This is a genomic window from Rhizobium croatiense (assembly GCF_019793465.1).
Taxonomy (GTDB): domain Bacteria; phylum Pseudomonadota; class Alphaproteobacteria; order Rhizobiales; family Rhizobiaceae; genus Rhizobium; species Rhizobium croatiense.
In genome coordinates this window covers 57,530-113,925 of sequence record NZ_JAILYJ010000019.1, presented here as the reverse complement: position 1 = coordinate 113,925, position 56,396 = coordinate 57,530, and the positions used below count along the sequence as shown (strand labels likewise).

Genomic DNA, 56,396 nt, shown 5'->3' with positions numbered 1-56,396 from the left:
GTCTCGGCCATTGCCTATTTTGTCTACGACCCACGCCTGCAGCCGGCGGCCAGTCCGTTCAGAATTCGCCTCGGTAAGATCCTCGGGAGAAATCGCAAAGATCGGCCCGAGATGTTTCATTCGGGGGATCGTTTTTTCCTTGGCGTTCCGATATTCCTCGGTCTCCATCCCAAAGGCCTCGACGAGCAGCCTTCGCGGTGGCTGATCTCTATAAGTAGTTTCCAAAACGAAGTCTGGCCTGCAAAGGCCGATGGGCGTTTCCATGGCGAAGAGCGGTTTGATAATGGAGATCCGAAGTTCGGGTGCGGCATCGAAGAGCGATCGCTGAAGCCAGAACAGCAGGTGGGAAACGTCACGCTCAAATCCGGACTCGACAGGAAAGAGCGTGTCGCCGTTGTAGACCGGCTGGGCGTAGGCTTGCACAGCCCGAACCGGGCCTTCATCGTCCTCCTGAAAATCCACGTTCAGCAGCGTCAGGAACGGTCCTCGGTTTGCCGGGTCGCCCCGAAGCGGCTGGCGCACCTTGGAGAGGATCTCGATTGTCCGCGAGGTGGATGCCGGCATGATGGCTTGCGTGGAAACGCTGGTCGAAAATAACAGCATGAAGCCGGTACGGCGAAGTCCCTCGGGCCAGTCGCGGCGCGAGCTCGCAAGCAGCTGCTGCCAGCGGCTCTCCGAATTCCAATAGTCGGGGCCCCAAGTCGATAGAAGCGCGTTCAGAGTCCAGGTCCTGAGCACCCTCAGCTCCCGTGCGGCCGAGCGCAGGCGGAAGAGCTGATTGGCTAGCGTGAATTCCACAACACCATCCTGCAGCGGCGGGATCACATTCGTACCCGCCTTGTCAAGCATCCGCCAAAGCACGCCACCCAGTCTCGACGGCCGGTCGTTTCGTTCGCTCGATCGCGAGGGTTCATGACCTGAGACATCGGCCAGGCGATCGGGAATGGCGGGAAGAGCATTGATGTAAGAGCGCTCGGATTTGGGCAGAGGGCGAAGATGGTAGCTTCGGTCAATGAGGGCGGGGCTGGCGTCCTTGTCGACGTGGAACGGACAGGCGAGGGCGTGATTTGGCCGCTCCGCATGCCGACCGGGCGCATTGTCCTTCGGCGTTAGCCGTCGCAGCGTGAAGGTGCGTTCCTGTCGGATCGGTGCAAGCAACGGCTGATGCTGCGCCTCCAGGCAGTCGCATTCGATCCAGCCATCCATCACCTTGACGCGCCGGATCACGGAAAGCGCAATTGCCTCATCGGCGTTTGAGGCAGCGTTGCCGTACCAGGCGCGCAACGCGACGGCCTCGCGGTCGCTTAGTTCAGTCAACACATGGGTCGGGCTGTTGCGGACCACGATACGCATCGTCCGCTATCAGTACCCGATCGACCAAAGACTGAAGCCGAGATATCCGACGCCAACGGCGCCAGCGACAGCCACGACCGTCTCCGCCCTGCCGCGAATGTCCCAGAAGCTGCCGCTCACGGTCCGAGCCCCTTCAATCACGACCGCCAGAAAGATGTAGGTTGGGGCGACCATCGCGTAGCCGAGGGTTAGACTGTCCCTAAAGGCCATCCGCGCAGCGACGAACGCGAGTGCCAGACATAGGATCGCTATTGCTAACCGCCGCAGGTTGATCCGATAGCCAAACCGTTCGAGCCATAACATCCGTGCTCTCCACTACAAGAAACAGATCAAAAATTTAACTGCAGTTAAAGATTTGATCAATCGCAGATTCTGCAAGATGCCTAGGGCATCCATTTCGAGAGGCGCCGGGGTCCGCTTGCACAGCCTGCCCGCTGCGGTGTATTGAAGTCGAACACGAAGAAAAGAACGTTAAGCTTTACTTTTTTGGTCTCTGGACAGCCTTATGCATCGGATGAGCGGTAGAAATTTGAAACATCCACGTGACTGTCGGCGGGCTCATGCACTTAGTCATCGGCCCCTGTCGCTCGAGAGCGCGTTGATGGAGCCTTCGGGCGAAGGTATCGTTTGATGCCGCGTTTGAAGGGCGATGACACCGATCAAGTTTCGAATGGGATTGACCTGACGTCTCTCTCTTTCCAGGAACGGCTCGCCATCGGTCTCATGCGGTTGAAGGCTCAGCGGCGGTTGACGAACAAGGATCTGGCCGACCAACTTGGCGTGTCGGAAGCCTACATGTCTCAAGTCACCCGCGGCATGCGGGATGTGAAGCTCTCGACCCTCGACAAGATGCAGCGCGAATGGAATGTCACGATTGAGGATTTGTTCAGAATCTCGGAAAGTGATCTTGCTCGGATCGCCGCGTGGCGAGCCCGTCGGAGGAAAAAGAAAACTACCGACGAGCCAACGTAAGTTCTTGCGGTGACATTAGTTCGACCTGGATTAATGGTTCAGGTTGAACCAGAATCTCTGCTTTACGCCTTGTTCGTTCGGGATATCGAAGTAATAGGGATCTGGACGGCGCGGCCGCGGCGTCGCGATCTGCTGAATGCAGCTATCGCCTCGATCGCCGAAGCTCCGTCGTATCACGGCACTGCTCTGATCGGTGTCGGAAGCGCGCTGACCAGGAGATCGGCAAACATCAACGGTTTTGATACATTGGTCAGGCTCACTACTCCAGCCATTGCGAGTCTCCGAACTGCTGCCAACCGTGGTGCCCGACGGGCAGTCTTCGTAGGTCTCGTGCCCCGGTTTGCCGGCCTTGGCTTCATGGCAAATAGGCCACGAAAATCCCGGCTCCTTCATCGCCGCGATGAGCTTTGTCATGGGCGGAACGCAGTAGGAAACGCCGTGCCAGGATGGATTCTGTGAAGCGGCGCAAAGCAGAACCTGGCATCCCCAGGATGCGTCCTCGGCCATTACGGGCGTCGCCGATGGCGTAAAGGCCAATCCGGCAACGATCGCAGCCAATATTAGTCTCTGTCTCATTGTCCGCTCCTTCGACGTTATCATTGGATTTGCCGCCAGACGCCATCGATTTTCGCAAAGGAGAGCACACCGGGTTGGCTTGTCCCGGCAAAAGATCCAGCGGTCGTTGTGATGATGCCTGAGCACGTCACACCCGGCACTGCCTGGCGCGGTTTGCATTCCGTAACGCGCATCGACCGTCCGGATTTCGCAAGCGCAGCGCTAGCCTCCTCGTCACTTGGGACGCGTCGTGTGACGCTTCGCCTTTCAGCCGGGCGACCTCATGTTCCAGATCGGTCTCGCGGTCGCTCCTGATCACTTCGTTGATCGCATAGCCGCCGCCCGCGCCTACCAGCAAGGCGATCACGGCTGCCAAGACCGCGCCTCCGGGACGCTTGTTCAGCGCCATCTTCAGTATCCCTCGATCCCGAGCCGTTTCAGGATAGCGACCGGACTGGTTTCGCAGTCTTGTCTCCAATCGGGATGCTTTGCGCAGGCGTAGGCGTATTGGCTGAGATCGGCTGACGAGAGGTCGGCAAGCCTGTTGCCGACCGCTTTCCACCGTTGTACCTCGGCAGGATCGCAGCCAGCACCTCCGGCTCCGCAAAAGTCCGGGTCGCGCTGGTCTATCTGCTTCTGGGTCGCGCCATCCTCGGCGATCGCTATCGAAGCGGACCCGGACAGCAACATGAGCACTATAGCGGCTGCAACAATGCGGCGCATTCAACCTCCATGCACGTCGTTGGGAGTGGATGATCTGGCTGGGACAACAGGCAAAGGCAGGGGCAAGCTGGTGTCGGGTTCCGATGTGGAAGCCCTGGCTTTCTCCCCATTTCCGCTCGACGCAGTATAAAGCCACGGAGGAAGGAGATCTGGCGATGACCAGACGCCGTATCCGAGGCCGCGCGCCTTCCTCTCGATATCGAAATAGGCGGGAACCTGTGGTTCGCCGCGGTGGTTGAACGCGTAGCCGATCCCTTCTGCGATCGCCGTGGCGGCGAGGTTTGTCTCTCCGACAAAGCAGTGTGCGAGGATCACGCCGTTGGCATCCCGAGCAATAGGTGCGCAGTTGACGTCCTGCCCAAGCGTACGGAGGACCATCCAGGCCCGCGAGACCTGGCCCACCGGCCAGTCGACGCCATCGCTCGTTGCTGTCTGCTCGAGGCGAGGGGCTTCGTATCCAGCAAGCCGCACTGTCTGTGCGCTCTTCCTGAACTCAAGGGTGGTCGCATCGACGACCTGGACTTTTCCATAAATCTGGCGCGGGATGTCAGCCGGTCGGACTTGTGCCGTCGTGGACGCCACCGTCATCGGCAGAAACATGATTGACAGCAAAACAAGTTTCATCGTTGCGCGCCCCCTTGGCCGGCAAGGATCGCGACCGGATGAGGCATATCCGAATAGGCCCATAGCCCGACGCGTGCCGATCGTGCGCTTTCTTCCGCCACCCTATAGCCAGGAACGATCAGTTGGCCGGTGGTGTCGACGGCGGCGAATCCCCACCCCTCAGCGATCATGTAAGTTGCCAGATCATAGCGCCGTTTGCCTGTTGTCGTCTGGCAGCCGACGACGGCATTGTTTTGATCGATATCCTTGATGGTTGTGCAGACGGGCTTCGTATCTCTAATCAACGCCTGGACCATGATCAGGTTGAGCTCGCCGCAATCCCTGATAACACCAGGAGATATTGTGACGGAGGTCCCGCGGAGACACGCCTGCAGACCATAGAGGCGATATCGCCGTCCACCGGAAATCCAGGTGTCGCCGGTTTCGAATTGCGCGTGTTCTGGGAAAGGGGCGAATTCAGTTCCATCGCTTTCGTGACTATCTGCGGCAACCCGTTCGCTCCCAAGCGCTTGGGCCGGGATAATTGGAGCTTGGACGCGAGGAGGCTCTGGCAGGTTCGGACCGGCGAGCATGGGCAGGACCGATATGCCTGCAAAAAGGCCGGAGGCTGCGAGTGTGGACATCAACATCAGGAACCTCATCGCGGCGATCAGTTCATGGAAGGATTGGTGCGATAGCGCTCACCGTAAGGATGCGTGAAGTGGGCGTTTGCCCAGATTCCGGCTTTCGCGTTTTGTGCGCGTTCTTCTGTCTCTGCATATTCCGGGAATAGTGCCCGGCCCGAACGATCGCGTGCCGCGAACGCCACACCCATGCTGATAAGCAGTTGGGACAGCGATTGTGTTTCACCATCCTTCATGAAGAAGCATTCGGCAAAACGGACGGTCGGCGCGCCGGCATTCTGACCGAGAAAATGACACGGGAAAGCATTGCCGGCAGCGGTTCCGGCCTCGCTAAGCTCTGCTGTTAGCCCGGCAAGTGAGACCATGGAGCATGTGGTCTGCAGGCCGGCAAATTCCACCTGCTCGGTCGAGAGGCAGCCTTGGGCGCCGGCTAACTTGACGATAGTGCCGTCAGAATCGAGAAAGGCGCTTCCGCTCAATGCGCCTTCAGGCGTGATGGATAGCAGGTTAAGTCGCTCCACGATTGAGGAGATATCGAGGGGCTTTTGAGGGGCAGGGATCAAATCGCGCCCTTCCGCGTAGGCCTTTTGATAGTAGTCGACAAATCTTGAGACGGCATCCTCTGCGGCAAGCGCCACTCCACTTGTCGCGCATGCAATGGTGCAGAAGAGGTTTTGAGCGAGCCGTCGTGCGCCGGGATTCATGCTTGCGTCCGTCATCAATGGGCTCCGGCGATGATGCACAAAATTATACTGCAGTGCAAGTCTGGAAAAGTCGAAGCGATTGCGATATGTCTGTTCAAACGCGAAATCGGGACATGGAGAAAGGCAGATGTCGGTACAGCAAACGGCCATCAGGATCGTGACCTTCCCCCTCAGGGCGGTATGGTTCCTGATTTTGAGCGCCAACTTTCTGGTCGTCTCGGCCGCCTGTGTTTTGATTGCGGCCTTTGTTGCCTACGCCCTTGCGCTGACGATTTCGTATCTCTTGTTCCCAACGGAATGGACGCGGGCACTTTGGGAATGGGCGGCCAGTCTGTATGCGCAGTCGGCTTGGTTTAAAGGCGCGACAATCACCTTCTTCGTGCTCCTTCTTGTGCCGATCCTGAAACTCTGGCCGGGGAGGGATCTCAAGGTAGGCACAGCCCGCGAGCGCGAAGCGATGAGGATCAACGACGATCTGATCGCGGCTCGCCAGCGGGCGCAAGCCCAAGCAAAACTTCGAGGCTGAGGGTTCCATGACAGGCAAACCACTTTCGCTCGCGATCTCGACCTTCAAGGGCGGCGCCGGGAAATCGACCTTGAACGTCAACCTCGCGGCCGAGTTCGCCCAGCAGGGGCACAGGACATTGCTCATCGATTGCGACGAGCAGGAATCGTCGACGCGCTGGTACAATGTCTCCATGAAACGGGGACTGCTTCCGACCGACGGCAGGCTGCTGCATCTGCGGGTCGCGCCTGACGACCGGTTCGCAGATCGCCTCGAGCAAGCACCTGCAGCCGATATCCGCATCTACGATGTCGGCGGATACGTCCACCAACGGGCAATCGAGGTCTATCACGAGTGCGATGCAGTCCTTATTCCCGTCATACCCGAGCCGACGGCCGCGACCTCAGCCATCAAGGTGGCGACGATCCTGAAGGAGATTTCCAGGAAGCGGGCGCAAGGTCCTATCCCGTACGCGGCGATTTGGAACTATGTGGACATGATCGCCCTCAAGCATAATCGCTCGCTTCCGGAGGTCCACGCGATCCTGACGAGCGGCCGAATTCCGATGGTGGACACGGTCATCCGGAAGAGCAATCACTTCAGCGACGTCGGCGCCGGCTTCGGGTCGCTTTATTCCAAACTTGCCAGCATCGAGAACAATCCGGCGCTGACCCCCTCGGCCAAGCGGCGCGCCTCAGAAAGCGTGCTGGACGCAATCGATCTGGTCAAAAAGATCAACAACGAATTCATCGGTCTCCTGCAGGCGGAGGCTGCCTGAGCACGATGTCGAGGGAACGGACCGCTGCTGGCAACATTCTCGCCCTTGCCCGTTCGAGAGAAGACCAGGCGAGGGACGTGGAGGAGGATGCGACCTCCTACATGCCGACCAGCCTCGACCTCGAGAAGCTCATGCCGGAGGATCCTCCTCAAGCGCAAGAGCTGAGCGCCGAGGGGGAAACACGGTCAGAGCACCGCCGCCCTCGAGCCAAAAGTAAATTTCCGGAAGAACAGGCGGTAAGGGCCCAAGCCAATATGAACGTCGGATCGGTCAAGCGAAAGCGTATTTCCCTTTACCTCGACGACGACGTGCTGACGAAGATTTTCCGCGTATCGCTGGAACGGCATGAGCAACTCTCATCGGCGACCCACCGGTTGATCCTCGAAGCTCTGAAGGCGAGGGGGCTGTAGGAAGATGCGCGAACCGGCCGTCATGTTCCGTCTACCGGCCCATGTCCTCAACAACGTGGAGATGCTCGCCAGCCGTCTTGGTGTATCTGTCAACCTTGTCGCGAAACTCATCGTTACCAGGGAGATCATGCATGTACCAGCGATGCTGGAAGAGCATGACCGGCAGTTGGGAAACATGCACCAGTTCCTACGAGAACTCGCTTTCCGCAGCGAGGAGTTTCTGTCGGAAGAGCGCGACAAAGCCGTTCTTGGCGCGGCCATCATCGCGAAGCTGGACGAGGTGATGGACGCCCTGGATTCAATCAGGGACGCAGCTTTCGTCAGACCATCGACCTTTATCGCCGACCTGATCAGGAGACACGATGAACGACCTCACCAGAAGTCGCTCAGGGTCTAGGCCTGAAGGCCGCAGACTGCCGAGCTATTTCGACCTCATCGAGGATGAGCTTCGACGGCGTGGCGGCGGGGGTGAGGGAGGAAAAAAGGCGCCGCCGAGGACAAACGTCGGAATGCCCTCGACGGGGCGGAACGCCGGCGCAGCAACTGCATTCAGCCGGGCGAATGGCAACAACGCGGTCGTCGTCAAGGTGTTGTCCTATGGAGCAGGTGCTGCCTCGGCACGCAACGTGCTCGCCTATCAAAGCAAGGAAGAAAAGGCGCATGATCAGGATGGCCGCGAAGTCACCGATCTCACCGCAGCAGTCCGATCCTGGGAGCGCGAGTTCGGAAACCGAAATGGAAGCAAGGACGTTCTACGGCTGACCTATGAGCTCGAGAGTACCGGCCGAGAACAGGTTGCCCGCGCGCTGAGCTCGCTTGCCTCCGACGGATTCCGCGACGTTGGTGATACCGATCGAACCTACGCGTTCAGCGTCAGCGAGAGCATGAAAGGCCAAACCCGTTTGAGCTTCGCCTTGGTGATTGCGCATGAAAAGAGGGACCGATCCGACCGTAGCAGCCATAATCGCATTGCCGCCGAAATCGATGAGGTGCATGCGATCGATTCACGCGTGGACAAGGCGTTGCGTGCGGAAGGGATCGCGGTGGTCTCGCGCTATCCGGTGGAGTTTTCGAGTGGTCCGAAGGGGTTCACGGCGGCCCTGCATGCGATGCAGCGGGGGGGCGCGGAAGTGACGCTTTCGACCAAGACGCAGATAGAGGAACGTCCAGGAAAAAGCGGCCGCTATCATCAAGGCGCCGCTCGGCGCGAGTTGACGACAAGCGATCACAAGCAGCTCACGGCGGAAGGCAAGATCGTCGCGGCGCTCATGCGGACACGCCAGCCTCGGGACTTCATGCATTTGTTGCTGTCGGGGCCGGCCAATGTCGACCGGGATCAGTTCATCCTCGCTGGCCGCGATTTCCTGAAGGAGCAGTTCTCAGGTCACCGCTATGCATACGCTATCCACAACCGTAACGACCCAGACAAGCATCCGCACCTGCATGTGATGGTCGCGCTGCGTAACTGCGGCGGCAGGATGCTCAATCCCAATATCCGTGACTTCACCGAGTGGCGCACCCGCTTCGCCGAAAAGGCGCGGGAGCGCGGAATAGCGATCGATCGTCAAAAGCGCGTCGAGCGTGCTGGTCCACCACCTGTCAAACGATGGGAGTGGGAGATATTTCGTCGTATGGGCGCGACAGCGCCAAGTAATGTCGTCGAAAAGGTGATCTCCAAGCTTCGCGATACGCCGACCGCGCCGAGGCTTGAAGAGGCAAGACAGCGGCTCGGTCAAAGCCGGCGCTCCGTCGGGCGTGTCATTCAAATGCTGGAAGGAATTGCCAGAGACCGAACAGCGCCCAGCACCGCGCGGGAACTCAGTCACGATCTGTCGATCGGCCTGCAGCGCGAATACCGTCGGTTGGAAACAGCCGTAAGCGAAGGGCGTGATCCCACTCGAGAGAAAGGTGAAGAACATATGCTGCGATCCACACCCATCAGTACCGCACAGGCAAAAGCTGCGAAGGAGGCCCTGGCGACCACCGCCACCAGCGTTGCGGCAAAGATTGTCAATCCCACCGATCGGCTGCTCTTCGAGCAGGCGACGAAGATCATCGGCAAGGTCGTCGGGCTGCAGCTCGATTCGCGTGTTGTCAAGAATCGGGAGCGTGGCGAACCAAGCAGGGGCAAACGTCCCTCGGACGGCCTGGAAACGAAATCGGCTGTGGGGCGCGATCACATCGCCGAACAGGGCGTCGTCAACAAGAGTTCGAACAACCGCTCCGTTGACGCGTCGAGGATCGGCCGTTCTAATGCTGAGCATGACCGCGCGGAAACGGATCGGCCCGATCGGGAGCGTCCGAAGGCTCAGCAGCGCAATCGCGAGATGCCGAAATCGATCAAACTTAGGCCGCCCCAAGAAAAGGAACGCGACCGCAGCCGCTGAGTTGGGCGTCCCTGCAGCGACGCGGTGATTAAGCGGTCCGGCGATGCCCCAGTCTTACCATTCGTTCGATGGTATTATGGAGCCGCTGGATTTCTCTCGCCTTATCGTTTCGCCAATCGGGGTAAACGATGGCCGCGATCTTCGCCTGTTTGGCAGCCTGCATACCCCTTGAGGAATTGCCAACGAACACTGCGTTTCTGCTATCGACATCGTACGAATCGATTGCGCGCAGAATCATGTCGACCACTGACACTGGACGATGGTCATCTGGATGTTTGGCTTCAGTTCCGGCCCGTGGCAGCAAATTCCATCCCATCCAAAAATCAGGGATAGCCTCGTGAATGCTCAGCAACTCGTCGAGCACTGTGGTCAAGGCAGCGAATCCCGGTTGTCCATAAGACCAGGCATCCATTCCCCGCTGGTCCGAGATAAAGCCAAAGCGGAAGTTCAGCTCTCTCAGTCGCCTTAGCATTCGGACAAAATCTTCGTCGATATCCCCCAACGTGAGATGGTTCGATGGGTCCCTCCGTCTCATGAGCAAGCCATCTCTTTCGAAGATTACGAGGCCGGTGGAACCGACTCTGCGAAATAAGGAAAATAGCTCCTGGTCTTTGGTCATACAGCGGCTATCAAAGCTGCCATTGGCTTTGCTCCTCTGGCTCTGTCCAAAATCCGGCCAACGTCCAATTTCAATGAGGCCGGAAATTCCTTTCACGCAATCGCGCTGGTCTCTCAAGCGACGACGATGGATTTCCGCGTCGTTCAGCACCTTTTTGGGTCACACGCAATGCTCCTCGCGGCAGTTGTAACGTTCACAATTGAAGCGTTGAGTTGATAAAAGCTTGATTGAGGCCAAAGGCACGATACGATACGAAACGGAACGAAATCACGGCCAGTAATCCCTTGTTAAAGAACGGAAAATTTTTTGTGCCTCCGCCAAAAGACGGGAGCGATTTCAAGGAACTATTCAAACAGCTGGCGGCTGCGGGGGCGGGTCGCCCGTTAGGCAATGATGGATTTCCTGCAGGTCCATGGACGCCGGAGCTTCTATCAGAGGCAATTTCGCAGATTGATTCTAACCGGACCGGGGTCGATCTGCGAACGGTGCAGCTTTGGTTTCAAGAGAACGAGAAGGGAATCAGCACTGCCAACATTCGTTGGCTAGCGCGGATTTTTGGGTGCGATGATCCGGTGGCGACCGCTGAATGGCAGATGGAGCTTAGCGCCGCGCAGTCGCGTTTGGCAGCCAAGAGGCGAGACTTGAAGAAAGCGGGAAGCAGCGCTGCGCTGGTGGTTCCGGATACAGCGCCGACTACAAGCGTTGATGATGAGACAAAGTTCCCGGCAGTTCTGACAAGCAATGCTAGCGCCAATCGGCCGGTTCATCGCTTTGGTTTGGCGGGGAGATCGGAAGCGCTTTTCAGTCGAGGATTTCCCTTGAATTTGCCAGCTTCAGTGTTTGCGGGTGCCACTGCCCTTGGCTTTCTGTCGTACATCATGGGGATCCACAACGCTACTTACGCGCAAGCGGGCGGCCTTGTTAAGCAGGTCGGGTTTCTTTGGGCTCCGAATTGGACACTCCTTTTCATGGTGTTCCTACCATTGTTTTTAACTTTCGTGACGGAGCTGTTGGCTTTTTGGAAAAATGAGGCGCGCCTTAAGCTTGTCGCACCGGCCGATCGGCCGGAAAGCGACCACGCTTGGGCGTGCCACGTGGAGGCTTCCTCCTATACATATTGGTCTGTTTTTTTGATCTGTGTGCTGGTCGCCGGTGTGTTTCAGTGGGTCGGCGTTTGCTTGATCCCGTTGATTAAGGGCGGTGGCAACTATGCGGTGGATTGGGGCAAGTTAGCAATTATTCGCCCTGAGGTTATATCGGTGTGGGAAGAGATCGTGTTCACGGGGATCGCCTACCTTTACATGTGCCTCTGCTTTTATCTCTTCTTCGTAGGCCTCATTTTGCTCTACACGGTTGTGTATGACCTTTGGAAGCTTGGAGAGGCATTGAAAAATGAACAGAAGGTGGAAGATCAACAAGAGATCAATGAAATCTGCCTGAGGGTGATACGGGAAACTTTCCGGTGTACCGTGTTGGGGGTTCTAATCGCCATATGTATGAAGGCTCAAAGCTCTTACCTCACATCGACCAGCGAGAACATCGTTGCCTGGTTGATTAGCGATATGTCTTCCGTCTTTCGTGGGCTCAACAGAGTGAACGACGGGAGCGGATATAGAATGCCGACGCACTACAGCAGCCTTCTTGTTGCTGTTTCAGCCTGTGTTGTTTTTCTATTTGCCTCCCTCCGTTTAGGCGTTGGAAGTCGGTTTCCTACGCTTTTTTGGAAGATGTCAGCGGTCGTAGGCCTGATCGTTGCTGGCTACCTGCTCATCGGCGCAATTGTTGGATTTTCGATCCTTCTGGGCGTCGGAATACTTTTCGCGATTTATGGCCTGTTTGATCCAGGGTTTGGGCGGGCGCGAGCGACAGAATTAGGAAATAACCAACATGTATTATAGTTGGCTTGATCGTTGGGATGAGCGGCGTGCGCAGCGGGGTGAGGAGGGGAAAGAAACGACGTCTTTCATCCTCGATGCGGAACGTGCGTTTCCAGATGCGAACAAGGTCGCAAGCCTCGAAGAGTTTTGTGGCCTTGCGGAGCAAGCCGCTGTTGATCCTGCCTTCTTCGCGGAGCCGCGTGGGAGCGATCAAGGGTTTCAAAGGCACGATGGGTGGCTCCAATTTCCGTCGGGCATCGCGACCGACATTGAAGAGAACAATGTAGTCTGGGCGAAAATCACAGAAAGCGGGGCGTCCGATCAGGCGATGGTGGTTTTTCACCACTGGAATGCAAGCGCGCGAAATCGTCAACTTGCAAAATACCTTTCCCGGCGTGGCATCACGGTTGTCGAAATGGCGATGCCCTATCATTTCGAGCGGAGGCGTCCACAGTCCGCGTACGCCGATTATATGCTGAGCTCGAATCTGGGCCGAACGATCCAATCTGTAAGACAGGCAGTATTGGATGGACGAAAGCTCATTCGCTGGTTGAAGAGTGAAGGCTATCAAGAAATTTCGGTTCTCGGCATGAGCTTGGGCTCCTGGGTTGCGGGAATTGTCGCAGCCCATGACCCGGCAGTGTCCAAAGCCTCGTTGTTTCTCACGGCGGGGAGTCTAGCTGATATGGTTTGGACGGGTCGAGCGACACGATCGATAAGAGACAGCTTTGAGCCCGAGATTGAGCTGAGTGATCTAAGAAGGGCCTGGTGTCCTCTTAACATGGAAAATTACGCGCATCTATTAGCACGGCGTAGTCTCGCTCTTCACATCGTGTTGGCTAAGAGAGACAAAGTCGTGTTGCCGGAGCTATCGGAGAGGTTCACGAAGCGGCTGGAGGACGCCGACGCTAGGCCGAATTTATTGAAATTGAACTGTGGTCACTATTCGCTTGCCATGCCGCCTTACATTTTGTTGGCGGGTCTGAGCCTGAAGGGCTTTATGTCGGTCCGCTAGACTCATGCCTTTGACCGTTGATAATCCTAGAAGAGGGCGATTGCCGGGACAGGGAAATAGATCCCCGTAATGTTATAACATATCGCGTAAGACGATTTATGGAACCGCATATCGTTAATGATGCCCTCAGATATAGGCGTTCGATTAACAACCATGAATGGTGTCTGCAAAGGCGCGATACAAGCTGGCGATCCGCTCGAACTTGTCGCGGCAGCCGCCGCTGGGACGCGTCATTGCGCCAGCCGCGCGGAGGATCCGGCACAATGGCCCGGAAAGGTTTCCTGAAAGTACTGTCCGGGAGAGACACCGAAGGCCGTCCGGAACACCGCAATGAAGGCGCTGGGGCCCGAGTAGCCGAGCGAGAAGGCGATATCGCTGACGCTTTGGCCGGCGGCGAGCCACTCCACTGCTTTGAGGAGTTTCGCCTGCTGACGCCAGGCGCGGAAACTCATGCCTGTCTCAGATTGGAAATGGCGCTGGAAGCTGCGGGGGGACATGGCCGCACGTGACGCAAGTTCATCGAGTGGCCAATCGGCACCCGGTTCGTTCCGGATGTCTGAAGCGATGCTGCGGAGGCGTTCGGATCCCGGCGAGGGAAGGGACAGCGGCGCGGCTGGGCTCGTCTCAAGCTGGTCGAGAATGACCGCGACAAGGCGTTCGGCACGAGCACTACCGGCGTCCGCACGAGGTATCTCCAGGAATGCCAGGATCAGTTCGCGCAGGAGCGGTGTCGTACCGATCACGGAGACCTGGGACGGGAGGTTCACGACCCCGTCGGGGCGAAAGAAAAGGTAGCTGCGCTCCGTCTCCTGCAGGTATGTCACTTCATGGAGGACGCCGGACGGCACGAATACGGCGCGTTCAGGTGGAACGATGAAGTAGCCCCGCTCGGTCTCCAGCCTTAGCGAACCACGCACGATCTGGAAAAGCTGCGCGCGGTGGTGCGTGTGAAAGGAGTAGGTTCGCCCGGCGGGCTCTGCTCCACCCTGAGCGACAGCGGTGTGCGGATAATCTCCAAATCCGTCTTCCGGCAGATGAACGTTGGTCAGGTTGTCGCGGGCAATCATGGCGTCTCACAGACAAAATTTGACAGATTGCCGATAACACGTCGGACGGCATTTCACTAGATTGATATCACCGCAGAACAACTTGGACGTAAGTTATGACATTCGAACTCCGACAAACTGAAATCTCGGATCGCTTTGCGCCTAGCGTGCTGACGAAGCTGATAGCTTTACGAATTCGAGCGCCCGTCGTCCTTCAATGGTGGCAACGGCGCGAAACAGAAGAGGCACTACAGTGGCTATCGGACCGCGAGCTGGCGGACATAGGCGTCGCGCGTCATGAGATTCGCGAGCTGGCGCGATCGCAGGCAACCGCATTGTCAGAGAGGTAAACAAGATGCACGACGATGGTTTTTTTGACGATGAAGTCGCGGCTAGCTACGACGACGCTGACGGGATCTCGGCCCCGGAGGTCGTTGATCCGGCGGTCAGTCTCCTGGCCGAGTTCGCAGTCGGCGGGCGCGTTCTGGAGTTCGCGATCGGTACAGGGCGCTTGGCGCTGCCTCTCGCGCGGAAAGGGATAGAGGTAGAAGGCATCGAGCTTTCACGAGCGATGGTGTCTCGCCTTCGCGCCAAAGAGGGCGGCGCCGAAATTCCTGTGGCGATCGGCGACATCGCGACAACGCGTGTCGACAGGCGCTTTCCCCTCGTTTATCTGGCTTTCAACACGATCAACAACCTAACGTCGCAGGAAGCGCAGGTCGCTTGTTTTCTGAACGCGGCCGCGCACCTTGAAACTGGCGGGCACTTCCTAATCGAGGTTGGCGTCCCGCCGCTTCAGCGGCTTCCGCTCGGCGAGACGATCCTGGCGTTCGACCGCACCGAGACGCATTGGGGGCTCGACGAGTACGACGTGGTAAGCCAGAATTTCACCTCCCATCACATCCGGATCCGGGACGGGAACTACAGGCACTTCTCGATCCCGTTGCGTTATGCATGGCCAGCTGAACTAGATCTTATGGCGCGGCTGGCCGGCCTAAAGCTCAAAAATCGATGGGGCGGCTGGAAAAAGGAGCCGTTCACAAGCGTCAGCGATCGACATATCTCCGTTTGGCAGAAGATCGCCGATTAGGCCAGGGAGATGGACGAGCGGAAGGCAATGGCGACGGAGACTTCCACAAAGGTCACCTGCGATGCCTGCTGGGAGGCGGAGACAAGTTCCCTTTACGACCGGGAACGGAGCGCAAGCATAGAGTGGAAAGGCCCGCCAGCACGCACCAGCAGATAGGTAGCAAGGCCCCGACTTGAGGGGATTTGTCGTTATGAATCCTCGCCGAAATCTCTGTCTGACTGGCGTTTCGTCTCGGCCTTTATCCACTCACGAAAGGCTAGGATACATGGATCCTCGCTGCTGCTCTCTGGGTAAACCAGATGATAGGCATATTCCGGTGCTACGCTGATGGCGATGTCGAATACCTTTACCAACCTGCCATCGGCGAGGTCACTTGCGATCATGTCGAGGTCGGCCAGACCGATCCCGCCGCCATCGATGACCGCTTGAACCACATGGCCCGAATCGGTGAAACCAACACATCGGCTATCGTCGAAGTCGGTGACACCGGCCGCAGCCATCCACATCCGCCAATTGGGCCAAACCATACCATCGGTCTTCCAGTTTACGTGAAAGAGCGTGTGATTAAGTAGATCCCGCGGCTCGTCCAGTTTGGAACCGCTCTCGATTAGCTTCGGACTACAAACCGGTGCGATGATCGTGTCGAACAAGCGGTCCGATCGCGCCTGGTCATAGTTCCCGGTGCCGAACCGGATCGCGAGGTCGATGTCGTTCACGGCGAAGTCTCGAACCTCGTCAGTAATGTCGAAGGTCAGTTCAAGAGCTGGGTGTTCGGCACGGAAGCGCGGGAGTCTGGGCAGGAGCCAATTCGTGGCAAATCGTGCGCTGGTGGAGATACGTAGGCGCGCCGGGTTCCGTGCCATTCTGCGGGCGCGGCTGATGCCGCGCTGCAGCGTATCCAGGGCGTCCGCGGCAGCCTTGAGCAACAAGGCGCCGCTCGGCGTGAGCCGGATACTACGACTAGTGCGCATGAACAGCACAAGGCCGAGCTGCTCCTCGATTTCTTTGATCTGATGGCTGACTGCTGCGGGCGTCAGTCCGACCTCAGCGGCGGCACGCGTGAAGTTCAGGTGTCGCCCTGCCGCCTCGAAGATCCTGAGGGCTCGTGTTCCGGGCAGCGTGCGGCTCATCGATCTTCAAGTCCTGTTTGACGATTCATCGAAAACTATTCGTTTCTCTAAATTCATTCAATCAAAGACAGTCTGGGCATCGGCAACCATGTGCGCGGGGCGGTCCGCCCCGGCACCGATCCCGGAGTGAATAAATGTCACCTTCCCCATCCTCTTTCGTCGTCCAGCGCAATGGGCGGATGGCGACCGCAGACGACCTAGCTCCGCTCGCCTTCGCGGGCTACGCCCACTTCACCGCGATGCAGGTGCGTGAGGGCAAAATTCGCGGTTTGAACCTTCATCTGGAGCGGCTTCGGGGTGCCTCGGTTGAACTGTTCGGTTGGGCACTGCCAGACGACCGGGTCCGATCCTATCTGCGGGCGGCGCTGGAGGGCGGCCCGGCTGACCTCTCGCTGCTGGCAACGGTGTACTCCCCGGCCGGAGAGTTCACGGTGGCCGGATCTGATGTCGAACCCGAAGTGTTGGTTCGCACCGGGCCAGCTGCGTCTGGCCCGAAAGGCCCGCTGGCTCTAGCCGCGGTCGAGTACGAACGCACCATTCCAGCCGTAAAGCACGTCGGTGAGGTGGCTAAGACATATTTCCTCCGGCAGGCGGTCCGGCAGGGCTTCGATGATGCCGCCTTCGTTGATCGAACCGGGAAGTTGAGCGAAGGGACGATCTGGAATCTGGCCTTCTGGGACGGCGCCGCGGTGGTCTGGCCCGCAGCAGACGTCCTCCTCGGCACCACAATGAGTATTGTTCGCCGGCAACTGGATCGCCTCGGTGTCTCCCAGCGCATCCGAGACGTTACGCGCGATGAACTATCAACCTTTGCCGGAGCGGCGGTCATGAACTCGTGGACACCGGGTGTGCCTGTTCACCGGATCGGCTCGGTATCATTGCCCGAGGCCCCGTCCTTCCTGGAAGTGCTTCACCGCGCCTATCACTCCGAGCCGCTCGTGACTCCTTGATGCCGGAATAGGCATGCCGCTACTTCAGGGGCCAGATTATGGCCCTGAGCCGCCGAGCATGTGTCTTGTGGACGAGTGTTGTTATTCTACATCTGCGAAAGTCGATCACCGTGAGATCGGCAAAACAGGCGTTCGATCTGACGTCGCTGGCCTCCATGTGCCACCTTATCCGGCTAAGGTCATCGGGCCAGCTTTAGTGTCAATTCGCCGGGTAAAGTCTCCAGCCACTGCCGCAGCAACGACAATCGAAATGTTCGAAGACAGATCCGCGCTCTTTTCCATTGAGGTCGCCAGGCGGCCCTATCGGTTGGAGGCTCAGACTGAATCAGCAGTACGTCCGTGAGCAGTCGTAGAGCCCTCCCCAATGCCAACACCGCCGCCAGCGACGTCGCACTAACGTCGTGAAGGCTATAAGTCGAGCAAACTCATTACTCTCAACGAACCGGCCCTCTGCCAAGCTGAGGACATTGACGGCGCTGTGAGGCAAAGACGGCGCAGCGAGGGCATGTCTTGAGAGTTTGGGATCTGACGGAGAGGATCTGCTTGCTCAGATGGCGGACGGCGCTCTCTGGCTGTACATCTGCCAATCAGCTAGACATGATTGAATAATTCCGCTGGCATGATAGCTTTCGTGCGTGACAAAACGGGGCGGGAATGAATGATCCAACGTGGAGCGCCCATGTCCGGTCGGCCTGATGAACTCGTGTCTTTTTTTGGCGAGGGCCTGAAACTCACCAAATGCTCTCCCGCGGTTACGAAGGCCTACAAAATTGCAGCGGCGTCAGGGGCGACCCTTTGGGATCTATATCCGGAGCTGCTTGATCCCGACCAAAGGTCGATGATCGAAGCCGTGCTTGCCGGTGGCCTGCCACGCAACATCGCGATCGGCGGTTCGCCCGGCAAAAGTCGCAGTGTTCTCGTTTCGGTACTGAACGGGGCCTTGGGGTCGTCGAGGCAAGCGCGAATTCTGAGGCGTCGACCGGAGGGGCCGATCGCGCGCTCCTTCTTCATCAGGCCAGACATGACGTTCTGACGGGACTGGCAAACCGCCGCCAATTCACCAGCGATCTCGAGACAAGCTTTCCCGTGCCTAAGGGTCACAAGCTCGCGCTGATGCTGCTAGATCTGGATGACTTCAAACCAGTCAACGACACGCTTGGGCACGGCGCCGGCGACGTGGTGCTCAAAATGACGGCGGAACGGATCCAAGAGATACTTCGCGACGGGTGAAACCGCCTACAGACTTGCGGGCGACGAATTCGCCGTCATTCAGCGGGGCCGGGATCAGCCTGCGGAGGCCGAAGACCTGGCTGGATCCCTGGTCCGCGCGTTCAAAGAGCCATTCACCATCGACGGGATCGATGTATTTGTCGGCGCAAGCGTGGGAATTGCCATTGCGCCGACCGATGGCAATGACGGCGAACAGTTGATGAAGGCAGCCGACATCGCGCTCTATGCTGCCAAGAACGATGGACGCGGCCGGGCGAGAACGTTCAACCTCTCGATGATGATCATGCTGGAGCAGCGTGAGACGCTGAGGCGCAGTTTGCGTGTGGCCCTCAAGGAGCGGCAGTTCTTCATCGAATATCAGCCGTTGGTGGAGGTGTCGGAGGGAATCGTCGGCTTCGATGCGCTGCTGCGTTGGCGTCATCCTTATGCCGGAGTGATTCCGCCGAGTGTTTTCATCCGATGGCCGAAGCCGACGGTCTCATGGGAGATATTGGAGCGTGGGTTCTTGAACAGGCGTGCCGCGAGGCGTCGACGTGGCCTTCGCATTTCATCGTGGCGGTCAATCTCTCGCCGGCAGAATTCCTCCGCGGCGGCTTCACCGATCGGGTATCCGGAATCCTCGACGAGGTCGGGTTTCCGGCAGAGAGATCGGAGATCGAGATAACCGAAAGCGTTCTGCTTGAGCGCACCACCAACAATCTGGACATACTTCATACTCTCGAGGTCCTCGGCGTCCGAATCACACTCGGCGACTTTGGCACCCGCTATTCATCGTTGAGCTATCTACAGAACTTTCCGTTCGACACGATCAAGATCGACCGGCACTTCATCAAGGACGTCCAGACCAATCCGAAGAGCCAGACCATCGTGCGCTTCGTCATCGGCCTTACACATGGGCTGGGTATGCGGAATACGGCCGAAGGCGTCGAAACGGCCGGTCAGGCGACGTGGCTTAGAAGAGAGAAATGCGATCGACTACAAGGGCATCTTTTGGGTGCCCCGATGTCCTCCGAAGCCATCGGCGATTTCCTGCGTCAGGGGTTGTTCGCGGCGGCTTGGATAAGCTAGACTGATGAAGCGCCGACTGCGTCTCGCGGCGGCGCGCTGGCAGGCTTCCGAGCTAAGGGCGGAACGTATCCTCCCCCGAATGTCATTTTTATCTTCCATTGCCGTCACCCCGCGGAAAGCTCCTCCTCGGCGTCGATGGCCAGCGCCCTGCATACGGTCACCCAAATGCAGCGACGACGGCGTGTGCCAAAGCGGTGGTCGCCGCCAAGGCCAGGACTGAAAGTCCGGCTCCGATCAAAGCAACCAGTCCATCGCGTTCCATCGGTGCGACTGCGATGACGATCAGGGCGAAGGCCCGCAAAAAATTCCCGAAGGGTATGGGCAGTGCGATTGCGATGGCGAGAAGAAAGATGGGAATGCCGAGCAGCATCCGCACTGGTTTGCCGGCGAGGACCGCAAGCCGGTCACGTCGCATCATCTTTTCCGCCCAGGCGACGAGAGGTGCCCCGTATAGCGAAGCGCGGAATCCACGACCGCTGTCGAAAGCATGCGCCGCTTAAGAGCAGAAGGGAGCCAGACGGTCTCGCGTCCCACCGCGATTTGGAGAGCGACCATTGGCCAACGGCGTTCCAAACACCATCCCAAACGGACCAGGAACTGGCATAAGTGTCGGCAAAGTCAGAAGCAGGGCGACCAGGGAAGTGCCGGCCTGTCCCAGGACGGATATGGCCCTTCCGACTTCGATACCGCCGTCAGCGCGGCCCTGAGCGGCAAGCTCGCGCAGGCGGCCCGAGGCGACCCCTTCCCTACGCTCAGACTCTCCATTGCGCTTCGTCATGCTTCACCATCCCCCGGCGTCTGTTTCAACACGCCAATCAACTGCGCACATCCAGGCGCACTCCTGTCCAGGAGATCGATCGGATCCTTCCAGCCGATTGAAATGCCGACGGCGGTCGAGACCGCCCAGCCCAATTCGTTGGTTGCGCGCTCGGGCAGGCGGGGCGCCTGAGTTGTCAACACAGTGAGGCACGGGTGATTTCTGTGGGCGCCTTCGCTGCGGCGACAAGCGCCGCCACTTCGTCCTGCAACGGCGCGATCAGCAACATCGAGAAGATCGAGGCGACGATTTCAGAGAACATCTTCACATTCCTCCTGTTTGTTTCGGGCGGCGGCGCGCCCAGGGTATTGAGGGCGCTGGGATTGGTGCGGGTCTTCAGCAGGCTCCAGGCGACGCCGCTAGCGATGATTGCGAAAGGTGACGCCGAGCGACAGAGCGGCGGGGGGCTTCTCCAGGCCCAGCATGTCGGCGATGAAGATCTTCGAACCGATGAAGACGAGCACGAGCGCCAGCGCGGGTTCGAGATATTTGAAGCGATGGATCATCGCCGCCAGCGCGAAGTAGAGGGCGCGCAAGCCCAGGATCGCGAAGATGTTCGCCGTGTAGACGATGAACGGATCCGTCGTGATCGCGAAGATCGGCGGGACCGAGTCGACAGCGAAGATGACGTCGGCGACCTCGATCAGGACCAGGTCCATGAAAAGCGGCGTGATGAACCAGACAGTCCTGCCGGTCCGCGGATGTGCCTGCTTCACGAAGAACCTTTCGCCGTGATGGCTGTCAGTGATGTTGAAACGGCTGCTGATGAAGCGCACCAGCACGTTCTTGGAGACGTCGGGCTCAGCATTCTTGAAGGTTTTATCGAAGGCCATTCCGCGCAAATCAATGTCGCAAAGCTAGGCCAGACGCTAACGGTTTTCACCGAGATTACCCTGAAGAACCACCGGCAGGTCGACTTCGCCCGTTTTCTGGCGACGGTCGAAAAGGTTGACCAGGTCATTGAATGCCATCTCGTCTCCGGCGGCTATGACTATCTCTTGAAATTCGTTACATCCGATATCGGCGAGTATCAGACGATCATGGAGCGGCTCTCCGATCTGGAGATCGGCATCGACAAATATTTCAGTTTCGTGGTGCTGAAGTCGCCCATCGTCAAAGCGCATATGCCGTTAACGCGTCTGTTTCCTCTGTGGGTTGGCCACGCGCTTTCAACGCCACGCGGACACTCATGCTGTGTTTGCCAGCCGAGGCCTCTTCAGTTGCTAATACGTCGTGCGGAAATCAGGGCATCAAGTCCTTCATTCGATAATAGGTGCCCACAATAGGCAGGAACCAGGGATTCCCGGCATGCAACGGAACCGCGGGCCAGGCAAAACCGTCAAGCGGGTTGGCGTCCTTCTGCCCCATGGCAATATCGGCAAGCGCGTTGCCCATGAAAGTCGATAACTGGGCTCCGTGGCCGGAATAACCCATGCTGTAAATCACCCCGTCGGCGCTGCCCGCCCGAGGATAACGATCCTGCGTGCAACCAACGAGGCCGCCCCAGCAATAGTCGATCTCGACATTTGCGAGCTGCGGGAAGACGCTAACCATCTGCTGGCGTAGAAGCTGACCCGAGCTAACGTTGGTTTTTTGGTTCGATACTGCCGAAAATCTGGCGCGGCCGCCGAAGAGCATGCGGTTGTCAGGTGTGAGGCGGAAATAATTGGCGATGTTGAGGGAGTTCGTGAAGTTACGGTTGCCCGGAAGCGTCGTGGCAATCTCCTGCGAGGTGAGCGGACGTGTCACAATGATGAAGGAAGCGATCGGCATGAGCCTTCGGCGGAAATAGTTGAAGGTGCTTGGGGTATAGGCGTCTGTTGCCAGAATGACCTGGCGCGCGGTTAGTGTGCCTGTCGGCGTGTTGAGGCGCCAGCCATTCCGCATGCGTTCGCGCGCGGTGACGGGGCTACGTTCCCAGATCGCCGCGCCATGGCGGTGGGCCGCCTGGGCCAAGCCATTGGCGTAGCGTCCCATGTGCATCATCGCGGATTTCGGAGAGAGAATTCCGCCATGGAAGGCATCCGAAATCACCTCCTTTCGTAGGTCCTCACGCGTCAGCCATTCGGCTGACGGGTCAACCTCCCGCCGGATTTCTGCGCACATCGTTTGGAGCTTGGCCACGTGGGACGGCTTCGAGGCCAGTTTGATTTTGCCGCCCCGCCGGAAGTCGCACGCGATCTTTTCATCCTCGATGATCCGTTCAATCAAATCGATCGAGTCATCATAAGCTCGCCACAAGCGGCGTGCCCGGTCTTCCCCGAGATGTTGTTTTGCGGCGCCGAAACTTGCGAAATGACCGCTATTGAGGTGCCCTCCGTTGCGACCGGACGCACCATACCCGACGTGCTCCGCTTCCAGCAGAGCGACCTTCACCCCGGATTGCGCCAGTTTGCGCGCAGCGCTCAGGCCCGTGAAGCCCGCACCGATCACGGCCACCTCGAAATCTCCCGAGACCGGGCCGGCGGTGCCCATAGCAAATGGGATGGAAGTTTCATGCCAGTACGAAGCAAATCTCATCGCGCCAAGCCCTTATGCTCGTCTGATCGAATGCTTCAAGTATAGACCTGGTTGCGCTCAATAGTGCGGGGCGATCGGCCGCGTCCCGCAATATTTCACTGTCTTGTGAGGTGTGAACCACACGATATTTTGTTTGCGTGGCACGCGCCCCAGGTGCCGCAGATTTGAATGTGCTCACCGCATTCCGGCGCGCCCACCGCGATGGTCGTTCAGTCATAAACACACATAGATCTTGCGCACCGTTTTGATGAAGGATCCGAGTTCCACTCTGCCTCGCCGGCCGGCACGACATGACAGGGAAGTAAGTCGGCCCAATCGACGCACAGATTGAAGCAGCCCCTTCCGACCCGGGAGAAGAGTGTCACGTTGGCTCCGCCATTCGGCGGCAATTACCAACCCCAACCCGCGATCGCTCCGCAGAAGGTAGTCCCAACGGAAGAAATGCGATCAATAGACGAGAACATCTTTAGCGTTCATGCCCGAACAGTCGACCTTAGAGTCGGCTTGGATGACACACTCTAAGCGGAGCTAAGTGCGATTCCTGCCGAATCGCGGCTTTGTTAGGTAAAAGATTGCGGATTATGCCTAAAAGCAAGCCGAACCTGCCGCTCTTTGCTTGTAATATCCTAACAAGATTGCACCTATTGCCCGGGTTAGAGACACTGCCAGCGCGGTGGACGATCCGGAGAACGGAGCGGATAGCTAAAATGCAAAAATCGGTGCGCCTGAAGTCGTTCGAACTAATCGCCCAGGATATCAAGAGCGTTGACGTAAGCCTGCTTCATGCCTTGTCGACCGGCGTGGGCTGGCCGCATCGTCTCAAGGATTGGGAGTTTCTGCGCCGCGCCGGCCGGGGCATCGTCGCCGTGGATGGCATTGGACGCGTCTTCGGAAGTGCAATGTGGTTTCCTCATGGAGACGATTTTGCCACCATCGGCCTCGTGATCACATCGCCTCGCACGCAGTCAGAGGGAAACGGCCGCTGGTTGATGCAACAAGTGTTCGAGCAGTGCGGCGACCGCAATCTGGCTCTGAACTCGACCGATGCGGCTTATAAACTCTATCTGGCGCTCGGTTTCACAAAGGAAGCGACCGTTTACCAGTATCAGGGGGAGGTCCCTCCTGCGCTACCCGCGCTACCAGCTTTGAATGGTGAGTTGAGTGCGCTGTCGATCGATAAGATCGAGGAGATTACCGCTCTGGACACATGTGCCTTCGGGACGAACCGAGCGCGCTTGCTTGCCCTTCTTGCAGAAGGTGCTGCAATTTGCGTGCTTCGGCGCGGCGGCGGAATCGTCGGCTACTCCATGTGTCGCGAGTTCGGACGCGGTCACGTGGTCGGCCCTATCGTGGCAAGCAATGATCACGATGCGATGCATCTCGCGGCCGTGCATCTTGAAGATCTGGCTGGTCAATTTGCCCGCGTCGATACGCGGGAGAAAGGCCCATTTGCCAACTTTCTTCAACAAAGCCGGCTGGCTATATCCGAGACCGTTACGACCATGTCCAAAGGCCGTCCGTTCCTGAATCGAAAAGCGAATGAACCGGCGGTATTTGGCCTCGCTGGCCATGCCTTGAGCTAGTCTTGCCGATGCCAGAGGAGCGAAAATCCAGAGCTGCGACCATCTGGTACGATGGTGTCCAGCTAATCCGCCGCGTGAGAGACGCAGACCATCGTGCCGTCAGTGGTGTCCCTCAAGCAAGCGGTCAATAAGATATCGCGTTGATTGATCCTGCCCGATAGACAATTTGGTCTTGCAGGTCCCGCAGTTCCGTGCTGGCAGGATCTGCTGATGTTCGTCGAGTTTCGACCTCGAAAGCAATATCGTCCATACCGCTCGAAGAACGCTGCGAACAGAATGTTGGGCCAAAATGAAACGATAGGGCGATAAGCAAAGGCCGCACGTCCCGCGATGACGACCGGGGCTGGCAAGTAATCTCGTTGATCGGACGTTCATAGATATTATCGAGGCGCGCCATTAGATATCTTTTCAGGCCAGTGTCATACTTCTGAACCATCAATACGTGATGGCCCCAGCCGTTGCCTTGTTCTGCCGGTTGGCGATCAGATCATCGACGACAGCCGGGTCGGCAAGTGTCGAGGTATCGCCGAGCGCGCCGAAATCGTCCTCGGCGATCTTGCGCAGGATGCGGCGCATGATTTTGCCCGAGCGGGTCTTCGGCAGGCCGGGGGCGAACTGGATCTTGTCGGGCGAGGCGATCGGGCCGATTTCGGCACGGACGTGTTTCACCAGTTCCTGGCGAAGCGTGTCCGTCCCTTCGTGGCCGGCCATCAGCGTCACATAGCAATAGATCCCCTGACCCTTGATGGCATGCGGATAACCGACGACCGCGGCTTCCGAAACCAGATTGTGCGACACGAGCGCGGATTCCACCTCCGCGGTGCCAAGCCGATGGCCCGAGACGTTGAGCACGTCGTCGACGCGGCCGGTAATCCAGTAGTAGCCGTCTTCATCGCGGCGGCAGCCGTCGCCGGTAAAGTACTTGCCTTTGTAAGTTGAGAAATAGGTCTGGATGAAGCGCTCGTGATCGCCATAGACGGTGCGCATCTGGCCCGGCCAGCTGTCGGCTATGCAGAGATTGCCGTCGGCGGCCCCTTCCAGCACCTTGCCCTCATTGTCGACCAGCTCAGGCTTGACGCCGAAGAACGGCGTCGTCGCCGAACCCGGTTTCAGGTCGGTCGCACCGGGCAGCGGCGTGATCATGTGGCCGCCGGTCTCCGTCTGCCACCAGGTATCGATCACAGGGCAGCGTTTGTCGCCGACGACGTTGTAATACCACTCCCAGGCCTCCGGATTGATCGGTTCGCCGACCGTGCCGAGCAGGCGCAGCGAAGAGCGCGACGAGCGCGTGACGAATTCGTCACCGGCGCCCATCAGTGAGCGGATCGCCGTCGGCGCGGTATAGAAGATATTGACCTTGTGCTTGTCGATAACCTCCCAGAAGCGGCCCTGATCGGGGAAATTCGGCACGCCCTCGAACATCAGCGTCGTCGCGCAGTTCGAAAGCGGCCCGTAGACGATATAGGAATGGCCGGTGACCCAGCCGACATCGGCCGTGCACCAGTAGACGTCGCCATGATGGTAATCGAAGACATATTCATGCGTCATCGAGGCGTAGACGAGATAACCGCCCGTCGTGTGCAGCACGCCCTTCGGCTTGCCGGTCGAGCCTGACGTGTAGAGAATGAACAGCGGATCTTCCGCCTTCATCTTCACCGGCGGGCATTCGGCCTTCACCGTGGTGACTTCCTGGTGATACCAGAGGTCGCGGCCCGGCGCCCAGCCGGTCTTGCCGCCGGTGCGGCGCACGACCAGCACCTTGCTGACATTGACGTGCTGACGGGCGGCGATGTCGATCGCCGTATCGGTATTGTCCTTCAGCGGCACCGGCTTGCCGCCGCGCAGACCTTCGTCGCAGGTGATGACGAAGGTGGACTCGCAGTCGACGATGCGCCCGGCCAAGGCCTCGGGCGAGAAGCCGCCGAAGACGACCGAATGCACCGCGCCGATGCGGGCGCAGGCGAGCATCGCATAAGCCGCCTCGGGGATCATCGGCATGTAGATGGTGACGCGATCGCCCTTCTTGACGCCGTGCTTCTTCAACACATTCGCCATCCGGCAGACGTGCTCGTAAAGCTCGTTATAGGTGATCTTCTTGTCGATATAGGGATTGTCGCCTTCCCAGATGATCGCCACCTGGTCGCCGTTCGTCTTCAGATGACGATCGATGCAATTATAGGAGACGTTGGTCTGGCCGTCCTCGAACCACTTGATCGAAACCTTGCCGGTAAAGGAGGTGTTCTTGACCTTGGTATAGGGCTTGAACCAGTCGATCCGCTTGCCGTGTTTGCCCCAGAACTTGTCCGGGTTCTCGACGCTTTCCTCGTACCCTTTCAGGTACTTCTCCTTATCGATCAGGGCTCGTTCCCGGATGAGACGCGGCACGGTATAGCGCTCGTGGACCACTTTTTAACTCCTATGATTGGCCCCTTGAAACTGATCCCGATCGACGAGAATCTTGAAGCCGGTTCTGTCTGATTGATACCCCGGACCCATTCGTCGGTCTGAGGCCCCCTTGGGCACGCTGCAGCGCTGGGGCTGCAATCAACATCGACTGCTACATCATTTCCGGTCGTCTGATTGCCGAGCCATCGCTGAACCGGCTCAGCCTGTAGGGTGAAATATCCGTGATGGGCGTCTCGTTCATCACGATCTCGCTGACCAACCGACCGGCACCCGGTCCGATGGCAAAGCCGTGTCCGCTAAATCCCGCGGCAATCACGTAACCAGGCAGATGCTCCACTCTTGAGATGATCGGAACGAGATCTGGGGAAGTATCGATGAGCCCTCCCCACGCGCGCTCGATCCCGATCCCCTTGAGCGCTGGATATTCGCGTTCAAGGTTCTTCAATGCGAGCTTCACGAGCTGTCCATCCGGCGCTGGATCCAGAATGCGGTTTTTCTCAAACGGCGAGATTTCATCGTTCTCCCAGCTGCTGAAAGCATCGGGTCCATTCCAGAAGCTGCTGTTCAGTCTGTACTTCAGCTTCTTACCGATCTTACTGCGGTACATCTGGTAGAATTTGAACGCATATCGCATGCCTCGAGGCGTGATATCTAGCGTTCCACGCCCCGGTACGGCAATTGTGTATGACCCGTCTATCCGACGACGCAAGACGAAGTTTGAGGCGGAGAGGCATCCGGCTTGAATGATTTGGGGCGCAGGAGTGGTCTTGATCGCCGTCCCCGCGATGTTTGCGACCGGAATTTCGATGCCATACCGATGAGAAAACCGGGACGCCCATGCTCCGCCGGCGCAGACAACGGTGTTGGCTCTCACCAGTCCTCGCTCTGTCCAAACGCCTGTTATCCGGCCGTTGGCAATGTCGAGGCCCCGGACCGCACAGTTCTGGTGCAACGATACGCCATTTTCCTTCGCGGCCTCGGCGATGGCAGGCACAGCCAGGCCGGGCTCGGCTCTCCCATCGCTTGGCGACCAAACGCCACCTATCCAGGAAGACGTGCCGCCCGAAGCGCGCTCATTAGCCTCAGAAGCGCTGAGTATCTGGCTATGAAATCCCCGAAGGCGAGCAGCCTGACCCCACTTTTCCCAACGGGCGACATCCGCCTCTTCTTTGGTGCAGTAAAGGATTCCGCTTCGACGAAACCCGAGATCACGGCCTATTTCGGTGCTCAGCTCCTCCCAGCGCCGCAGACTGTACATGGCTAAAGGGAGTTCATAGAGGTCACGATTCTGCTGTCGGACCCACCCCCAGTTACGGCTCGACTGCTCGCCACCGACGATTCCCTTTTCGAGCAGGGCAACCGAGACCCCCTTGCGAGCGAGTTCATAGGCCGTGCAGGTACCGACGATCCCTGCGCCGACTACGACGACGTCGACCTGGCCTGGAAAAGAGGCGCTATCACTTACTTTCTGAACCTGGACCCGCATTGCTTCTGTTCCTCTGGCATCGCGCTCAAGTCATCTCCGACGGGAAACGCTAAACGCTCAATTATTAGTGTGCGAGCAGTCGTTTCCGACCCTTATCATCGGATGATCTCGCTACTCTTGCTGACGGCGCCGCACGAAATCGTGGTTCTCTCAGCTGTGATCACCGCGAACATCGAACGCATCGCGGAGGCCGTCGCCGATGAAGTTGAAGCTGGTGACAGCGATCGTTATGGCCGCGCCGGGAATAATCGCCAGCCAGGGCGCGGTACCCAGATATTGCTGCGCGCCGTTCAGCATATTGCCCCAGCTGGGCAGTGGCGGCTGAATTCCATAGCCGAGGAAGCTGATATAGGCCTCCATCAGGATCGCGCGGGCGACGGTCAGGGTGGCCGCGACAATGATCGGACCGATGGCATTGGGAAGGATCTCACGGAACATGATATGCGTTGCGCTCAGTCCCAGCATGCGGCCCGCCAGCACGAATTCACGCTCGCGCAGGGAGCGAACCTCGGCCTCGACAATTCGGGCAACTTCCATCCAGCTCGTTGCAGCGATGACCACGGTGATCATGAAAGGACTCGGCTTCAACGCAGCCGCAAGAGCAAGCACCAGGAAGATGGACGGGAAGGACAGGAAGCCATCAACGGCACGCATCAGTACCGTGCCGACCAGACCACCCCTATATCCCGCCACTACGCCGACCAGTGTTCCGATCAGGGTCGACAAAAGCATCGCCGAGAAACCGACCAGCAGCGAAATTCGGCCCGCCATGAACAATCGGGCGGCCAAGTCTCGCCCCAGCGGGTCGGTGCCGAGATAATGTTGACCTGTCAGCGGCGGAGCGAAGCGGGCGCGCAGATCGATATAGAGCGAATCGTACGGCAACAAATGGGGTCCGAGGACGCACGCGAGGGTCAGGAGGGCGATCATCACCATGCCGATGAGGGCCAGATGATGCTTCATGAAACGGTGCGTCGTTCGGCTGTTCCACCAGCGCTCCCGGGTTGAATTTGCGGCAATGGCAGTCATGATGGCTGACTCCTGATGGGCGTTCATGGCGCTTAACTCAGACGGATACGGGGATCGATGAAGGCGACAACGATGTCGGCGGCCAGGTTGCTAAGCACGACAAGGATCGCCGAGAACATGAGCAATCCCATGACGACCGGGTAGTCGCTGTAGCCGAGGCTGTCGAGGAACAGGCGGCCCATCCCCGGCCAGGTGAAAACCGTCTCGGTCACCAACGCCCCCGTCAGGACGCTGGGAAGCTGCATCCCAAGGAGCGTGATCATCGGCAGGAGGGCATTGCCGATAACATGTTTCATCAGAATTCGCCGCTCGCTCAATCCTTTGGCGCGGGCTGTCTTGACGAATTCCTGATTGATAACGTCGAGAGTGGCCGTTCGCATATAGCGGCTCCAGATGGCCACATGTACCAGCGCGAGCACCACGCTGGGCAGAATTAGATGGTGGAGATAATTCAGAACGGACTCGTCGCCGATCGTGTACATGTTGCCGGCCGGCAGCCAGCCAAGTTTGAGCGAGAACACGTAAATGCCGATCAGGCCGAACCAGAAAGTCGGGATCGAAAGAGCCACCATCGCACCGACCGTCGCCATGTAGTCGAAAAGCGAATAGCGTTTGATGGCGCCGCGGACGCCGATCCACGTTCCGATGGCGATCGCGATGACGGTGGACGATCCCATCAACAACAGCGTTGCCATTAGGTGCCGTCCAATTACTTCGATTACTGGTGCTCCGTCACGGAAGGAATGGCCCCAGTCTCCCTTTACGAGGCGCCAGGCCCAATCCAGATACTGCATCCACAGAGGACGGTTGAGGCCAAGCTGCTCCGCCAGTCGGTTCAGGTCATCCTGCGTCATGCTCGCATCCAGCCCAAATTGTGCCAGGGGCCCGCCGGGGATCAGGTTGAGGACCACGAAGCCAATGACGGAAACGATGAGGAGCAGTACGAGGCTCTGAGCGAACCGGTTAAGTAGGAAGCTACGCATGGAGCTCTCCCTTTGATAGCGCCAATAGAGGTCGCCGCCGCGACACGCGGCGGCGACGGTAGGTTACTCAGCTCTTCCAATGCCAGGCGGCAGCATGCCATGAGGCCGTGCGCGTGTTCGTATTCGGTTCCCAGCCCTCAAAGCCTTCCTTCGTGCCAACCACATAGGTGGCGGCAAACAGCGGAAGGAAGGGAAGGTCCTGACGCACGATTTCCTGGATGCGGTAGTAGATTTCACGCCGTGCATCCGGATCGAAGGTCTGGGCACCCTTCTTGAGCAGCGCATCCACTTCCGGATTAGAATACTGGCCGACGTTCGATCCCTTTCCACCCTTCGCGGCAATCGCGCTGCTCGCAAGACGGTTGGTTGCATCGGGATCCGCGGCAATCAGATGCGTCACGCCCGAGATTGCCGTGTCGAATTGTGACTTCAGCCAGAATTCGCCGAACATGACGGCGGCCGGCAAATTCGAGATGGTCATCTGGACGCCAATTTCAGCAAATGTCTGCTGCAGGAACTGCTGCACCTGCTCACGAAGATTGTTGCCTGACGTCGTCGAGTTGTTAAATGCCAGCTTCACTCCATTCTTCTCACGGATCCCATCCGATCCCGGCACCCAGCCGGCATCGTCGAGGAGCTTGCGTGCGGCGTCGAGATTGAATTCCTGCGCCGGAAGGTTCGGATTGAAATAGTACGACTCCTTCGGCATGAAGGTTTCGGTCGTTGTGACCACGCCGAAATAGAGCGCGTCGATGATTGCCGCCCTGTCCATTGCGGCATAGAGTGCCTGACGCACTGCAAGCTCCTTGAACTGCGGCCGCTCGAGATTGAGGTAGAGCGACTCGACGGAGGCACCGGGCACGAGGCTCACCACACGGCCCGGCAATTTGCTGGCTTCCTCGTAGTGGTCTGGCGTGATGTAGGCCTGGTCTGTGAGGTCGATGTCGCCGCTCTTGAACTGCGTGTACAGCACCGTCTGGTCAGGAATGTATTTGAATACAAGCTGTTCGACATACGGACCGTCCGCAAAATAATCCGGGTTCGCGGCCAGTTCGAGATGGTCACCTGCTACGCGCTGGCTCCACTTGAAAGCGCCTGTGCCAACGGGTGCCTGGTTGAAGGCTGCGGTGTTCGGATCGGCCTCATTCTCGAGAAGGTGCTTTGGCACGATGAAGGTTTCGGTGAGAAACGAGAGGTAAGGAGCGAATACCTGCTCCATGCGCCAGGTGATTTCAGTTGGCGAGACTACCGTGAGGTCACGCACCAGCGAATGGCCGCCGGTACGCCAGGCGCGGAATTTCGGATTGGTGATCAATTCAAGGGTGAACTTCACATCCTCGGCCGTGAACGGCTTGCCGTCATGCCAGCGAACATCATCACGGAGGCGGACGCGCCAGTTCAGGCCATCTTGGGAGATGCCGCCGTTCTTTTGCGTCGGCACTTCTGCCGCAAGATTAGGCTGGAGCACGCCGCTGGGATCCATGCGAAAGAGGGCGTCGAAGAGCGAGAAGTGTACCGCATCGTCCGTTTCGATATGTGCCATCAGCGGATTGAAGACGGTCGGTTCCTGCGAAAGCCCGACCACGACACGACCCGCAGGTTTCTTGTCGGCGGCCCACGCAATATCCGGCTTGCCGATCAGGTTGGGAGCGGCGAAGCACGCAATGCCGCCTGCTGCCATCAGGCGCAGTGCGTCGCGCCGAGAATAGTTCGCTTTGGTCGTAGAATCTTTTGTCATTTTATTCCCTCTCTTTTGCTCATTAGGAAGCTGCTGCCGGCAGTTGATCTCAGCTGTCTCTTCGGCTTTCTCCCGGAATTGCAGCAACAAGCTCGCGCGTGTAGGCCGATTGCGGCTTCAGGAAGATCTGAGACGGCGGGCCGCGTTCGACGACCCGGCCCTTCTGCATGACTGCAATTTCATCGCAGATCTGGCTGGCAACACGAAGATCATGGGTAATGAAGATCATTGAGACGCCGGTTTCGCGCTGGATTTGATCAAGCAGCTTGAGGATCTGGGCCTGGATCGACACATCAAGCGCGGAGACCGCCTCGTCCGCAATCAGCAGCTTCGGCTTGAACATCAGCGCCCGAGCAATGCCGATGCGCTGGCGCTGCCCACCCGAGAACTCGTGAGGGTAGCGGCCGAAGGCACCGGCATCGAGACCGACGTGGGAGAGCAAAGCTCGGGCCTCTTCGCGCGCCTGTGCGTAAGGCATGCCATGCGCGACGGGCCCGACGGTCAGGATCTGACCGATCGTGGAGCGTGGGTTGAGTGAGGCGAAAGGATCCTGGAAAATCATCTGAATTCGAGGGCGCAGTGGCCGAAACTCGGATTCTGAGAGTTTGACGATGTCCTTTCCCTCAAACAGGATCTGACCGCTGTCGCTGTCCTGAAGCTTGATCAGGAGCCGTCCCAGCGACGATTTTCCGGAACCGCTTTCCCCGACGATGCCGAGGGTGCGGCCCGCCGACAACGTGAATGACGCGTCCGTCACCGCAGGCACGACACGCTGGCTGCCGAACAGGGCGCTGCCGCTGCGGTAGGTCTTGCACAGTCCATGGACCGTCAGGATGGTCTCGTCGCTCGCCGGCGCATCGAGCTTTCTGTCTTCGCCCGTGAGGCGCGGAACAGCCGCGATCAGGCGCTGGGTATAGGGATGTCTGGGGGATTTGAGAACCTGATCGGCGCTGCCCTGCTCGACGATCCGTCCTTTCTCCATAACAACGACGCTATCGGCGATCTCAGCCACAACGCCAAAGTCGTGGGTGATGAACATAACGCTCATATCCTTACGACGCTGAATGTCTCGGATGAGCTTCAGGATCTGCGCCTGGGTGGTGACGTCAAGGGCTGTCGTTGGTTCGTCTGCGATCAAAACGGTCGGCTCGAGGGCGAGCGCCATCGCGATCATAACGCGCTGGCGCTGACCACCAGAAAGCCGGAACGGGTACTGGTGGTACATGAGTTCAGGGTCGGGCAGGCCGACTTCGGTCAGCAACTCGAGGGCGCGCTCGCGCCGCGAGGCTTTCGTACCCACTCCATGGGCCGCCATCACCTCGGTGACCTGTTCGCCGACCGTCATCAGCGGGTTCAGCGCCGAAAGCGGATCCTGAAAGATCATCGAGACGACACGGCCGCGCAGCTGGCGCAGCTTTTTTGCCGGCGCGCCGACAAGGGTCGTTCCGTCAAGCGTGATCGCGCCCGACGAGACTGGAATGACCTTAGGCAAGAGTCCCATGATCGTGTTCGCCGTTACCGATTTTCCCGACCCGGACTCGCCGATAATGCAAAGGATCTGACCACGCTTGAGCTCAAACGAAACATTTTCGACGGCATGAGCCCGTTCCATGCCTTTCGGCAGGTCGACTGTCAGGGCGCGCACCGAAAGCGCTGTCTCGTCTGCTGTAACAGCCTCAGTCGTTACGGCCATAGCTATATCTCCCTTGTCTAAGCAGCTTCTTGATTGATGTTTTTGTCGCTGCTTATGGGTGCTGCTCATAACTCTCGAGCGGTGCACCGCATGTTCCTGGACTTCAGCGCCATTCGCTACCAATCGGCGTTGGTTCTGCGATTAATATAAGATTGGTCTTGCCATTGGTGTCAATATAGATCAAATTGGTTTCGCAAAATTTTTATCGGAGGGCACATGAGCGTCGTGTTGAAGGATTTCATTGAGGCGGAAGGTCTGGAACCTGGGGATCGACTGCCTCCCGAGCGTGACCTGGCGTTGAAGCTCGGGCTGCCGCGTACCGCCCTGAGAAGGATGCTAAGCTCGTTAGAGAAGGAAGGCCGCCTTATCAGGCATGTTGGCAGAGGGACTTTTATCGCCGGCAGCGGCGTGAGCTCCAGCGCCCTCCGACCACCGTCCAGCAATGAAGGAAACACATTGCGCACCTATCCGGCGGAAGTTTTCGAGGCGAGGCTGATCATAGAGCCCAAGATCGCCGCGCTGGCAGCGTTACGAGCGACCAGGCAGGAAGTCGAAGAAATGCAGAAATCAATCGCTCGAGGCAACGCGTCGGAATCTCTTGGCGAATTCGAGAAATGGGACGCCGTTTTTCACCGTATCATCGTCCAAGCCGCGCGCAATGGTCTTCTTGCCTCGCTCTATGAAGGCATTCACGCTGTGCGCGCCGGAAATCTTTGGGGGAAAATGAAGGAACAATCGCTGACCTCTGAGCGCATGACGGCCTATATCGTCAGCCATCAGGCGATCCTCGACGCAATCAAGGATCGCGACAGCAGAGAGGCTGAGCGAAACATGTACGACCACATCATTGACGCCAGAACTAACATACTCGGACCGAGCATCTGAGAACGCGATCTGAGCGATTGGTATCGATTGCCTGCTATCTTGATCTAATCCTCTCGACAATCAGACGAAGCGGAGGGTGCCGGTCGAACCGCTCGCTTCAGGAGCCAAACTGCCCCCGTAGCCACGTTAGGAAGTCTCGCTTTCTGGCATCCCCCTCAAAAGCAAGGCGGCTCAAGAGGATGTAACTATAGCCGTTGCTGGAGAATCCTCGTGGCGCCACGAGTTGCCCGCTTTCGACAGCGTCGGCTACCAACGGCTCGGGGCCGATCGCGGCGCCTAATCCAGCGATTGCAGCCTCGATGCTCAGATAGAAATGTTCGAACACGTGACTACCGGGTGGATTTGGATCTCCGATCCGGTTGTCCGCCAGATACCTTGCCCATGCATCTCTACGCGTTGCCGAATGAATTCGAGGCAAGGAGAGGATGTCATCTCCGCCGGCAACCAGCAGGCGCGGCGCACATACTGGTCCGACACGTTCTTCGACCACCGTTTCCACAAAGAGCTCCGGCGACCAGCTAAAATCGCTCCTCCGTAGTGCCAAATCGATGTGACTTCTGTCGAAGCTCACAGGACCGCCAGCGGCCAGTACGTGAACTTCGATGTCAGGATGAAGTGCATTGAATTGCGGAAGGCGCGGGATCAGCCAGCGCTGCGTAAAGGTCGGTTCACATGAGACCACCAGCGGTGCCGAACCTCCACGCTTAATTTCGTCGCAGCAATCGCTGATCTGGCGGAACACCTCACTCATCGTGCCAAGCAGGCGTCGCCCCGCTGCGGTGAGGAAAACGGCTCTGTTTCTTCTTTCAAAAAGGGTTACGCCAAGCTCTTCCTCGAGCAAGCGGATTTGCTTGCTGACGGCGCTGTGCGTGACAAACAGTTCATTGCCGGCACGCCCGAAATTCAAATGACGTGCGGCAGCTTCAAAGGCTCTGAGCGCGGACAAAGAGGGGAATCGTGGGGCCATATCTGTGAGCTAAAGTGACTGAATTCTGTCAGAATTGATCGTTTTTCCGCCAAAGGCAATAGCGCTAATATCCTCGTCGTTACAGCGAATGCCGACAGGACTGCGACCTTGAAAGTAGGAATCCTAGCTGATGATCTCACGAGTGCAACGGATGGCGCTGGGCCATTCGTGAGCATGGGGCACAGATGCCTGGTTTTCACCGACTACCGGCAGACGTCACCGGAAAACGTGTCGATCATATCGGTGAACAAGGCAAGCCGCACCGCATCGGCTGAAGACGCTGCCGATCGGGCGAGGACGGCGGCGAGAAGCCTTGCGTACGCGGATATCCTTTACAATACCGTTGATTCCACCATTCGCGGCCACGTTGGAGTTGAGATAACTGCCGCGCTCGCGGCTTCCGGTCGGGCGATCGCAATCGTCGCTCCGGCTTTCCCCGCCGGTGGAAGAACCACTGAAGGCGGGCGGCAGCTTCTTCGTGGCGTGCCGTTGGAGCAAACCGAATTCGCCAAGGACCCGCTACACCCCATAACGGACTCCCATCTTCGCTCCCTTTTTCGAGACATCCCCGAGGCAGAAGTGGGTTATGTCACGCTTGCGGACCTGCGGGCATTGAGATCCGGTGAACTTGTCGCCGATGGCAGAAAGTTGCTGATCGCCGATGCGACTATGCAAGAAGACTTGGCACTGCTGGTGAAATCGGCGGCCGATCCAAAGTCCATCCTGTGGTGTGGATCTCCGGGCCTGGCGATCGCGCTGGCGGATTATGTAGGCCGGGGTGGTGAAATCGCACCGTCCACGGTCACGACATCTGTCAATCTCTTTGTCATCGGCAGCGTGAATCCGCAGAGCCGCGAGCAATGCTCAACACTGATAAGCACCGGCAACGCCCGGCAGATCATCATCAACTCGGAGGTGGCGTCTCGCTCCCCCGCTCTCGCTGCCGAACGAGCCGCTGCGGAGTACAGCCGATTTGGATCCGGCGGCGACATTATTCTAACCACCTCAGAAGGAAGTGCGTCAGCCAATCCTCGGGCCATCGCAACCGCTCTTGGCCAGGCTGTGCGGGCAGTAATGGGGAGTCACCCCGTTACCGGGCTTTTCCTCACGGGCGGTGACACTGCCGAATGCGTGTTGAGCGAACTTGAGATCAGTTCACTTGAACTCCTGAGCGAGGTCGAGCCTGGAATTCCGGTCGGCCGCACCACGGGACCGCATCCCATTCACATTATCACAAAGGCGGGCGGCTTCGGTTCGCCGCGTATCCTGGTGAAATCAGCCGAGTTGCTTCGGGGCCTCTGGCTTGGAGATAAGAAATGAAGAAGCCTATTGGAATAACCATGGGCGATCCCTGCGGGATCGGCCCGGAAATTATCGCCCGTGTTTTCGCGGATGGGCTGCCGGAACAAGCAGTAGTGATCGGTGACGCCAAGGTAATGGAGCGAGCGGTCCGGGCCCTTAATCTTGCCCTGCAGGTGCAGCCCATCGCGTCAGTCGATAACGCTCTGCCAGACAGCGGACTCATAGCCGTTCTCAACGTCTCGCATCTGCCGGACGATTTGCCCATCGGTCAGGTGGACGCTCGGGCCGGGCGTGCCAGCTACGACTATGTCGCACGGGCGATCGACGAAGCGCTGGCAGGAAACATCGGAGCAATCGTCACCGCGCCGATCAACAAGGAGGCGATGAAGCAAGGTGGGCTCCATTATCCCGGCCATACGGAAATCCTTGCTGAGCGGACGGGGACCGACAAGTTTGCAATGATGCTCGCGAACGACGAACTGCGCGTCATTCTGGTCACGATCCACGTATCATTGCGCGATGCCATCGACCTCGTGACAGAGGATTCAGTTTTCCGAACGATCGAATTGGCGCACCGGGCAGGTAAGGCTTATGGGATTGCATCTCCGCGCGTTGCGGTGGCCGGCCTCAATCCCCATGCCGGTGAAAATGGTATGTTCGGACGCGAAGATCTGGACATCATCGCGCCCGCAATCAGCCGGGCTCAGCACGTCGGAATAGACGCGTCCGGTCCCTGGCCCGGAGACACGATTTTCATGCGCGCTCGCAGGGGGGAGTTCGATATCGTCGTCGCGCAATATCACGATCAGGGCCTCATCCCGGTCAAGTATCTCGGTATCGACAACGGCGTCAACGTCACTATCGGTTTGCCTTTCATCCGTACGAGCGTCGATCACGGTACGGCATTCGACATCGCCGGCCAGGGTAAGGCCGATCATTCCTCTCTTCGCTACGCCTTCGATCAGGCGCTGCTTCTCAACGCATTCTAGGAGTGCTTTCGATGCCCCAAAATTCTCCCATCTTCATTTTTATGCTCACCAATCAGGATCGCACCGTTGCCGACGCGGCCGAGCGCCTCAAAGATGTGCTTGCCGCCGGCATCAAGCATGTGGGGTTCAAGGATATTGGATTGCCGTTCGATAAACTTCTGGTCCTCGCTTCAGCAGTCAAAGCGGCGGGTGCGAGTCTCTATCTCGAGGTTGTAAGCCTTGACGAGGAGAGCGAGCGACGATCCGCGCAAGCCGCGGTGGACCTTGGCGTCGACATCCTGATGGGTGGAACCCGGCCGAACGTCGTTCTGCCGGTCATCGCCGGGAAGAACATCCGGTACTATCCGTTCCCTGGCAAGATCGTCGGCCATCCGAGCAAGCTCGAAGGGACGATCGAAACGATCGTTGACAGTGCCCGGCAGTTGACGGCGATCGAGGGTGTCAGCGGTCTCGATCTGCTCGCTTATCGTTTCGACGGCGATGTCGAGGCGCTGATAACGCGCGTATGTGGGGCCATCGGCAAGCCCGTGGTGGTTGCCGGCTCGATCGACAGCCCGGAAAGGATGGCAGCCGTAGTGCGATCTGGCGCGGCAGGGTTTACCATCGGAACCGCTGCTTTCAACGGCGCATTTTCCGGCAGTCCCAATCTGCGGCTGGAAATCGAGACGGAAATCGACGTGCTCAAGCGAATTCAGGCTGATGCGGGTGATGTCGCACGGTCAGCATTAATATCCAACTAAATCGAACCTTCACCGACCATTAATTGCTATCTTTACGGATTGGCGACAAGGTGAATTTCGAATTTGGAGACCAGACACATGGATCTAGCGACGTTCGACCCCTCCGCACGCTTGGCGGCCGCGACTACTCTTGAGGCGTTAGAAACGCCCTGCCTGGTTCTGGATGCGGACCGGATGGACCGAAATATCACGCGGCTTAGGAACCGGCTCGATGGTCTGGGCGTGTCGCTACGACCGCATCTGAAGACGGCAAAGTCGATTGACGTCGCGCGGCGGGTCATGATTGCCCCTGAAGGGCCTGCGACAATCTCCACGCTGAAGGAAGCTGAGCAATTCGCGACCCATGGTCTTCGCGACATGATCTATGCGGTCGGCATCGCCCCGGCAAAGCTCGCGCGCGTCGTCGAACTGCGCGCCAAGGGCGTCGACATCGTCGTCATACTGGATACCGTCGAGCAGGCGCTCGCGGTTGCCGAGGCATCCAGAAAGTCCGGAATGCGGATTCCAGCCATGATCGAGATCGATTGCGACGGCCACCGCTCGGGTGTTGTGCCCGCCAATCACGCCCGGTTGCTGGAGATCGGGCAGGCGCTGGCGGCAGGTGCGGAGTTGCGTGGCGTTCTGACTCATGCCGGCGACAGCTACAAGGGTGGGGGGGCCGAGGCACAGCAGCGCTATGCGGAAGCCGAGCGAGCGGCCGTTGTGGGAGCGGCGCAACTTCTGCGCGGTGCCGGGCTACCCTGCCCCGTCGTCAGCGTCGGTTCGACGCCGACGGCCCATCACGCGCAGGATCTTACTGGAGTGACCGAAGTCCGTGCAGGCGTGTTCGTATTCTTCGATCTCGTGATGGCGGGGATCGGAGTCTGCCAGGTCGACGACATTGCGCTCAGCGTTCTTGCAACGGTGATCGGGCATCAGCGGGAAAAAGGCTGGATCATAACCGATGCGGGATGGATGTCGCTGTCGCGGGATCGTGGCACGAGCAAACAAGCCGTCGACCAGGGATATGGCCTCGTCTGTAACATCCAAGGCGACATCTATCGTGACATCATCGTTGCCGATGCCAACCAGGAGCATGGCATTATCGCCGTCCGGCCCGGGTCGGACGCTCGCCTGCCCGATCTGAGGGTCGGAGACCGCGTGCGGATCCTGCCGAACCATGCCTGTGCGACGGCGGCGCAGCACCAAGCCTATCATCTTGTCCAAGGTCAGTCGCACGCCGTTGAGGCCTGCTGGCCACGCTTCGGAGGCTGGTGATGTTACACTTGACAACCGTAAATACCGATAGTGCGCCCAGCCCTGCAGGTCATTATGTCCAGGCGAAGCTAGCCGGTCAGCATCTCTATATATCGGGGCAGCTCCCGATCCGACCCGATGGAGCGCCCCTTCCCGACGATAGTTTCGCTGGGCAGGCCGGACAGGCCATCGACAACATGCTGGCGGTCCTGGAAGCCGCAGGCGCTACCCCGAGCGATCTCGTCAGGGTGACGGCCTATATCGTCGGCGTCGTCAATTGGCCCGGCTTCAACCAGGTCTATGCGGCACGGCTGGGAGAGGCGCGCCCGGCGCGCACCGTGGTTCCAGTGGCCGAGCTCCACTACGGCTATCTTGTCGAAGTCGACGCGATCGCCGTGCTCCCGCCTGATGCCACTGCCCGGCAAGCAGCAAACAGCTCCAACTAATCAGTTCAGGTCAGCCTCGATGTCACCACTCATCAAACGTATAGAGAGCGATCAAGAGCTACCCGCCAAGGCGGACGTCGTCGTCATCGGCGGCGGCATCGTCGGGGCCTCGGCGGCATTTTTTCTCGCGGAGCGAGGGCGCTCGGTTGCTTTGGTCGAGAAGGGCTATATCGGCGGTGAGCAGTCCAGCAGAAACTGGGGCTGGTGCCGCCGGCAGAACCGGGATCAGCGCGAACTGCCACTCTCGGGAATTTCCATGCAGGCGTGGGAACAGTTTGCCGCCAAAATCGACGAGGACGTCGGCTTCCGCCGATGCGGTCTGTTCTACGCCACGGACAATCCTAAGCAGCTTGCGGAATGGGAACAATGGCTTGACATCGCCCGGCAATTCGATGTCAACACCAAGATGCTAACTGCCCACGAAGCGCACGACCGAATTCCGGCACAAGGCCGCCGCTGGCTCGGCGGCGTCTATTCAGTCGATGATGGCAAAGGCGAACCGGCCATTGCCGCGCCGACGATCGCGAGCGGCGCCCGCAAATTTGGCGCGACCATCCACCAGGAGTGTGCAGCACGAGGCCTCGATATCGTCAATGGTGCAGTTGCTGGAGTGGTCACCGAAAAAGGTATCATCAGGTCGCAGACCGTTCTGAACGCCGGCGGTGCATGGGCTTCGATGTTCTGCCGCCAGTACGGCGTGCAGTTCCCGCAGGCAAGCGTGCGCCAGACTGCAATTCGGACGCGCCCTACAGCCAGTCTCGGCGAGGCGATCTATACGCCAGAGTGCTCGCTGACCCGCAGATTGGATGGCAGTTATACGCTTGCGATCAGCGGCAGGGCGACACTGGATATCACGCCGCAAGGTATCCGATATGCACGCTGGTTCATGCCGATGTTTCTGAAGCGACTGAAAGCGGTTCAGATCGGCGTCGGCAGATCTATGTTCCATGGACCCGAAGCGCTGGCGAGCTGGACCAAGGATACCATGTCACCGTTCGAGCGGATGCGGGTTCTCGACCCCAGGCCCAGCCGCCGGACGATCGCGGCCATTCTCAAGGGCGTCACCGAGCAGTTTCCGGCGCTTAAAGGTGTCGAAATCGCAGACAGTTGGGGCGCGTATGTGGACTGCACACCTGACGCGGTGCCGGTCATCTCGGCGTCCGATCACGTGAAGGGCCTTTATCTGGCGGCCGGCGGCTCCGGCCACGGCTTCGGCATTGGCCCAGGCATCGGTCGCTTGGCCGCGGACCTTGTTGCTAACGACAAACCTTGCGTTGATCCCACACCCTTCCGCCTGTCGCGCTTCTTCGACGGCTCTAAAGTTGAGGTAGGCGCACTCTGATCGTCGCGCAAAGCCAGGAACCTCGGGCAAGAACTCCTAGGCGAAACTGTCCAGCATCTTTTGATAGATGCCGACCAGCGGCAGGAAACTCGGCGTTCCAAAGTGGCCTGGAACGGCCGGCCATTCAAGCCTCTTCATCGGATTGCAGTCGGGGCGACCGAGGATTGCGTCGGCAATCAGCATTCCGAGATGGGTTGAAAGCTGGGCGCCATGGTCGGCATAGCCCATCGCGTACCAGACGCCGTCGGCACGCCGGAACTGTCCTTAGTTATGTTGACGAGCGCCCCAGCAAGTCGATGATCACTGTGATGTCATAGTGGCCCTCGACAGGCCCCTCCGCGGCCCCGACAAAAACCGGGGCGGTATCGTGTCAGTAGGAGAAGAACTTCATTGCGGCGCGCCTTGTTCTCGAGTTAGATCGCCCGGAGATGGGCGAGGAGGTCAACCGGGTTGAAATAGCTTCGTCAGCGGCAGTTGCATCTTGCGGATCGGCGACTTCAGCACGACGTAGCTAAAATACTTGTCAATCCCGACGTCCAGCTCGATCAGCCGCTCCATGATCTCCTGATATTCGCCGATCCCCGTCGTCACGAATTTCAAGAGATAATCGTACCCGCCCGATATCACATGGCACTCGATGAGTTGCTCGATCTTCTCAATAGCAGCAAGGAAGCGTGCAAAATCGGTTTGCCGATGGTTCTTCAGCGTAACCTCGGTAAACACCGTTAGCGCCTGCCCAAGCTTGGCGATATTGATGAGCGCCGTGTAGCCTTCGATATAGCCCTCCGACTGGAGCTTTTTCAGTCGCATGAGGCAGGGGCTCGGCGACAGGTTGACCATCTCCGCAAGCTCAACATTCGTCATCCGGCCATTCTGCTGGAGAACATGCAGGATCTTGATGTCGATCCGATCTAACTTCATGGATATCGCTTTCGCTGATGAAGATAGCGCGTGCCATTCGGGCGGCGAGGCAGCTGATGTCACACCGGCGCGGCGGCTTTTTTTAGCGCATTTTCGATGGCTTCGAGGAATCGGTCCACATGCTCCGCCTGGCACACGAGCGGAGGACGAACTTTAAGTGTATCCTCGTTGGCGCCCGTCGTACTGATTAGAACGCCATCATCGCGCAGCAGGTTTACGATCTCCAGTGCCATGGCGCGTCGACCGGCCGCCCCCGTTCCGTCCAGCCCGATGTCAATGCCGAAGAACAGGCCGGCATTTCGAACACCGCGAACACCAGGATGCCGTATGGCAAGGTGCTCCAATCCCGCCCTCAGGCGCTCACCCATGACATGCGCATGCTCCTTGATCCGGTCTCGATACAAGATGGTCAGGACGGCATCAGCTGCCGCGATCCCGACCGTATTGCCCCCGAAGGTGTTTGAATAACGGGCGGCAGCGCCAAAGCGATCCATCGATGCCTTGCGGCCAACAACCGCGCCGATGGGAAATCCATTGCCCATCGGCTTGCCGAGAGTGACGAGGTCCGGAACGACTTCGTGCAGCTCAAAACCCCACATGTTTTTGCCCGTCCGCCCAAAGCCTGGCTGAACTTCATCGGCAACCACAAGACCACCCACCTCCCGGACCGCTTTGACCCCTCCCGCAATGAAGCCAGGCGGGTCCACCCATACGCCGTCGCTGGAGAAAATGCTGTCAAAGAGCAGGGCTGCTACGCCAATGCCACGTCGATTCAAATCGGCGATGGCCGAACGGACCTGTTCTTCAAAGAATGCCGCAGCTTGTTTCTCGGAGACGCCGGCAGGCCCGTGCAGCGACACCATCCGGACGGCAGGACTAAGCTTGACGGCGTCGCCCAAATTGGGCGACACCATCGCCGTGGCCGCGCTTGTGCCGTGATAGGCATGAGAAGTGACGATCACGCCCTCGCAGCCGCTAACCAATCTGGCGATGCGGAGCGCCAGATCATTCGATTCGCTGCCCGTGCAAGTAAACACAACGCGGTTCAGCTCCTGAGGAAACGTGCCGACAAGCCGTTCTGCATAATCGACAAGCCTCGGTTCGAGATAACGCGTGTTTGCGCTAATTCGGCTGGCTTGTTCCGCCATCGCGGCGTTTACTTCTGGATTACAATGCCCGAGAGAAGGCACGTTGTTATAAAAGTCCAGATAACGACGTCCGTCGGGATCGTAGAGCCACATGCCCTCGCCGCGAACGAAATGCACGGGTCGGCGGTATTGGAGCCTGTAAGAGCTCCCAAGTACGTTGTCCCGGCGCGCGATAAGCTCAGTTTCGCGCAGTGGAATCGTGGCCTCACCAGGGGTAAAGCGGTTGGGCATGAGATCTGTGGACATAGCTTTGATCCTGTAAGTTTCATCCGCGAGAAGGCGCGAGTTGTCGTTCTGACTGCCAAGGCGACTGACGAAAAGCTTGGGTCGTCTCCCGGCGACGCCGGCTCAAGCCACCGCACGCAGCACAGCGAGCTCTGCCTCTTCGACCCCGAGCGACGATAGAATCGAGAGCCCGCGTTCGGCGCGGCCCACGTTCTTCTTGATATAGGCTGCCTCTGCCGGAAACAGTCTGGCTCGCCAGTAGTTGATCAGGATGAGCGCGCTTTGCCGCGCCTTTATCAGCCCGACGAGCAGCTTTGCCTCGAGCGCGGAAAGCGGAAGCACCGACGCATAACCCGAGATGAGATCTTCTGCGCCTCCGAGAGCCAAAGACGGGTCTGTCACCACCAGGCTTGCCGCAATCGCCAGATCCTGAATTCGTGGTCCCCAGCAGCCGTCCCCAAAATCTATGAACGCGACACTATGATCGGTGAGGAGTGTGTTGAACGGGCTGGGATCATTGTGCGTGACTTGCCATGCTACCTCGCGCAATTGCGGCTCGACAGACTCGACATAATTGTTCATGGCAAGATGCACGGATGCCGCGACAGGCTCTGAAGGCAAATGCTCCTCCAGTCCCATGAGCCTCGACCAGCACCCGACATGCCAAAGAACTGGACGGTGGATCGCGGGCAAGCTCAACGGCTCGAGCGCCAAACTGAGCCTGGCGAGCGCTTTGCCGACCTTGTAAAGGACGTCCCGAGTTGCGGTTACCTGGTGCAACGGCGTCCCTGAAAGTCGGGTCTGCAGATAGCCGCAAACCTTCTCCTCTTCGAACATCAACCTAGCATCATTGGTACGCACGATATGAGGAGCTGCAAAACCGGAAGCGCCCTCCAGTCCGGCAAGGGCCGCAACCTGGAAGCGGAAACTGTCTCTTCCTTCGGGCCGTGTTGACGTTTTGAAGATCAACTGGTCGCCGGTCAACAGCTTGACCTCCGCGGTACACTCAGCCTCCGAGGAGAGAACGCTGATCGCTCCCGTTACACCGTAGTGGCGCAGTAGCAACTCGGACAGCGGTATTCCGGCAGAGCTCGGCTTTGTCGCCAGAATAGCTGCAGCGTCCTCAAAATATGCTTTAGTGAACGGCTCCCGGACGGATGGGCTGTCGTCGAGATGACGCGCACTGCCGTCTGAAACCGCATCATTAGAGGCACCCACGACTAAAACCCTCGCACTGTTGAATTCGGGCGGCTTGCTCATCCGAAGCGATCGTCGCTTGACATCCAGTGCGGCGATCGATCCCGATGGGGGTCGGGCATTTGCTGCTGAAGCACGATTGTCTCGCTCCGGGCACCGAAAATTCTTGCCCGTGAGTGAATGTATTTCGCACCGCCGAACGGCGGAACTGCGACGCCCCCGATCCACGGCAAACCGCGACTGGTTATTGGTCCGGCGGGATCGGGATTCTCAAATCTGTCTGGGCACCTTAAAGTCCGACGACGCCGGGCAATCCGGAGATGCCCGCGATTTCAGTATATCCGTAATAGGGATTGGCCGGCTCGTGACCGCGATTGACCCAAACCTTGTTTTTGATCCCGAGGTCATGTGCGGACATCAGATCGTAGCGGAACGAGGAGGAGCAATGCAGGATGTTCTCCGGGCCGCAACCCAGCATATCGAGCATATATTCGAACGCCCGGAAGTGCGGCTTGTAGGCGCCGGCCTGTTCGGCGGTGTAGACGGCGTGGAAAGGCGCGCCGAGCTTCTCGACGTTGGACATGATCTGCGAGTTCATCGCATTTGACAGAATGACCAGTGGAATTTCCTTGGCCACCTTGGCAAGACCCGCCGGAACGTCTGGATGCGGCCCCCAAGTGGGAACGCGGTTGTAAACCATGTGCGCGTCTTCGTCCTTGAAGTGGATGCCGTTGCGTTTGCAGGTCCTTGCCAATGCGTTATGGACCACTTCCGCATAAGGCTTCCAGTCGGCCATGACTTCATCAAGGCGGTATGCGGAAAAATCCGCGATGAACTGCAGCATTTTCTGCTCGCTCATTCGGTCGCCGTAAAGATCGCGGGCGGCCTCCGCCATCTGGAAGTTGATGAGCGTGCCATGGCAGTCGAAAGTGATGTATTTCGGCCGGAAAGTAGTCATGGGCTTCGTCCTTGCTTTGCAGGGGAATGTTTAAGTTATGACCAATCATAGCCCGGCACTCACATCTGAATTGCTCGGAGATTGCCGAACATCAGCACAAAATGCTGGAGGGAAACATCATTTGTCCTTGTGAGTGCTGGGTCAAAGTGATCCGCGGTCCGGATGGCAGACGCAGACAGGTAGGCCCAGTCAACCCGCCATGCCGGAAACGAAGCGCCCTGCGAAGTAGAGGCTTGCATTGCGAGATTTCGCGTAGCGGAAAGGATCCGATCCTTGGAAGCTCGTCATTCGGCACCTTACGCGACAGCGAGGAAGATCGACTGAGTCAGCTCCCAATCATTCGCCTATGTTAGGATTGGAGTGGCGTGATAGTTCCAGCACTCCGCCCAAGCTCCAAAGGGCACCTGCCGGTACTCTCTACCAAAATTGCCGTGCGATATAAAACAATCTGCCAGGGGTTCCACGAATAAGGTCAATAGACTTACAGCAGGCTTGATACGATCAGCGCAGGTCGGGTCGTAATGCGCCGACACATCCAATGAATTGAACAGAGAGGTCACGCATGGAAACGCTGCTGCTCAAGAAGAATGAGGTAGCGCGGCTTATCGGCATGACGGAAGTCATCACCGCGGTCGAAGAGGCTTACAAGGCCTTCAGCAGCAATCAGGTGGAACAGCCCGACTATATCGGAATTCATCTGCCCTCCCTGCGTGGCGAGATCGACTTCAAACTTGGCTACCACAAAGTCGCTGAAATAATCTCCATGAAGGCGCATTCCGGAGGGTTCGCGAACAACCCGGTAGAACACGGCGTGCCGAACAGCATGGGCACCATTCTCCTGTTTGATGCCAGGAGCTGTGCGTTGATTTGCATCATGGATGGAAGCTTGATCACCGGCCTCAGAACCGGAGCGGCGGGAGCCGTCTCCGTCAAGGCACTGGCCAGAAAGAACGCCAGGACGATCGGGTCGATCGGCACAGGCAATCAGGCAAGAATGCAAATCCGGGCGATCAACGAGATCATGACGATCGAAGAGATCTACGCCTGGGACAGCACCTACCAAACAAGTTCCAAGTACAAGGCGGATATCGAGCGAGAATTCGGCATTCCCGTCACCGTCGCAAGCTCGAAGAAGGAGGCAGTCGGGCGGGCCGACATTTTGATCACGACGACCCGAGGAAAAGGGTCGCTTGTAGAAGCGGATTGGGTGAAGCCCGGTACGCACATCGTTGCGATCGGCACGGATCAGCGCGGCAAACAGGAGCTGGATCCGGAGCTTTTCCGAAACGCCAAAATCATCGTCGACTCTCTTTCGCAATGCGCGGCAAAGGGCGAGACCTGGCACCCGCTGGATAAAAACATCATTACCAAGGACGACATCCACGGTGAAATCGGCGAGGTATTATTGGGGAGGAAGCCGGGACGAGAAAGTGATGCCGAAATCACCATTTTTGACTCCACCGGGATGGCCATTCAAGACAATACGACCGCCAGCAAAATTTATCGCAATGCTGTAGCCAATAATGTCGGCACTTTCTTCCCGTTTTTTGAGGCATGACACCATGCGCAACTATCCGACCATTCAGGACATCCGTGAAGCTCGGCAGCGGCTACAGCCGCACGTCAGACACACGCCGCTACTGCGTGCAGACAAAATCGAGAAAGCGGCTGGTTGTCAGCTCTACCTCAAGCCGGAAACCCTTCAGATCACTGGCGCATTCAAGATCCGCGGCGCCCTGAACAAGGCTCTCTCGCTTCCCCGAGAAGAAATCGAAAACGGGATCATTGCGACCTCGTCGGGCAATCACGCCCAGGCGCTTGCTTACGCAGCCAAGATGCTCGGCGTAAAAGTGATATTGGTGCTGCCGGTCACCACGCCAAAAATCAAGATCGCCAATACAGAAGCCCTTGGCGCGGAAGTCATTCTTTTTGATGGTGATAATGCTGCTCGATGGAGAAAAGTCTACGAGATCGCGGACGGACACAATTATGCGGTCATTCACGGCTTCGAGGACCCCGTCGTAATGGCTGGTCAGGGAACGATCGGGTGTGAGATCCTCGAAGACTTGGAAGATGTGGATACGGTCATCGTACCCCTGGGCGGTGGAGGGCTGATCTCGGGCATCGCCACTGCGATTAAGGAAACCAAGCCATCGGTGCGCGTTATCGCGGCAGAGCCTGCCTTGACGCCGAAATATTTCTACAGCCGGAAAAACAAGGAGCGCACCTCGCTTCCGTTAAAGAACACGATCGCGGATGGTCTGAGGTTAAGCGTTCCGGGTCAAAATCCGTACCCGATTATCGAAAAATATGTCGACGAGATTGTTCTTGTTGAAGACGAACACATCATTGCCGGAATGCGTGCCCTCGCCAAGGATGCGAAATTGATCGCGGAACCAGCCGCCTCCATCGGCATAGGAGCACTGCTGGCCGGCGGCATAGACGTCAAGCCAGATGAAAAAGTGTGTGCGGTCTTGTCTGGCGGTAATTGGGATCTAAGCGACCTTGCCGAGATTTACAATCTGGCGCCGTGATCGGCCTCAGCTTCGGTCAGTACACACTCCGATCGCCGTTCGACGTCTCCGATTCTCATATCCTCTCCCACAAATGCAAACAGTTGCGACCGCGGGACGGATCGGAATTTCACTCGGCAAAGAGGATAAGAGCCATTCAAGGGAGCCACCAATGAACCACGCCCACAGCTTTTATATCGACGGGGAGTGGGTCGAGCCGTCCGTATCGAAAACACTTGAGGTCATCGATCCCTCGACGGAGCAGCCGATCGGTACGATCGCACTCGGCAGTGCCGCCGACGCGGAAAAGGCGGTCGCGGCTGCGCGGCGGGCCTTTGCCTCCTTCTCGCAGACGTCCAATGGCGAGCGCATCGAACTGCTGAAGCGAATTGTAACGATCCTGAAGCGCCGCAATGACGAGCTCGGCGACATCATCTCGCGGGAAATGGGCGCGCCGCTCGCCATGGCCCGGGCCGAGCAGGCCGGCATCGGCGCTACCCATTTCGAACAGGCGATCAAGGCCCTCGAGACCTTTGCCTTCGACTACATGCAGGGGACCACCTGCATCATGCACGAGCCGATCGGGGTGGTTGCGATGATCACGCCGTGGAACTGGCCGATCAACCAGATCGCCTGCAAGGTCGCTCCAGCGCTCGCCACAGGGTGCGCCATGGTCCTGAAGCCCTCGGAGATCGCTCCCTTCAACGCCGTCATCTTCGCCGAGATCATGGATGAGGCCGGCGTGCCGAAGGGGGTGTTCAACCTCGTTCAGGGGGACGGGCCTACGGTTGGTGCGGCGCTGGCCAGCCACCCGGATGTGGATATGGTGTCCTTCACCGGGTCGACGCGCGCCGGCATTGCCGTGGCGCAGGCGGCGGCACCGACCGTCAAGCGGGTGCATCAGGAGCTTGGCGGCAAGTCGCCGAACATCATCCTGCGCAGCGCCGACTTCTCAGCCGCGGTCGCCGCCGGCGTACGCCGTTGCTTCGGCAACTCCGGCCAGACCTGTACCGCGCCAACGCGGATGCTGGTGCCCATCGAGCGAATGGACGAAGCAAGCTCGATCGCTGAAAGGGAAGCGGCTGCGCTGGTTGTCGGCCCCGCATCTGACCCTCGCACCAACCTCGGACCAGTCGCAAGCGCCGCCCAGTTTGACAAGATCCAGGTGTTGATCGAACGCGGCATCGCAGAAGGAGCGGAGCTCGTCGCCGGCGGCCCTGGTCGCCCTGCGCATCTCAATTCCGGCTATTACGTGCGCCCGACAGTGTTTGCGCGCGTCACCAATCAGATGACGATTGCGCGGGAGGAAATCTTCGGCCCGGTGCTGTCGATCATCGGCTATGACAGTGAGGATGAAGCGATCGCGATCGCCAACGATACGCCCTACGGTCTAGCGGCCTACATTCAGGGCGATCCGAAGGAAGCGCGTGCGCTCGCAGGCAGGCTGCGCGCCGGTAGCGTCCGCCTCAACAGCGCCGCCTGGGACAGTGCCGCCCCTTTCGGCGGCTACAAGCAATCCGGCAACGGTCGGGAATACGGCAAGTTCGGACTGCACGAGTTTACCGAGATCAAGGGCATAGCCGGTTTTTCGAACGAGTGAATGGTCACAGTGCGGTGTAGCCGTTTCGGATGCCTGCGCAAGATGCTGTGAACACAGTCAAACGGGAGATCCCAGGAAACAGGCCGAGCGGGGTCGAAGTTCAGTGTCACCTCAGGCCACGTCTTCACTCATGAAGAGGAAGACTAGCCGACCCGTGCAATTTCGAACTCGCCGATCAAACGCGGAAGCGGACAGCGATAGCGACTCGCAACAAACGCCTGCTAAGTCCCACGTGCCGTTGCGTTAAGCTCGGATCATACCGTCGTCTCTAAGGCCAGCAGGTCACGCGTGCGGTTGGGTCCCCGAAAGCCGATGCCTGCTCTCCTTCAGACTAAAGAGAAGGGGCGAACGGACCGCCCCGATCCATCGTCGTCACAGCGCCTGAGCCCTGACTTTTCAGGCGCGCTTGAGGGCTGGCTCCAGGCCAACGGCGGCCGCTAGCCCGCCGATATCCTTGATCTCGGTGTATTCGTAATAGGGATTGGCGGGCTCATGGCCGCGGTTGACCCAGACCTTGCTCTTGATGCCCAGGTCATAGGCGGTCATCAGGTCGTAGCGGAAGGATGAGGAGACATGAGTAATGTCTTCCGGTCCGCAGCCGAGCTTGTCGAGCATGTATTCGAAGCCCTTCATCAGAGGTTTGTATGCCCCGACTTCTTCTGCCGTGATTACCATATGGACGGGTGCGCCCAACTTTTCCACGTTCGACATGATCAGGCTGTTCATGGAGTTCGACAGGATGACCAGCGGAATTTCCTTCGCCACTTTGGACAGGCCAGCCGGAACGTCCGGGTGCGGACCCCAGGTTGGCACCTCATCATAGATGCGTTGCGCGTCTTCGGGTTTGAACGGGATGCCAATGCGTTTGCAACTGCGTTCGATTGAATTGTGAACCACTTCAACGAACGGTTTCCATGGGCCCAGCACCTCGTCGAGGCGATAGCCCCTGAAAGCCTCGACGAAGGCTGACATCGCTTCAGGGGAGAGGCGCTCGCCGTAGACGCGTCGCGCTGCGCCGGCCATGTCGAAATTGGTGAGCGTGCCGTAGCAGTCGAAGGTCACGTACTTCGGTCGAAATTGAGTCATCGCGTGTATTCCTTCCAATTTTCATGGCACGGTGTGCCTATCCAAGGTCATTTGGCGGGGATGCCGCCTGTCTAAAGAGGTCGCGGTCCCGACGGACCCCCAATGCGGACGCGGCAGGTACCTTTGGGAATCTGGTCAATTTCCTCTGCCTTTTCAGATGCCGGGCCAATCCACCAAAGCGGATCAATCCGACGTGTTCGCTGCATTCCGACCAGTGGGAGCACACTTGCATATCTTTCCTGCAATGGCAACTGATTGTCCAACAATTTTTGCATCTTCGGCCCCTGAAGTTTCTCGGCGACGGGTGCCACTCGCCACCAAAACAGCCATCAACGCATTGTAAATGTGTCTTTTTATTGATTAAGCTTGAAATCATCAGAAAAGCTGAGCTTGATCCCATTCGTCGTCGAAATAAAATTGTTGTACAAAAACTGAAGTATGAGATACTGAAGTCATCGAACTGCCCTTCCGAGGCGGGACAGGAATGAGTTTGAAGATGGGTTACAAGCATCAATGCGGGCCAGCCCGCGTCCCTGAGCTTTCCGAGGCGTGCCATACCGTGGGCACTGCGGAAGCCGAACGAATTGCCGAGCGGCTATATGGCACGCGCGGCTCGGCAACGCGCTTTGAAACAGAAAAGGACGACACGTTCCTCCTCGACTGCGCCGCCCAGGGGAAGTTTGTATTGAAAATCGCTCATCCTTCTGAGCGGATCGAGGAACTCGATTTCCAGGTGTCGCTGATGCGTCATTTGGAGCAGCGAGCCCCTGATCTACCAATTCCCCGCACATTTCGCGATGTCGACGGGGCGGATTTGCCGACCGTCACTACGAGTGGCGGCGAGCGGCGAGTCGCGCGCCTTATTACCTTCCTTGCCGGCACCCCGCTCGACCGGACTTCCTGCACAGCTCCACAGCGCGAACGGATCGGCGAAATCCTAGCAAAACTGCGTCATTCCATGGCCGATTTCTCGCACCCCGCAGATGACCGGACGGTGGCATGGGACGTCACCCATCTGCTCGACCTCACCGATCTATTGAGCTTCATCCCTGAGGGCGGCAAGCGGGCCTGGACCGTCCGTGCGCTCGAGCGGTTTGCCGAAATCAAGCCGAAGCTCGATCTGTGCCGGCGGCAAGTGCTCCACAACGACTTCAATACGTCGAACCTGGTCGTCGATCACACCAATCCACAGTTCCTGACCGGCGTCATCGACTTCGGCGATGCGGTTCGTACCGCTATCGCCGTCGATGTCTCCACGGCGTTGATGAACCAGATGCCAAAAACATTCGACCATGGGAACCGGCGAGACCTGTTCGACGAAGCGCGCGACGTTCTGCGCGGTTATCTCCGCCATGCCGAGCTGACGGATGAGGAGCTCCGGCTCATTCCCTTCCTGTCGATGGGCCGCCTTGCGGTTCGTGCGCTGCTGACATGCTGGCGCGCAGAGATCTTCCCCGAGAATAGCCGCTATATTCTACGCAATACAGAAGCCGGCTGGGCCCACCTCGAGTGGTTCCACTCAATTTCGACCGCGCAGATTTCCGATCTTCTGACACGATAGGAACAGCAATGTCCAAACAAGCGACTACCCTGCCCAAGGGCTTCCGTGGCGACATGCCGAATGGCTTCAACCCTCAGGACACCTCTCATCTCACAAGTGAAGATCTGGCACATGTCGCCAGGCGGCAAAGGCTGCTCGGGCCTGCTTATCGGCTCTTCTACAAGTCGCCGGTTGAGATCTCCCGTGCGAAGGGCGTCTTCCTCTATGACAAGCACGGCAACGAATATCTCGACGCCTACAACAACGTGGTGTCGCTGGGTCACTCGCATCCGCGTGTGGTCGAGGCGATCCAGAAGCAGCTCGAGGTACTCTGTACCCACACGCGTTACATGCAGGAGCCGCTGCTGGACTATGCCGAAGCCCTGATCAATACGTTCGGTGGCGAACTCGGTCGGACCGGATGCGCGATGTTCACCTGCACGGGCTCGGAAGCCAACGATCTCGCCTTGCGGATCGCGCGTTACCACACACGCAAAACCGGCGTCATCGTCACGGCGGAAGCCTATCACGGCAACAGCGGCGCGGTGGCGGCAATCTCTCCGTCACTCGGCAGGAAGTCGGCTTTGGATCCCTATCTTCGCACGGTCGCCGCGCCGGATTCCTATCGCCTGCCCGTCGAGGAAATCGGCCGGCGGATGGCGGAGGATGTCGCGCGGCAGATCACCGACATGGAGCGGCATGGCGGCGGCTTCGCGGCCTTCATCGCCGATTCCGTCTTCTCCTCCGATGGTCTCTACGTTGATCCGACGGACGTATTAGCGCCGGTGGCGGAAGTTGTGCGCAAGGCTGGCGGCCTGTTCATTGCCGACGAGGTGCAATCCGGATTCGGGCGGACCGGCACCCATCTTTGGGGCCACAGCCGTCACAAGGTCGATCCGGACATCGTCACAATGGGCAAACCCATGGGCAACGGCTATCCTGTTGCCGGCGTGGTGCTGCGGCCCGAACTCGTTGCCGAATTCGGATCCAGCATGCGCTACTTCAATACGTTTGGCGGCAACTCCGTCGCTATCGCCGCAGCAAGAGCCGTGCTCGACACTATCCTCGAGGAAGGCCTGTTGGACAATGCCGTCAAGGTCGGCGGCGAAATCCTCGACGGCCTCCGGAGCCTGCAGAAAAAATACGATTTTGTCGGCGATGTTCGTGGGGCCGGCCTCTATTTCGCCGTCGAACTCGTTACGGACAGGGACCGGAAAACACCCGACATGGACCGAGCGCTTGCGGCGGTCAATGCCCTGCGCGACAGGCGCATCCTCATTTCCGCGACGGGAGCGGACGCACATATCCTGAAGATCAGGCCCCCGCTCATCTTCACATCAGCCAACGCGGCGCGTTTGCTCGAAGGCGTCGACGAGGCGCTTCGGTCCGTGCAGATCTAGGACCCGTCAGCATGCGGGGCGGAGGTACGATATCATCTCCCTTGCCCTGCGCCGCCGCATGTGGCGTAGGTATACGACATAAACAACGAGCAAAGCCAGAGCCATGCCGTCGCTACCCACCAAGAACCGAGCCGAAGATCCAGAGATGAACGTCGAGCCTTTGCCCGCCAGCGCAGTGGAGGTCCTGACTCACGCCTTGCGACGGCGAATCTTGTCGGGGGACTTCCAACCGGGCGAGTTCCTACGCGACGTGAAGATGTGCGAAGAGCATTCGACCTCGCGGCACACGTTCCGTACAGCAGCCCAGGTGCTCGTCACGCAAGGTCTGTTGCGTCAGATACCGAACCGGGGCTTTGTGGTGCCCGAATTCGGGCCAGACGATATTGTGGATATCACGCGGGTGCGCGGCGCCATTGAAGGCGAGGCCATACGTCTGATCGTGCTGACCGGCATTATCCCGTCTCAGGCGCTGGAGGCTGTCGATGTCATGCACAGGTCGACGCTGTCCTCCGACAGATCCCTGCTGGTTGCTGCGGACCGCGACTTCCACCGAGCGATCATCGCCTCCAGCGGTAGCCCTCGGCTCAAGCGGACCTATTCGGACCTTGAGGGCGAGATCGAGCTTCTTCTCGCACAGCGGCAGGATTTCTACTCCACCGCTGAAGAAATGGCGGAAGAACACGAGCGGCTCATCAACAGCTTGAGGAGCCGTCACTACGATACGGCGCGGGATGCATTCCAGGAGCATTGGGAAGATCTCCAGATCAAATTGCTCGATCAACGTTGACCAGCGCTCGCTGGGAATGTGACGTTTCGGAAAAGACCGCCTCTCGGGCGGCGCTGAGGATGCCGGCGACGCGGGTTCGGCGCCGATCGCATGCCCTGTTACGGTCGCCGGCAATCAACTTGACCCAATAACGCTGCGGAGAAATTTTATGCGTGAATACTCCATCGCAACCATACCCGCCGACGGCATCGGACCTGAGGTGATCGCTGCTGGCCAGACTGTTCTTTCAAACCTGGAGATGCGACTCGGCGACGTAAAATTCACCTTCCAAAATTTCAACTGGGGATCTGGATACTACAAGAAATATGGTGTGATGATGCCGTCGGACGGGCTGGAGCAGCTCAAGACATTCGACGCTATCTATTTCGGCGCGGTCGGAGCACCGGATGTTCCCGACCATGTTACCCTGTGGGGGCTCAGATTGCCGATCTGCCAGGGCTTCGACCACTACGCCAATGTCCGGCCAACCAGGATCCTGCCTGGCATAACTTCGCCGCTGCGCAATTGCGGTATCGGCGATCTCGACTGGATGATTGTGCGGGAGAACTCCGAAGGTGAATATTCTGGCCATGGCGGCCGCGCTCACCGCGGCCTGCCCGAAGAGGTCGGCACCGAGGTCGCCATCTTCACCCGCGTCGGCGTCACCCGCATCATGCGCTACGCCTTCAGATTGGCCCAATCCCGGCCGCGCAAGTTACTTACCGTCGTTACGAAGTCCAATGCCCAGCGGCACGGCATGGTCAAGTGGGACGATATCGCTTGCGAGGTGGCGGCGGAATTCCCTGAGGTTACGTGGGACAAGATGCTGGTCGATGCCATGACGGTCCGGATGACGCTCAAGCCGCAGAGCCTGGATACCATCGTAGCAACGAACCTTCACGCCGACATCCTTTCCGATCTCGCTGGTGCTCTTGCCGGTAGTTTGGGAGTTGCACCGACGGCGAACATCGATCCGGAGCATCGCTTTCCCTCGATGTTCGAGCCGATCCACGGCTCCGCCTTCGACATTGCCGGCAAGGGCATCGCTAACCCGGTTGCCGCATTCTGGACTGCTGCCCAGATGCTCGACCACCTCGGCGAGCGGGAAGCCTCGGTCCGCCTGATGCGCGCTGTCGAGCGGGTGACCGGCGCCGGAATCCTTACTCCCGACGTGGGCGGCTCAGCCACCACCCGGGAGGTTACCGAGGCCGTCTGCGACGC

The 56,396-nt window shown here is 58.6% G+C and carries 53 protein-coding genes and 5 pseudogenes (2 of these 58 running past the window's edge); 28 read left to right on the top strand and 30 right to left on the bottom strand.

All coding sequences use genetic code 11. The features are described 5' to 3' along the window. Positions 1-1,353, bottom strand: the 5' portion of a protein-coding gene (locus K6M89_RS26090) for a DUF8535 domain-containing protein (RefSeq protein ID WP_222141502.1). 24 nt of this gene lie to the left of the window's left edge; the window shows 1,353 of its 1,377 coding nt (coding positions 1-1,353); its start codon is at positions 1,351-1,353; its stop codon lies beyond the left edge, outside the window. Between the two features lie 9 nt (positions 1,354-1,362). After that, positions 1,363-1,656 carry a hypothetical protein gene (locus K6M89_RS26085; RefSeq protein WP_221109782.1) on the bottom strand — a complete coding sequence of 98 codons (294 nt, stop codon included), beginning with the start codon at positions 1,654-1,656 and terminating at the stop codon, positions 1,363-1,365. A gap of 327 nt (positions 1,657-1,983) precedes the next feature. Here K6M89_RS26085 and K6M89_RS26080 point away from each other — a divergent pair, with 327 nt between their 5' ends. Continuing rightward, the gene (locus tag K6M89_RS26080) at positions 1,984-2,325 is read left to right on the top strand and encodes a helix-turn-helix domain-containing protein (protein WP_064696225.1); all 342 of its coding nucleotides are present in this window, start codon (positions 1,984-1,986) and stop codon (positions 2,323-2,325) included. 30 nt (positions 2,326-2,355) lie between these two features. Here the strand turns inward: K6M89_RS26080 and K6M89_RS26075 are convergent, their stop codons facing one another. The 6 genes from K6M89_RS26075 to K6M89_RS26050 all read right to left on the bottom strand — a co-directional run bounded on the left by K6M89_RS26075 (position 2,356) and on the right by K6M89_RS26050 (position 5,569). Further along, complete coding sequence (locus K6M89_RS26075) at positions 2,356-2,901, bottom strand: hypothetical protein (RefSeq protein ID WP_222141501.1); 546 nt, start codon at positions 2,899-2,901, stop codon at positions 2,356-2,358. A gap of 127 nt (positions 2,902-3,028) precedes the next feature. Beyond that, positions 3,029-3,289, bottom strand: coding sequence for a hypothetical protein (locus K6M89_RS26070; RefSeq protein WP_246642691.1), 261 nt, complete (start codon positions 3,287-3,289; stop codon positions 3,029-3,031). A gap of 2 nt (positions 3,290-3,291) precedes the next feature. Beyond that, positions 3,292-3,603 (bottom strand): hypothetical protein, encoded by a 312-nt coding sequence (locus K6M89_RS26065; RefSeq protein ID WP_064696226.1) that lies wholly within the window; start codon positions 3,601-3,603, stop codon positions 3,292-3,294. Further along, positions 3,604-4,227: a thermonuclease family protein gene (locus K6M89_RS26060; RefSeq protein ID WP_222141500.1), complete on the bottom strand. Its 624-nt coding sequence runs from the start codon at positions 4,225-4,227 to the stop codon at positions 3,604-3,606. Then, the gene (locus K6M89_RS26055; RefSeq protein ID WP_222141499.1) at positions 4,224-4,856 is read right to left on the bottom strand and encodes a thermonuclease family protein; all 633 of its coding nucleotides are present in this window, start codon (positions 4,854-4,856) and stop codon (positions 4,224-4,226) included. Before K6M89_RS26055 ends, K6M89_RS26060 begins: the two co-directional genes overlap by 4 nt. A 20-nt stretch (positions 4,857-4,876) precedes the next feature. Then, complete coding sequence (locus K6M89_RS26050; protein WP_246642690.1) at positions 4,877-5,569, bottom strand: nuclease; 693 nt, start codon at positions 5,567-5,569, stop codon at positions 4,877-4,879. 112 nt (positions 5,570-5,681) lie between these two features. Between K6M89_RS26050 and K6M89_RS26045 the strand changes: the two genes are divergently transcribed. From K6M89_RS26045 to K6M89_RS26025, 5 genes are read left to right on the top strand one after another with little or no spacing between them, the layout of a single operon-like run. Next, positions 5,682-6,080: a hypothetical protein gene (locus K6M89_RS26045; protein WP_222141498.1), complete on the top strand. Its 399-nt coding sequence runs from the start codon at positions 5,682-5,684 to the stop codon at positions 6,078-6,080. A gap of 7 nt (positions 6,081-6,087) precedes the next feature. After that, entirely contained in the window at positions 6,088-6,837 is a 750-nt protein-coding gene (locus K6M89_RS26040) for a ParA family protein (RefSeq protein WP_222141497.1), read from the top strand. 5 nt (positions 6,838-6,842) lie between these two features. Continuing rightward, a complete protein-coding gene (locus K6M89_RS26035; protein WP_222141496.1) occupies positions 6,843-7,247 on the top strand; it encodes a hypothetical protein in 405 nt (134 codons plus the stop codon). A 4-nt stretch (positions 7,248-7,251) separates the two neighbouring features. Next, positions 7,252-7,644, top strand: a complete 393-nt coding sequence (locus K6M89_RS26030) for a hypothetical protein (RefSeq protein WP_222141495.1) — start codon at positions 7,252-7,254, stop codon at positions 7,642-7,644. Continuing rightward, a complete protein-coding gene (locus K6M89_RS26025; RefSeq protein WP_222141494.1) occupies positions 7,610-9,634 on the top strand; it encodes a relaxase/mobilization nuclease domain-containing protein in 2,025 nt (674 codons plus the stop codon). The genes K6M89_RS26030 and K6M89_RS26025 overlap by 35 nt, the downstream gene beginning before the upstream one ends. Before the next feature lie 28 nt (positions 9,635-9,662). Here K6M89_RS26025 and K6M89_RS26020 read toward each other — a convergent pair whose 3' ends face one another. Then, positions 9,663-10,403 (bottom strand): HAD family hydrolase, encoded by a 741-nt coding sequence (locus tag K6M89_RS26020; protein ID WP_222141493.1) that lies wholly within the window; start codon positions 10,401-10,403, stop codon positions 9,663-9,665. Between the two features lie 134 nt (positions 10,404-10,537). Between K6M89_RS26020 and K6M89_RS26015 the strand changes: the two genes are divergently transcribed. Both K6M89_RS26015 and K6M89_RS26010 read left to right on the top strand, forming a co-directional pair. Next, on the top strand, positions 10,538-12,151 hold the full coding sequence (locus K6M89_RS26015; RefSeq protein WP_222141492.1) for an RcgA family putative transporter: 1,614 nt from the start codon (positions 10,538-10,540) through the stop codon (positions 12,149-12,151). Continuing rightward, on the top strand, positions 12,141-13,145 hold the full coding sequence (locus tag K6M89_RS26010) for an RcgR family putative quorum lactone hydrolase (protein ID WP_222141491.1): 1,005 nt from the start codon (positions 12,141-12,143) through the stop codon (positions 13,143-13,145). The genes K6M89_RS26015 and K6M89_RS26010 overlap by 11 nt, the downstream gene beginning before the upstream one ends. 230 nt (positions 13,146-13,375) lie before the next feature. Here K6M89_RS26010 and K6M89_RS26005 read toward each other — a convergent pair whose 3' ends face one another. Continuing rightward, the gene (locus K6M89_RS26005; protein WP_222141490.1) at positions 13,376-14,212 is read right to left on the bottom strand and encodes a helix-turn-helix transcriptional regulator; all 837 of its coding nucleotides are present in this window, start codon (positions 14,210-14,212) and stop codon (positions 13,376-13,378) included. A gap of 95 nt (positions 14,213-14,307) precedes the next feature. Here K6M89_RS26005 and K6M89_RS31545 point away from each other — a divergent pair, with 95 nt between their 5' ends. Then, on the top strand, positions 14,308-14,541 hold the full coding sequence (locus tag K6M89_RS31545) for a DUF1127 domain-containing protein (protein ID WP_183920143.1): 234 nt from the start codon (positions 14,308-14,310) through the stop codon (positions 14,539-14,541). A 5-nt stretch (positions 14,542-14,546) separates the two neighbouring features. Then, positions 14,547-15,281 (top strand): class I SAM-dependent DNA methyltransferase, encoded by a 735-nt coding sequence (locus tag K6M89_RS25995; protein WP_222141489.1) that lies wholly within the window; start codon positions 14,547-14,549, stop codon positions 15,279-15,281. Between the two features lie 188 nt (positions 15,282-15,469). On the opposite strand, the gene gcvA is transcribed toward K6M89_RS25995, so the two are convergent. After that, on the bottom strand, positions 15,470-16,411 hold the full coding sequence (gcvA, locus tag K6M89_RS25990) for a transcriptional regulator GcvA (RefSeq protein ID WP_222141488.1): 942 nt from the start codon (positions 16,409-16,411) through the stop codon (positions 15,470-15,472). Between the two features lie 134 nt (positions 16,412-16,545). On the opposite strand from gcvA, the gene K6M89_RS25985 reads away from it, so the two are divergent. Next, complete coding sequence (locus K6M89_RS25985) at positions 16,546-17,361, top strand: aminotransferase class IV family protein (RefSeq protein ID WP_222141487.1); 816 nt, start codon at positions 16,546-16,548, stop codon at positions 17,359-17,361. Between the two features lie 679 nt (positions 17,362-18,040). After that, positions 18,041-19,659, top strand: a pseudogene (locus tag K6M89_RS25980) (putative bifunctional diguanylate cyclase/phosphodiesterase). A 157-nt stretch (positions 19,660-19,816) separates the two neighbouring features. Here K6M89_RS25980 and K6M89_RS31540 read toward each other — a convergent pair. The 5 genes and pseudogenes from K6M89_RS31540 to K6M89_RS25965 all read right to left on the bottom strand — a co-directional run. Beyond that, a pseudogene (locus K6M89_RS31540) lies at positions 19,817-20,095 on the bottom strand (exopolysaccharide biosynthesis protein); the annotation flags it as partial. Beyond that, positions 20,074-20,214, bottom strand: coding sequence for an exopolysaccharide biosynthesis protein (locus K6M89_RS31535; RefSeq protein ID WP_281414082.1), 141 nt, complete (start codon positions 20,212-20,214; stop codon positions 20,074-20,076). The pseudogene K6M89_RS31540 and the gene K6M89_RS31535, both read right to left, overlap by 22 nt. Continuing rightward, positions 20,156-20,437: an exopolysaccharide biosynthesis protein gene (locus tag K6M89_RS31530; protein ID WP_281428487.1), complete on the bottom strand. Its 282-nt coding sequence runs from the start codon at positions 20,435-20,437 to the stop codon at positions 20,156-20,158. Before K6M89_RS31530 ends, K6M89_RS31535 begins: the two co-directional genes overlap by 59 nt. Before the next feature lie 175 nt (positions 20,438-20,612). Continuing rightward, positions 20,613-20,738 (bottom strand): hypothetical protein, encoded by a 126-nt coding sequence (locus tag K6M89_RS31525; protein WP_281428488.1) that lies wholly within the window; start codon positions 20,736-20,738, stop codon positions 20,613-20,615. A gap of 66 nt (positions 20,739-20,804) precedes the next feature. Continuing rightward, a pseudogene (locus K6M89_RS25965) lies at positions 20,805-21,288 on the bottom strand (TerC family protein); the annotation flags it as partial. Here K6M89_RS25965 and K6M89_RS31200 point away from each other — a divergent pair. Further along, positions 21,289-21,627: pseudogene (locus tag K6M89_RS31200) on the top strand (Lrp/AsnC family transcriptional regulator); the annotation flags it as partial. Positions 21,628-21,718: 91 nt separating this feature from the next. On the opposite strand, the gene K6M89_RS25955 reads toward K6M89_RS31200, so the two are convergent. Beyond that, positions 21,719-22,996: an NAD(P)/FAD-dependent oxidoreductase gene (locus tag K6M89_RS25955; protein ID WP_222141486.1), complete on the bottom strand. Its 1,278-nt coding sequence runs from the start codon at positions 22,994-22,996 to the stop codon at positions 21,719-21,721. A 707-nt stretch (positions 22,997-23,703) separates the two neighbouring features. Here K6M89_RS25955 and K6M89_RS25950 point away from each other — a divergent pair. Continuing rightward, on the top strand, positions 23,704-24,579 hold the full coding sequence (locus K6M89_RS25950; RefSeq protein ID WP_222141485.1) for a GNAT family N-acetyltransferase: 876 nt from the start codon (positions 23,704-23,706) through the stop codon (positions 24,577-24,579). 435 nt (positions 24,580-25,014) lie between these two features. On the opposite strand, the gene acs is transcribed toward K6M89_RS25950, so the two are convergent. The 6 genes from acs to K6M89_RS25920 all read right to left on the bottom strand — a co-directional run bounded on the left by acs (position 25,015) and on the right by K6M89_RS25920 (position 33,914). Continuing rightward, on the bottom strand, positions 25,015-26,985 hold the full coding sequence (acs, locus tag K6M89_RS25945) for an acetate--CoA ligase (RefSeq protein WP_222141484.1): 1,971 nt from the start codon (positions 26,983-26,985) through the stop codon (positions 25,015-25,017). Between the two features lie 151 nt (positions 26,986-27,136). Beyond that, entirely contained in the window at positions 27,137-28,471 is a 1,335-nt protein-coding gene (locus K6M89_RS25940) for an NAD(P)/FAD-dependent oxidoreductase (RefSeq protein WP_222141483.1), read from the bottom strand. Between the two features lie 150 nt (positions 28,472-28,621). Next, a complete protein-coding gene (locus tag K6M89_RS25935) occupies positions 28,622-29,500 on the bottom strand; it encodes an ABC transporter permease (RefSeq protein ID WP_097584432.1) in 879 nt (292 codons plus the stop codon). 32 nt (positions 29,501-29,532) lie between these two features. Further along, the gene (locus tag K6M89_RS25930; RefSeq protein ID WP_097584423.1) at positions 29,533-30,483 is read right to left on the bottom strand and encodes an ABC transporter permease; all 951 of its coding nucleotides are present in this window, start codon (positions 30,481-30,483) and stop codon (positions 29,533-29,535) included. Between the two features lie 67 nt (positions 30,484-30,550). After that, positions 30,551-32,221, bottom strand: coding sequence for a peptide ABC transporter substrate-binding protein (locus K6M89_RS25925; RefSeq protein WP_222141482.1), 1,671 nt, complete (start codon positions 32,219-32,221; stop codon positions 30,551-30,553). A 49-nt stretch (positions 32,222-32,270) separates the two neighbouring features. Beyond that, a complete protein-coding gene (locus K6M89_RS25920; protein ID WP_222141507.1) occupies positions 32,271-33,914 on the bottom strand; it encodes an ABC transporter ATP-binding protein in 1,644 nt (547 codons plus the stop codon). A 216-nt stretch (positions 33,915-34,130) separates the two neighbouring features. On the opposite strand from K6M89_RS25920, the gene K6M89_RS25915 reads away from it, so the two are divergent. Continuing rightward, a complete protein-coding gene (locus K6M89_RS25915) occupies positions 34,131-34,799 on the top strand; it encodes a FadR/GntR family transcriptional regulator (protein ID WP_183919640.1) in 669 nt (222 codons plus the stop codon). 97 nt (positions 34,800-34,896) lie between these two features. Here the strand turns inward: K6M89_RS25915 and K6M89_RS25910 are convergent, their stop codons facing one another. After that, positions 34,897-35,745, bottom strand: coding sequence for a LysR substrate-binding domain-containing protein (locus K6M89_RS25910; RefSeq protein WP_246642689.1), 849 nt, complete (start codon positions 35,743-35,745; stop codon positions 34,897-34,899). Between the two features lie 129 nt (positions 35,746-35,874). Here K6M89_RS25910 and K6M89_RS25905 point away from each other — a divergent pair, with 129 nt between their 5' ends. The 6 genes from K6M89_RS25905 (at position 35,875) to K6M89_RS25880 (ending at position 41,821) form a co-directional block, all read left to right on the top strand. Beyond that, complete coding sequence (locus K6M89_RS25905; protein WP_183919645.1) at positions 35,875-37,086, top strand: four-carbon acid sugar kinase family protein; 1,212 nt, start codon at positions 35,875-35,877, stop codon at positions 37,084-37,086. Then, the gene (gene pdxA / locus K6M89_RS25900) at positions 37,083-38,057 is read left to right on the top strand and encodes a 4-hydroxythreonine-4-phosphate dehydrogenase PdxA (protein ID WP_222141481.1); all 975 of its coding nucleotides are present in this window, start codon (positions 37,083-37,085) and stop codon (positions 38,055-38,057) included. Before K6M89_RS25905 ends, pdxA begins: the two co-directional genes overlap by 4 nt. 11 nt (positions 38,058-38,068) lie before the next feature. Beyond that, positions 38,069-38,797: a nitronate monooxygenase family protein gene (locus tag K6M89_RS25895; RefSeq protein WP_222141480.1), complete on the top strand. Its 729-nt coding sequence runs from the start codon at positions 38,069-38,071 to the stop codon at positions 38,795-38,797. Between the two features lie 78 nt (positions 38,798-38,875). Further along, positions 38,876-40,054: a DSD1 family PLP-dependent enzyme gene (locus tag K6M89_RS25890; RefSeq protein ID WP_222141479.1), complete on the top strand. Its 1,179-nt coding sequence runs from the start codon at positions 38,876-38,878 to the stop codon at positions 40,052-40,054. Further along, positions 40,054-40,479 carry a RidA family protein gene (locus tag K6M89_RS25885; protein ID WP_222141478.1) on the top strand — a complete coding sequence of 142 codons (426 nt, stop codon included), beginning with the start codon at positions 40,054-40,056 and terminating at the stop codon, positions 40,477-40,479. The genes K6M89_RS25890 and K6M89_RS25885 overlap by 1 nt, the downstream gene beginning before the upstream one ends. 19 nt (positions 40,480-40,498) lie before the next feature. Then, positions 40,499-41,821: an NAD(P)/FAD-dependent oxidoreductase gene (locus K6M89_RS25880; protein WP_222141477.1), complete on the top strand. Its 1,323-nt coding sequence runs from the start codon at positions 40,499-40,501 to the stop codon at positions 41,819-41,821. A gap of 36 nt (positions 41,822-41,857) precedes the next feature. On the opposite strand, the pseudogene K6M89_RS25875 reads toward K6M89_RS25880, so the two are convergent. The 5 genes and pseudogenes from K6M89_RS25875 to K6M89_RS25855 form a co-directional block, all read right to left on the bottom strand. Next, positions 41,858-42,108: pseudogene (locus K6M89_RS25875) on the bottom strand (FAD-dependent oxidoreductase); the annotation flags it as partial. Between the two features lie 154 nt (positions 42,109-42,262). Beyond that, positions 42,263-42,742, bottom strand: coding sequence for an Lrp/AsnC family transcriptional regulator (locus K6M89_RS25870; protein WP_097584403.1), 480 nt, complete (start codon positions 42,740-42,742; stop codon positions 42,263-42,265). A 59-nt stretch (positions 42,743-42,801) separates the two neighbouring features. Then, entirely contained in the window at positions 42,802-44,136 is a 1,335-nt protein-coding gene (locus K6M89_RS25865) for an aspartate aminotransferase family protein (protein ID WP_222141476.1), read from the bottom strand. Between the two features lie 102 nt (positions 44,137-44,238). Further along, the gene (locus K6M89_RS25860) at positions 44,239-45,375 is read right to left on the bottom strand and encodes a phosphotransferase enzyme family protein (RefSeq protein WP_246642688.1); all 1,137 of its coding nucleotides are present in this window, start codon (positions 45,373-45,375) and stop codon (positions 44,239-44,241) included. 226 nt (positions 45,376-45,601) lie between these two features. Next, positions 45,602-46,270, bottom strand: a complete 669-nt coding sequence (locus tag K6M89_RS25855; RefSeq protein ID WP_222141475.1) for a haloacid dehalogenase type II — start codon at positions 46,268-46,270, stop codon at positions 45,602-45,604. Positions 46,271-46,832: 562 nt separating this feature from the next. Between K6M89_RS25855 and K6M89_RS25850 the strand changes: the two genes are divergently transcribed. The 3 genes from K6M89_RS25850 to K6M89_RS25840 all read left to right on the top strand — a co-directional run bounded on the left by K6M89_RS25850 (position 46,833) and on the right by K6M89_RS25840 (position 50,383). Beyond that, positions 46,833-47,828 (top strand): ornithine cyclodeaminase family protein, encoded by a 996-nt coding sequence (locus K6M89_RS25850; RefSeq protein WP_222141474.1) that lies wholly within the window; start codon positions 46,833-46,835, stop codon positions 47,826-47,828. 4 nt (positions 47,829-47,832) lie between these two features. Next, positions 47,833-48,804 (top strand): threonine/serine dehydratase family protein, encoded by a 972-nt coding sequence (locus tag K6M89_RS25845; protein ID WP_222141473.1) that lies wholly within the window; start codon positions 47,833-47,835, stop codon positions 48,802-48,804. Positions 48,805-48,955: 151 nt separating this feature from the next. Beyond that, complete coding sequence (locus K6M89_RS25840) at positions 48,956-50,383, top strand: aldehyde dehydrogenase family protein (RefSeq protein WP_222141472.1); 1,428 nt, start codon at positions 48,956-48,958, stop codon at positions 50,381-50,383. A 396-nt stretch (positions 50,384-50,779) separates the two neighbouring features. On the opposite strand, the gene K6M89_RS25835 is transcribed toward K6M89_RS25840, so the two are convergent. Beyond that, entirely contained in the window at positions 50,780-51,469 is a 690-nt protein-coding gene (locus K6M89_RS25835) for a haloacid dehalogenase type II (RefSeq protein ID WP_097584393.1), read from the bottom strand. 484 nt (positions 51,470-51,953) lie between these two features. On the opposite strand from K6M89_RS25835, the gene K6M89_RS25830 reads away from it, so the two are divergent. The 4 genes from K6M89_RS25830 to K6M89_RS25815 all read left to right on the top strand — a co-directional run. Next, positions 51,954-53,030, top strand: a complete 1,077-nt coding sequence (locus tag K6M89_RS25830; RefSeq protein WP_222141471.1) for a phosphotransferase — start codon at positions 51,954-51,956, stop codon at positions 53,028-53,030. A gap of 8 nt (positions 53,031-53,038) precedes the next feature. Then, positions 53,039-54,409, top strand: a complete 1,371-nt coding sequence (locus tag K6M89_RS25825) for an aspartate aminotransferase family protein (RefSeq protein ID WP_222141470.1) — start codon at positions 53,039-53,041, stop codon at positions 54,407-54,409. Between the two features lie 145 nt (positions 54,410-54,554). Further along, complete coding sequence (locus K6M89_RS25820) at positions 54,555-55,196, top strand: GntR family transcriptional regulator (protein ID WP_246642687.1); 642 nt, start codon at positions 54,555-54,557, stop codon at positions 55,194-55,196. A gap of 148 nt (positions 55,197-55,344) precedes the next feature. Then, positions 55,345-56,396, top strand: partial view of a tartrate dehydrogenase gene (locus K6M89_RS25815; RefSeq protein ID WP_222141468.1) — the 5' portion only. It continues 22 nt past the right edge of the window; the window shows 1,052 of its 1,074 coding nt (coding positions 1-1,052); the start codon lies at positions 55,345-55,347; its stop codon lies off the right edge, out of view.

Coding starts and splice junctions, on each gene's coding strand:
- K6M89_RS25920 (WP_222141507.1), bottom strand. CDS start 33,914: ATGGCCGTAACGACTGAGGCTGTTACAGCAGACGAGACAGCGCTTTCG.
- K6M89_RS31525 (WP_281428488.1), bottom strand. CDS start 20,738: ATGTTCTCTGAAATCGTCGCCTCGATCTTCTCGATGTTGCTGATCGCG.
- K6M89_RS25915 (WP_183919640.1), top strand. CDS start 34,131: ATGAGCGTCGTGTTGAAGGATTTCATTGAGGCGGAAGGTCTGGAACCT.
- K6M89_RS25870 (WP_097584403.1), bottom strand. CDS start 42,742: ATGAAGTTAGATCGGATCGACATCAAGATCCTGCATGTTCTCCAGCAG.
- K6M89_RS26065 (WP_064696226.1), bottom strand. CDS start 3,603: ATGCGCCGCATTGTTGCAGCCGCTATAGTGCTCATGTTGCTGTCCGGG.
- K6M89_RS26030 (WP_222141495.1), top strand. CDS start 7,252: ATGCGCGAACCGGCCGTCATGTTCCGTCTACCGGCCCATGTCCTCAAC.
- K6M89_RS31535 (WP_281414082.1), bottom strand. CDS start 20,214: ATGGTCGCTCTCCAAATCGCGGTGGGACGCGAGACCGTCTGGCTCCCT.
- K6M89_RS26040 (WP_222141497.1), top strand. CDS start 6,088: ATGACAGGCAAACCACTTTCGCTCGCGATCTCGACCTTCAAGGGCGGC.
- pdxA (WP_222141481.1), top strand. CDS start 37,083: ATGAAGAAGCCTATTGGAATAACCATGGGCGATCCCTGCGGGATCGGC.
- K6M89_RS26055 (WP_222141499.1), bottom strand. CDS start 4,856: ATGTTGATGTCCACACTCGCAGCCTCCGGCCTTTTTGCAGGCATATCG.
- K6M89_RS26085 (WP_221109782.1), bottom strand. CDS start 1,656: ATGTTATGGCTCGAACGGTTTGGCTATCGGATCAACCTGCGGCGGTTA.
- K6M89_RS25850 (WP_222141474.1), top strand. CDS start 46,833: ATGGAAACGCTGCTGCTCAAGAAGAATGAGGTAGCGCGGCTTATCGGC.
- K6M89_RS26050 (WP_246642690.1), bottom strand. CDS start 5,569: ATGACGGACGCAAGCATGAATCCCGGCGCACGACGGCTCGCTCAAAAC.
- K6M89_RS25950 (WP_222141485.1), top strand. CDS start 23,704: ATGCAAAAATCGGTGCGCCTGAAGTCGTTCGAACTAATCGCCCAGGAT.
- K6M89_RS26045 (WP_222141498.1), top strand. CDS start 5,682: ATGTCGGTACAGCAAACGGCCATCAGGATCGTGACCTTCCCCCTCAGG.
- K6M89_RS26080 (WP_064696225.1), top strand. CDS start 1,984: ATGCCGCGTTTGAAGGGCGATGACACCGATCAAGTTTCGAATGGGATT.
- K6M89_RS25925 (WP_222141482.1), bottom strand. CDS start 32,221: ATGACAAAAGATTCTACGACCAAAGCGAACTATTCTCGGCGCGACGCA.
- K6M89_RS26060 (WP_222141500.1), bottom strand. CDS start 4,227: ATGAAACTTGTTTTGCTGTCAATCATGTTTCTGCCGATGACGGTGGCG.
- K6M89_RS25895 (WP_222141480.1), top strand. CDS start 38,069: ATGCCCCAAAATTCTCCCATCTTCATTTTTATGCTCACCAATCAGGAT.
- K6M89_RS25830 (WP_222141471.1), top strand. CDS start 51,954: ATGAGTTTGAAGATGGGTTACAAGCATCAATGCGGGCCAGCCCGCGTC.
- K6M89_RS25825 (WP_222141470.1), top strand. CDS start 53,039: ATGTCCAAACAAGCGACTACCCTGCCCAAGGGCTTCCGTGGCGACATG.
- K6M89_RS25860 (WP_246642688.1), bottom strand. CDS start 45,375: ATGAGCAAGCCGCCCGAATTCAACAGTGCGAGGGTTTTAGTCGTGGGT.
- K6M89_RS26035 (WP_222141496.1), top strand. CDS start 6,843: ATGTCGAGGGAACGGACCGCTGCTGGCAACATTCTCGCCCTTGCCCGT.
- K6M89_RS31545 (WP_183920143.1), top strand. CDS start 14,308: ATGACATTCGAACTCCGACAAACTGAAATCTCGGATCGCTTTGCGCCT.
- K6M89_RS25985 (WP_222141487.1), top strand. CDS start 16,546: ATGTCACCTTCCCCATCCTCTTTCGTCGTCCAGCGCAATGGGCGGATG.
- K6M89_RS25840 (WP_222141472.1), top strand. CDS start 48,956: ATGAACCACGCCCACAGCTTTTATATCGACGGGGAGTGGGTCGAGCCG.
- K6M89_RS26025 (WP_222141494.1), top strand. CDS start 7,610: ATGAACGACCTCACCAGAAGTCGCTCAGGGTCTAGGCCTGAAGGCCGC.
- gcvA (WP_222141488.1), bottom strand. CDS start 16,411: ATGAGCCGCACGCTGCCCGGAACACGAGCCCTCAGGATCTTCGAGGCG.
- K6M89_RS25865 (WP_222141476.1), bottom strand. CDS start 44,136: ATGTCCACAGATCTCATGCCCAACCGCTTTACCCCTGGTGAGGCCACG.
- K6M89_RS25885 (WP_222141478.1), top strand. CDS start 40,054: ATGTTACACTTGACAACCGTAAATACCGATAGTGCGCCCAGCCCTGCA.
- K6M89_RS25890 (WP_222141479.1), top strand. CDS start 38,876: ATGGATCTAGCGACGTTCGACCCCTCCGCACGCTTGGCGGCCGCGACT.
- K6M89_RS25835 (WP_097584393.1), bottom strand. CDS start 51,469: ATGACTCAATTTCGACCGAAGTACGTGACCTTCGACTGCTACGGCACG.
- K6M89_RS25935 (WP_097584432.1), bottom strand. CDS start 29,500: ATGACTGCCATTGCCGCAAATTCAACCCGGGAGCGCTGGTGGAACAGC.
- K6M89_RS25845 (WP_222141473.1), top strand. CDS start 47,833: ATGCGCAACTATCCGACCATTCAGGACATCCGTGAAGCTCGGCAGCGG.
- K6M89_RS26075 (WP_222141501.1), bottom strand. CDS start 2,901: ATGAGACAGAGACTAATATTGGCTGCGATCGTTGCCGGATTGGCCTTT.
- K6M89_RS25930 (WP_097584423.1), bottom strand. CDS start 30,483: ATGCGTAGCTTCCTACTTAACCGGTTCGCTCAGAGCCTCGTACTGCTC.
- K6M89_RS25820 (WP_246642687.1), top strand. CDS start 54,555: ATGAACGTCGAGCCTTTGCCCGCCAGCGCAGTGGAGGTCCTGACTCAC.
- K6M89_RS26010 (WP_222141491.1), top strand. CDS start 12,141: ATGTATTATAGTTGGCTTGATCGTTGGGATGAGCGGCGTGCGCAGCGG.
- K6M89_RS25955 (WP_222141486.1), bottom strand. CDS start 22,996: ATGAGATTTGCTTCGTACTGGCATGAAACTTCCATCCCATTTGCTATG.
- K6M89_RS25995 (WP_222141489.1), top strand. CDS start 14,547: ATGCACGACGATGGTTTTTTTGACGATGAAGTCGCGGCTAGCTACGAC.
- K6M89_RS26005 (WP_222141490.1), bottom strand. CDS start 14,212: ATGATTGCCCGCGACAACCTGACCAACGTTCATCTGCCGGAAGACGGA.
- K6M89_RS25940 (WP_222141483.1), bottom strand. CDS start 28,471: ATGCGGGTCCAGGTTCAGAAAGTAAGTGATAGCGCCTCTTTTCCAGGC.
- K6M89_RS31530 (WP_281428487.1), bottom strand. CDS start 20,437: ATGACGAAGCGCAATGGAGAGTCTGAGCGTAGGGAAGGGGTCGCCTCG.
- K6M89_RS25880 (WP_222141477.1), top strand. CDS start 40,499: ATGTCACCACTCATCAAACGTATAGAGAGCGATCAAGAGCTACCCGCC.
- K6M89_RS26070 (WP_246642691.1), bottom strand. CDS start 3,289: ATGGCGCTGAACAAGCGTCCCGGAGGCGCGGTCTTGGCAGCCGTGATC.
- K6M89_RS25855 (WP_222141475.1), bottom strand. CDS start 46,270: ATGACTACTTTCCGGCCGAAATACATCACTTTCGACTGCCATGGCACG.